The organism is Enterocloster citroniae (assembly GCF_040545455.1).
GTDB lineage: Bacteria > Bacillota > Clostridia > Lachnospirales > Lachnospiraceae > Enterocloster > Enterocloster citroniae.
This window is the reverse complement of record NZ_JBEPLZ010000012.1, coordinates 57672-115342: the sequence shown is the minus strand read 5'-3', so window position 1 is coordinate 115342 and position 57671 is coordinate 57672. Positions and strand designations below refer to the sequence as shown.

Genomic DNA, 57671 nt, shown 5'->3' with positions numbered 1-57671 from the left:
GTGGAGCGGAAGGAAACTGGAGCATTTTCTTGAAAAAGCAGGATTTTTAATGATTCCGTTTATGGAATATGACAGCGCAAATGAGCGTGCGGGATTTTTACCAGCCGGGCCTAAGATGCTGTTTGTCCTGTTGGAGGACTTTTCCCACTGCCTGAAATGGATTCAAAAGGCCAGGGAAAAAGGCGAATTGTATATAGGGGACCTGACTCATAAGGAAAATGACAGCTGTTTTACGGTCTTGTTTTTTAACCCCAGGGAAAAACCGGACACGGTATTTGTCTATCCGGTGACCAGGAGACTGGCAGAGAACTTGAAGCGATCAGCGGGCCTGGACGGCCAGGTGCTGTATGCTGACCAGCCGGAGTTTTTAAAACTGTTTGCAGGTTTTGATGATCTGCTGGAAGTTTTAAAAAGCTTTCAATGGCTGCTGGCGTTTTTCACGGACAGCAGGGTGGCAGGTATTGACCCGGAGTCACCCCATACATGGCTTGGCATTGACCTGTTCCGATCAATAGGAAATGTTATGTTTCAGATAAATCCGGAAAGATACTTGAGAAATCTGCATTGTCTGCCCACAAAGAGGACCGTGGGTACACCCTTTTGGGCTTTGATGGAATTTTCCGGGGCATGTAATACGGGAAAAACATATTCAGTGGGAGGAAATCTGCTGCTTTTCCGGTCAAGGGAGGCGGCGCAGCAGTGGAAAGAACAGTGTCAGATCAGGGAAACAGGGATCCGGACTTATGAGGCGGCAGGGATCGACCTGTATTATTGGGAATTTTTAAAGAAGTATCTTTTGCATATGGATGCAGAAGTATATATCCTTGGGAATGAGGAGAACGGGAAGGCTTCCGTTGCTGAAATTGATGGTATCCTTCGGGAAAACAGCTGATAAAAATAAGTGTACTCTCGGAATCTCAGCCGCAAAGACGGGGGCCGAGGAGACTCCGAGAGTACATATAATACAACAGGAGAAAAAACACATGGCTGATTTATTAAAAAACATGTTCAACCCAAAATCTCTTAATGAAATCGCAGCGGCGATTCGATCCGTTTACCCAGCCTTTCAGGCGGAGGAGTTTGTGAGATCAACCATGGATGAGACATGGGATGATCTGGAGTTAAAAGCCAGGGTAAGAAAAATAAATATAAGTCTGGGAACATATCTGCCCGCAGATTACAGGGAGGCCCTTGCTGTTTTAGACCAGGTGATCGCGGACTGTCCTTCCGGATTGTTTGGGATTTTATTTCCGGATTTTGTGGAGGTCTACGGACAGGATGAGGAGAATTGGGATCTATCCATAGCTGCGCTGGAGAGATATACCACCTATTCCTCCTCTGAATTTGCAGTAAGGCCTTTTATCATTCACCATGAGGAGCGGATGATGGCACAGATGTATGCCTGGTCCAAACATGAAAATGAGCATGTCCGCAGATTGGCTAGTGAGGGCTGCCGGCCTCAGCTGCCCTGGGGACAGGCATTGAATAAGTATAAAAAGGATCCCACACCGATCCTGCCTATATTGGAGCAGCTGAAGGCCGATCCATCCCCGTATGTACGAAAGAGCGTTGCCAATAACCTGAATGATATTTCCAAGACGCATCCGGAACTGGTCATAAAGCTTGCAAAGGACTGGTATGGCAAAAACGAATACACGGACTGGATCGTAAAGCATGGATGCAGGACATTGTTAAAAAAGGGCAATCGGGATGTGATGGCTATGTTCGGATATCACGATGTTGATTCCATAGAAGTGGAAGACTTTTGCCTGGCGCCGTCCGCTGTCTCAATAGGGGAGGATATTGTTTTTTCCTTTTACATTTCCGCTAAGGAGGCCGCAAAGGTAAGACTGGAATACGGAATTGATTACGTAAAGGCCAATGGGAGAAGAAACAGGAAAATATTCCAGATCTCTGAAATTTTGCTGGATGATAATGAAAAAAAGTTTTATGAGAAAAAACATTCTTTTGCGGATCTAAGTACCAGGAGGCATTATCCGGGAACCCATTCCCTTACACTGATTGTCAATGGTGTGGAGCGGTGCGGTCAGGATTTTGAGTTGGTGATGTAATATGGCTCGCCGTATTTAAATGCACATTAGAGCAGCGGAATATGGTCCACGCACCATAAATGACTAAGAAAAATTGTGAGGATATATGAACATAGAGGAAAATAATTTTTTCAACAGCTACAAACTATCAGACGATATCATCAAGTCCCTGGAGGTACTGGGCTACCGGACCCCCACCCGGATCCAGCAGTCCGTTATCCCCCTTATGCTGTCAGGAAACAATGTATTGGCAAAAGCGCCCACGGGAAGCGGGAAAACAGCGGCGTTTGGAATCCCGGTCTGTGAGCACGCGGTCTGGGAGGAGAATCTGCCCCAGGTCCTGATCTTGGAACCCACCAGGGAATTGACGGAACAGGTGCGGGATGAGTTGTTTTTGATCGGACGGCTGAAACGTCTGAAGGTGGCGGCCGTTTACGGAGGATTTCCCATTGACAAGCAGATCCGTACCCTGAAGCAGAAGTCCCACATGATTGTGGGAACCCCCGGACGTTTGATGGACCATATCCGCAGGGAAACCCTGAAGCTTAACAAGGTCAGCCGGGTGGTGATCGATGAGGCGGATCTGATGCTTGATATGGGATTTGCGGACGAGGTAAAGGAAATTCTTTCAAAGCTTCCGCAGGATGCGGGGATTTCCCTGTTCTCCGCCACATTAAAGCCTGAGGTCTGCCAATTGACAGATGGTTTTGTTCAGGATGCAGTTACCGTGACATGTGATGCACAGCCGGAGGAGGAGGCTGCCATCAGGCAGTTGTTTTATGAAACAGCATCCGAGGATAAGTATGATACCTTTATCAAGGTCCTAAAGCTGGAAAATCCCGATAATGCCATTATTTTTTGTGGGACCAGGGAGATGGTGAACGTATTGTTCCAGAAGCTGAGAAGGAACCGGATCTTCTGCGGAATGCTTCACGGGGAAATGGAGCAGAAGGAGCGGCTGAAAACCGTCAATGCCTTTCGCAGAGGCGGATTCAGATTCCTGATCGCAACGGATGTGGCTGCAAGAGGCATTGATTTTAAGGATATCACCCATGTGATCAATTATGATTTCCCAACTGGGAGAGAAACCTATGTCCACCGGATCGGACGCACGGGCAGAAATGGAAAGACGGGAACTGCTGTGAGCCTGGTCTGCGAAGATGACAGGCGGATGCTTAAGATGGTGGAGGAGTACATGGGCCGGACGTTTTACGTGGAGGAAGCGCCGGTTCCGGAACATGACAGGGAAAAAGCATTCCGGGAAAGCCAACGCGTGAAAACCAGGTTAAAGGACCAGGATGGAAATGGGTTTAATAAGGATATAATGAGGCTGGCCATTGGCGGAGGACGGAAATCAAAGATCAGAGCCAATGATATTGTGGCCACAATCTGCACCATCGATGGCGTGGATGTGACGGACATAGGAATCATAGATATAAGGGACAGTTTGAGCTATGTGGAGATTTTGAACCAAAAGGGGGAAATGGTTTTAGATGCGCTTAAGGATAAAACCTTAAAAGGCAAGGTTAGGAAAGTGAGAAGCGTTAAGGTTCAGGGGCTGATGTAAGGGCATGAAGGCCTGGCATATGGAATATATATGTTTAATGGGACAGAGGATTGACAAATCCGCTGTCCCGGTGTAGTATAAATAAAAAAGCATACGTATGCAAAGAGAGGGGCGGATGGATTAAGTTCATCCCGGCCTGCCTGCGTGGCGCAGGCCATGCCCGGGATTGGAGGGAAGGATGAGATGACCTCAAAGGAATTAGCAAAACTTCTGGGCGTGTCCCAGTCAACGGTTTCCAGAAGCCTGAATGGGAGCAGTCTTGTAAAAGGGGAGACGGCGGAGCGGATCCGTGCCGTGGCCAAAGAGTACGGTTATGAGATCAACAGTAATGCAAAAAGTCTTAAGACCAACAGCACCGGGACGATCGGCATTGTCTTTCCGGACCATTTTATTGATTTTGATTCCAATATCTATATAGGGAACCTTTTTAACTGTATCCGCAACCATCTGCAGGCCCACGGATATGACCTGCTGGCCTTGGGCGGTCATGAACCGGAGGATAAGATATCAGGCGTTGAGCGGGTGATCCGCAACCGGAAGGTGGACGGGCTGATCGTGATCGAGTCCAGCATTTCCCAGGACAGGTGGTATGAGACAGGCCACCCGGTCCCCATTATCCGTTATAATCCGGAACAGGCGGGGGCTGAGGAGAGGAGCACCGTGGCTGTGGACCACCACCATGGCGGTGAGGTGCTGGGGGAGTATCTGGGCCGGTGCGGACACAAGCGGATCCTGTGTGTGTCCGCCATGGAGAAGATGGGGGCCATCAGACTCAGGGAACAGGGAATCCGGGACGGACTGAAAAAGTACGGCGTGATCCTGGAACCCAAACAGTTTCTCCACGGAGACCTTACATTTGAGTCAGGATACCGGGCCGTGATGGAGCATAAGGATATGTTCAGGGATTATACGGCTGTCTGCGCGTACAATGACGCCATGGCCCTGGGAGTCATGGAGGCATTAAAGGAGCTTCAGATCAGGATCCCGGATCAGATCAGCGTGACAGGGTTTGACGGCTTAAAGATAGGCGCCTGGTTCCGTCCCCGCCTTACAACTGTTAGCATGCCGGGGCAGGAGATCGCGGAACAATGCTGCCGGCTTTTGTATGCAAAACTCAGAGGGGAAGAGGGGGAAGGGATCCGTCCAAAGATCCTGCCCCAGCTGATTATCAGGGAATCCAGCGGTCCGGTTTAAGGAATGAAATGGACTATGTTCGCATAGCCATTTTATTTTACATTTTTATGAATACGTATGCAAAGGAGAGAAACAAATGAAAGTAATCAACATTATGTATGACTCACTGAACCGTCACCTGCTGTCCCCGTATGGCTGTGACTTTACCATCACGGAGAATTTCCGGCGCCTTCAGGAGCGGACAGCCGCCTTTGACTGTTTTTACGCGGGAAGCCTGCCGTGTATGCCTGCCAGAAGGGAGATGCACACGGGGCGGTATAATTTTCTCCACAGAAGCTGGGGGCCGATGGAACCCTATGACAATTCTGTGTATGAACTTTTGGGAAAGAATGGAATTTACACGCATTTTATCTCGGACCATGCCCATTACTGGCAGGAAGGAGGGCTGACATATCATACAAAGTTCTCAACCTATGAGTTTGTGAGAGGGCAGGAAGGGGACCTGTGGAAAGGGGATGTCTGCGGCTACACGGATTTTCAGGATCTGAAGCGGCAGGAGTATGTGAACCGGGAATACATAAAGGATGAGGAGGATTTTCCTCATGTCAGGGTTTTCCGCTCTGCCATGGAGTTTCTGGAAAAGAATGTGGAACAGGACAACTGGTGCCTGCATGTGGAGTATTTTGACCCCCATGAGCCGTTTTACGTGCCGGAATCCTATAAGAAGATGTACAGTGACAAAGCTCTTTCCTTTGACTGGCCTCCTTATGAACCGGTTACGGATGAGGAAACGCTGGAGAGCGTCAGGCTGAATTACTGTGCGCTGCTCACTTTTTGCGACACCTATCTTGGAAAACTCCTTGATTTTATGGATGAACACGACATGTGGAAGGATACGATGCTGATCGTGAACACGGATCATGGCTTTCTTCTGGGAGAGCATGGTTATTATGCTAAGAATTATATGCCCCTGTACGAGGAGATCACCCATCTTCCCTTTTTTATCTGGGATCCCGTGTCAGGGGGAAAGAATGTCAGGAACCAGGCGCTGTCACAGACCATTGACATTGCGCCAACGCTCTGCGACTTTTTTCACATTGGCATACCGGAGCAGATGCAGGGAAGATCCCTGCTTCCGGTTTTGCGCCAGGGGGCTGTGGGCCGTGAGTACGCGCTGTTCGGCGGGTTTGGAAAGCATGTGAATATAACGGACGGAGACTATGTGTACATGCGCTCGGGAAGGGAGGAGACTCTGTACAATTACACCATAATGCCCACCCATATTTTCACCCCTTTTTCAGTGGAGGAACTGAAAAAGGCGGAGCGGGAGCTGTGTGATTCCTTTGAGTTTACAAAGGGTGTGCCACTGATGAAAATACCGGCAGAGACATCCACCTCACCGGATAATTCTTCCTACTGGTATGACCGCCACATGAAGTACGGGGACCTTTTGTTTGACCTGAAGGAGGACCCGGGACAGAACCATCCCATAAAGGATAAGGCGGTGGAGGAGCGCATGAAGGAAGCCATGATCCGGCTGATGAGGGAGTCGGAGGCTCCTGAGGAACAGTATAAGAGGCTGGGGCTGCAGGGAAGGCACTCCCGCTGAAATAAATACCTGTTTTCCGGAATAAATACCACAAGGCCCCGGGATGATTGTATTTAAACCACGGTCACTATATAATGGAGACAACCAAAGCGCGCTGGTAATAATATGTAGAAAAGGGGCTTATTATGGTGGATGATAGAGAAACGGCTGAAAAGATCCTCCTGTATACAGGCGGTGTTGAGAATGTGATGCAGGCAGCTCACTGTGCAACCAGGCTGCGGCTTGTATTAAGGGATCCAAAAAAGGTGCGGGAAGCAGAGTTAAAAGACCTTCCTCTTGTAAAGGGGATGATCGAGAGCGGAGGACAGTTCCAGATCATACTGGGAACAGGGATCGTAAATAAGGTTTATAAGGAATTTACGGCTCTGGCCGGAGAGGGCGCGGGGGAGAGCCTGGAAAAGGGCGCGGGAGACGGCACGGGCAATGGAGCGCAGATCGAAGCAAAGGGAGGCAATGGGATCCAGAGGATATCAAGAATGTTCGGCGATATCTTTCTCCCAGTGATCCCAGTGATCGTTGCCAGCGGGATTCTGATGGGCGTGAGGTCATTTTTGACAGGAAGCGGACTGATGGCCACGGATTCCAACTGGTACAACATCATGGCAATCCTCATTGACACGGGTTTTTCCTTTCTTCCGGCACTGATCTGTTATTCCGCGGCAAAGAAGTTCGGCGGGTCGCCCATACTTGGGTTTGTATTGGGCCTGATGGTGATCAGCAGCACCCTTCCGGCAGCGGGAGCGGTTGGCAAGGGAAATGCAGAACCCATGCTGATCCAGCTGCTGGGGATTACGTTTAAGCTCACCGGATTCCAGGGTTCTGTGCTGGTCGCCATTGTAGGCGGATGGCTCACTGCAAAGATTGAGAATATGTGCCGTAGATTTGTGCCCAATGTGTTTGATATCATCCTTACCCCCATCCTTACCCTGGGGATCTCCCTGTTTGTTATTCTGTTTGGTGTGGGTCCTGTGATCCATGTGGTCGAGGCAGGAGTGGTGAGCGCGTTCCGGATGCTGGTCCAGCTCCCCTTTGGAATCGGCGGATTTATCATCGGGGGCCTTCAGCAGATCCTTGTTATTTTAGGAATACACCATGGCTTGTGGGTCATTGACATCAATTTCCTGGAGGAAATGGGCACCAATATGTACATGCCCATAAGGACGGCTGCAGTGGTGGGCCAGGCAGGGGTGGTGACTTCGTTTTTCTGCTTTGCCAAAGACAAAAAGTTAAAGGCCCTGGCAGGCTCCAGCAGCATTGCGGCATGGTTTGGGATCACGGAACCGGCAATCTTTGGAATTACCCTGCCCTACAGCGTGACCTTTGTGCTGGGCTGTATCGGAAGCGCATTCGGCGGCCTGTTTTCGGCTTTGATGCATCTGAGCGCCACCGGTATGGGAGTTTCGGCGATCCCCGGTTACCTGCTGTTCCTCAACGGCGGTGCAGTGGAGTATACCCTGGTCTGCCTCATATCAGCCGGCATCTCATTTGTCCTCACCGCGGTTTATATTAAGAAGAAAGGAATCTAGGGAAATGAACATATTGCTTATGCACACCCATGATACGGGAAAATACATCAGCCCCTACGGGTTTCATGTTCCCACCGGACACCTGATGGAGTTTGCAAAGGATGCAATGGTATTTGAGGCTATGTTTTGTGCCAGCCCCACCTGCTCACCCAGCCGGGGGGCTATGATGACATCCCAGTATTCCCACTGCAACGGACTGAACGGCCTGTCCCAGAGGGGGCATGACATTACTGAGAAAAAACACCATATGGCATCCTATCTGCATGAACACGGCTATCATTCCATACTGGCGGGGGTACAGCATGAGAGGGATTTCTGGAGACCCCTTTGGCGGGCGGAGAGGGCAAGCCGTGATCTGGGGTATGATACGAATCTATCAGTGGAAGATACCTTTGTGGCAAATGATACGGATCTGCTGGAATGGGACTGGAGGAATGCAGAAAGGGTAAGGGAATTTCTGGATTCCTATGATGGAAGCCGGCCCTTTTTCCTCTCTTACGGAACCCATGCCACCCACAGGATCTACCCGGAACTGTCGGATGAGGACCGAAAACAGTATGATCCCAATTACATAGCGGTTCCTGGAAATGTAATGAATAACCAAAGCACCCGAGAGGACACGGCCAGGCTTCATAAGTCACTGGCCTCCTATGACCGTTGTTTCGGCCGTGTGATGCAGGGCTTAAAAGAGAGCGGGCTTTACGATCAAACAATCATTATCTATACAACGGATCACGGCCTCCCCAACCCCTATTCCAAATGCGGGCTGAAGGACGCGGGAATGGCGGTTTCCTTTATCATGCGGGTGCCCGGATTCCCACAGTCTATGGGCCGCGTTTATGACGGCCTGCTGTCCCAGATCGATCTGCTGCCTACACTGTGCAGCCTGTGCGGCCTGCCTGTGCCCGGATATGCCCAGGGCAGGGACTTCTCAGCCGTGTTTAAGGACCCGGGGGTACGGGTGCGGGATGAGGTGTTTGCGGAAGTGAATTTCCATGCGTCCTACGAGCCACAGCGCTGTATCCGCACAGACCGGTACAAGTATATTGAGTATTATGACAATGACTGGAAACAGTATAATCTGGCCAACTGTGACGAGTCCGTGATCAAGCAGGCCCTGGTGGAAGGGGGCATCATGAATCGGCAGAAAGCAGGGGAGCAGCTCTATGACCTGCTCTTTGATCCCAATGAGATGGAGAACTTGAATTCCCATCCGGATTATGCTACCATAAAAAATGAGCTGGCCGGACGCCTTAAAGCCTGGAGGGAAGAGACCGGGGACCATATTATGACATATGAGGAATATGGCGGCAGGTATAAAGTGAACAGGAAAACATGTGCCGTGGCCAGCAGTAAGAATTCAGAGGATTATGAATCCGTCATAGGCAGATGACAGCTGCCGCTGTTTCAGGGGGATCAGGTGGGATTATGGGGCTTAAGGGAAAGCTGATGCTGGCCAGGCAGGAAAAGAATATATCGTTTCAGAAGATTTCAGAATATCTTATGGAGGACAGGGATTATTCCGATCTGAAGGTTCAGAACATTGTCGGCGCCTGCAATGTGTCGGCCAGTGGCGTGATCCGTTTCTGCAAGTATCTTGGATTAAGTGGCTTTTCGGAGCTTAAGTATCTGCTGGTCCATGAGACGGAGCAGGAAAGGGAGCGGGTGGAATGGGAAAATAACATCCGCAGGTCTTCGGATGAGCATCTGGCAAACATCTATGAAGCCTTTCAAGAGACCCATATCCATCTGGATACGGTTCAGATGAACCAGATGATCGAGAGGCTTCATGAGGCCGGGGAGATCGTGGTCCTTGGGCTTGGAAGTTCGTGGATCATTGCAAAGGATTTAGAACTGCGGTTTAAGAGGATCAAGAAAAACTGTCAGGCATTAAATGATATTAATCTGCAGTATTTTGCAGCCAGGAACGCAGGGAGGGGGACTATCTTCTGGGGGATCACCTACAGCGGGACCACCCGGGATGTGCTTGATAATCTGAGGATCGCCAGGGAAGAAGGCGCTGCCACCATATTGATGACCCACCATAGCAACCGGCAGTTTGAGGAGGAGTTTGATTATATCATCTATGTGTACGGCAGCGAAGCCAGGGATCGGAGGACCTCCACTATAAGCAGGCTTGCCATGCTGTATCTGGTGGACATGATCTATTTTATGTATATGAACCGGTATTCCCAGGAGGTTACGGCCTGCCTGGACTATAATTCCAAGATCCAAAATTAGATATGGAATGTGAAAAACGTACGGTTTTTGCAGAGTATGAACCTTTGTGGCGGAAAACCGTACGTTTTTTAGGTATGGATATTAGAAATCGGGAGCTTTAATAGGCCTGCCCGTCCACCTCGATCCCATCAATGGCATACATGCCGTGCCATATTTTCAGGGTCAGACGGACCGGTGTATCCCAGCGGATGGACTGGTCCAGGTGCCCGGCATGTTTTTCGGTTAAATAATACTGATCGATCCTGGGATGGATGCTGACCCTCGATTCCCCCTCATAGGTCCGCAGATAATCGGAGGAGCATCTGATATAGGGTGTTGCAGGATCGGGCCGGTCCAGGGATGCATAGGAGAATGAGGACAGGCCGGTGCCGGGATCCCTGTTCAGAACCACGTACACGTAGGGATCCCGGCACCGCCTGTTTTCGTAGCGCTCTATGGATCCGGGGTCCAGAATGACTCGGCTGTCCGGATTGCTGAGCCGGATGTAGCGCCCGCGCAGGGCGTCATAGGGATCGTATCCGGTCATGGTAAGGGTCACGGTCTGGCCCTTGGCTGATATCACGTAAACCAGGGCAATGACAGAGAGGAGTACAAGGATCTGCAGTAAAAATGCCGACAGGATCATTTTATTCCGATTTTGTTTCATGCGTATTCACCCCTTTCAGCTTTAAGGTCATCATGTAATTGACGGAAAAGAAAGCCAGGCCCGCCATGAGAAAGACGATCCCTTTTACCATCAGCTGGTAATTCCCGAGAAATACCTTGAACAGGATATACAGGATGATGGCGGCCGTGTAGCGCCGGACAGAGGGAAGGTTGGCTGCCTTTACACCTGCCAGCAGCTTGTACAGGCTGAATGCAATGAGGCAGAGATTCACAAGGACTTCATAAGCAAACACATAGGTCTCTGGGAACAGGATCAGGTCTGTTACCAGCAGGCTGCACAGGATCAGGGACAGGAGCAGGCCCACACGCCCATCCTCTGGCTGTTTTCGACAAAACAGATACAGCCGGACCAGAGCCGCGATCATCAGTGCCAGAAGCAGGAACCGGGGGAGATGAGGAAAATACCGGTTGGGCTCCCCGTACGCAAACAGTTCTGTAAGCTCATTAAAGAACACATAAAAGGCAGCTTTTAAAAACAGCATTGTGTACAGCAGCCTTCCCGCCAGCCTGGGGTAAAGGCCGGGCTTTTCAATGGTCATATAGATAAACAGCACAAGGACACATGCATAAAAGGCGCCGCCTGACAGGTACAGGAAGGCCAGATAAAGGATCCAGAAAAAGAAACACAGTGATAACTGCCAGCAGGTCTCCCCCTGTTTCACCCGATTGATATAATAGGGGACCAACAGGAGGACTAACAGGGTGTAGTCACTGTTTCCGCCGGCCCAGCATATGCCCGCCATGTACAGGATGGCCAGATAATATCCGTCCAAAAGATAGACCACGGGCAGCATGACCAGAAAGCCGGTGAGCAGCATGGAATGAAGGCTGAGGGAGATCTGGTACGCCTGGTAGATCAGACCCAGAGCGGATAAAAACGCAATGCCAAGAGCCAGGGTAAGGGATTTGATCCATACATCGGACGCCTGGGTGCGTATTTTCCAGTAAAGGAGTCCCTGAACGCCAAAAAGGGGAAGGAATGAGATCAGGGCTTTCATTTCCCTGGAAAACATGGACCAGTTATAGGCGAACAGGGAGATCACGCCCGCTCCCACAAAGATCACACCTAACAAGGCAAATATCAGGAACATGTTACGGTGGTCCCTCCTGGTTTCTATGTACTCGTCCCGGATCCGGTCAAGCTGGACCTGGTCCAGATATCCCAGCTGGGTGAGGTGTTTTAACTCATTGTAAAATTCATTTGAATTCATTGTTTCGCCCCCCTTTCTTATAAGATCATTATAACCTGGTCCGGGGAATTGAAACAGATGTTGATTGTAACAGGTGGAATGACATTTGTCATTATTTTGGACTAAAAAAGCCAGGGCAAACAAATGCCCCGGCCTTTTGGTCTTGCCTAACGCTGATTAGTTAGCAGCCTTAGTTGTCTCCTCTACAGCAGCTGCTGCGTCAGCGGCAGCCTCGGTGGACTCTTCCTCAGAAGCCTCGGCCTCAGTGGATTCCTCAGCATCGGCAGCTTCTTCTGTGGTAGCTTCTGCATCAGCTTCTTCGCTTGTTTCCTCAGCAACAGTGGTCTCTTCCTCGGAAGCCTCTGCTGTGGTGGTCTCCTCTGTAGCAGCTACAGTGGTCTCTACAGTTGTGGTGGTTTCTGCCTTGTTGTCAGAACCGCCGCAAGCAGTCAGTCCTGCTGCGATCATTGCTGCTGCCAGAACAGCTGTCATGGATTTTGTCATAGATTTTTTCATAATAGTTCTCCTCTCCTTTGAAAACCTCCCGATGAGATTTTCCATAAAACGTAAATTTTTGGAACGAATTTGATAATAGACTATAATTGTGACCAAATTGTGTCTAAAGTATAAAGAAAGTACTATGATTATTACGGAAACATTAAGAAGTGCGTTAAAAAGTTGTCAGTCTATTCTCTCCGGAGGCCGCTCTATGACTTGCTTTTTAACCATAGATAGGTTATAATCAGCAGAAAAAGGCTGTCACGTTAGCAGGCGAAAACGAAAGGAAGAGGTAGGACAATGGTTAATGAAGTAATGGATTTTATTACCGGATATGACAAGGAAGTGGGCGAGGCCATTCAGGCGGAGTGTGCGCGCCAGAGACGCAACCTGGAGCTGATCGCATCTGAGAATATCGTTTCTGAGCCGGTGATGATGGCGATGGGAACCGTACTTACCAATAAGTATGCGGAGGGATATTCAGGAAAGCGTTACTACGGCGGATGCCAGTGTGTGGACGTGGTGGAGACCATGGCAATCGAGCGTGCCAAGAAACTGTTTGGCTGTGATTACGCCAATGTCCAGCCCCATGCCGGAGCACAGGCTAACATGGCGGTATTTGTCGCCATGTTAAAACCAGGGGATACGGTCATGGGTATGAATCTGGACCATGGCGGCCATCTGACCCACGGAAGCCCAGTTAACTTTTCCGGCCTTTACTTCAATATCGTACCATATGGCGTGAATGACGAGGGATACATTGACTATGACGAGTTAGAGCGGATCGCCAAAGAGGCAAAGCCAAAACTCATTGTGGCAGGCGCCAGCGCATATGCCAGAACCATTGATTTTAAGAGATTTCGTGAAATAGCTGACGAAGTAGGCGCATATCTCATGGTAGATATGGCCCATATCGCAGGCCTTGTTGCAGCAGGGGAGCATCCAAGCCCCATTCCTTACGCTGACGTAGTGACCACAACCACCCACAAGACCTTAAGGGGACCCAGGGGAGGCATGATCCTGGCCAACAAGGAAGCGGCTGAGAAGTTTAACTTTAACAAGGCTATCTTCCCGGGAACCCAGGGCGGACCGCTGGAGCATGTGATCGCCGGCAAGGCGATCTGCTTTGGGGAAGCCCTGAAACCTGAGTTTAAGGAATATCAGCACCAGGTAGTGTTAAACGCAAAGGCATTGGCAGAGGCTCTTCAGAACCAGGGCTTCAAGCTCCTTACAGGGGGCACGGACAATCACCTGATGCTGGTGGACCTGCGGGGAATGGATGTTTCCGGCAAGGAACTGCAGAACCGCTGTGATGAGGTGTTTATTACGCTGAACAAGAACACGGTTCCCAACGACCCCAGAAGCCCGTTTGTCACATCCGGCGTCCGCATTGGAACACCGGCCATCACCACAAGGGGTCTGAAGGAAGATGATATGCCTAAGATTGCCGAGTGCATCTGGCTGGCTGCCACGGACTTTGAGAATCAGGCTGATTATATCAGGGGCGAGGTCACAAAACTCTGTGATAAGTATCCGATCTACAAATAGGACTATCAATCGATATAAGGAACACGTAACCGATAAAAGGCTGCACCTGGTATATTCAGGGGCAGCCCTTTTAAAACCTGGGGGTAGGGGATATGGAACAGTATGAACTGGAAATGGAAAGCGGGCTGAAGCTGTCACGGCAGGGGGCCCAGTCTGTTGTGGAGGAAGTGGGGGCTATTGTGGGGCAGAACATCAACATGATGGACCGCAGGGGATATGTGATCGCCAGTACGGATGAGACCAGGATCGGCAGCCTTCACGAGGGGGCCGGGAGGGTGATCGAGGAGCATCTGACCGAGCTGTATGTGGAGGAGGAGCATGCCACTGCCACCTCCAGACCGGGGTTAAACCTTCCCATTAACCATGGGGGAAGGATCGTGGGTGTGATCGGGATAACGGGACTTTACAGCGAAGTGGTGGGCTATGGACAGGTTGTAAAAAAGATGGTGGAAATACTCATCCGGGAAAATGCGGAACAGGATGAGCGCCGCATGGGGCAGAGGGTCCTGAACCGTTTTTTGGAGGACTGGGTGATCGGCAGCGGGCTGATGCAGCCCAAGATCCTGGAGGAGAGGGGATTTGCCCTGGGCATTGACATTGCAGTGCCCAGGCGTGTGATGGTGGCCAGTGCCAGGGAACTGGAGGAGTACGCATCCACGGCAGCCGGACAAAAGCTGCTGGAGCAGGTGGAACAGGAGAGCGCATCCCTTGCAGGCAGAGGCAGCCTTGTGCTCAGAAGCGGCGGCAGGCAGGTGATCCTGGTGAAAAAATGCTCCGACTGCCAGATGGAGCAGCTGGCCGGGCGCATCCGCACAGCTGTGCTGAAAAAATTCAATATCCGCATGGTGGTGGGCATTGACGGAAGGGCGGAGGATATCCATGTGGCCTATGGACAGGCCAACAAGGCCTGGCGCTCCGCCGGCATGGCCAAACAGGATATCCTCACCTATGACAGCGTAACCCTGGAACTGTTTACAGAGGATCTGGGAGATGGGGTGAAGGCGGAGTACATCCATAAACTGTTTAAGAAATGCAGCTATGAGGAACTGTGCCGGTGGATGGGTCTTCTGGAAGCGTATTTTGAGTCCGAGGGCTCCCTTCATGCAGCTTCACAGACCCTTCACATCCATAAAAACACGCTGACTTACAAGCTGAAGCGGTTAAAGGAACTGACCGGGTATGATGTCCGCCTCGTGAGCCAGGCCACTGTATTCTATATGGCCATGCTGTTTTTCAGGGATATAAAGGATGAGATGGAGGAGATTTGTTCTGTAGAATATATAATATAAAAAATGATTGTCTTGTAAAACATTGACGGAAATGCCTGGAACCACTAAAATAGTAGATAGTGAAACCACATGGGACATACATGAAATCAATGATTATTTGGGAGGCGGAACATGAAATTTTTATTTGCATCTGATTCATTTAAGGGAACCTTATCATCTGAGCGCATCACTGCCCTGCTGGAGGAATCCGCGGGACGTATTTTTCCGGGCTGTGAGACTGCGGGCGTGCCTGTGGCTGACGGTGGGGAGGGAACCATTGATGCGGTGATCTCAGCCCTTAACGGCACCTATCGCAGACTTACGGTACACGGACCTCTCATGGAGGAGTGTGAATCCTTTTACGGGGAATTTGAGGGGGACAGCGCCATCATTGAGATGGCGGCCGCATCAGGCCTTCCCATGGTTCCCGCCGAGAAGCGTAACCCGCTGAATACCACCACCTATGGAACCGGGGAACTGATCAGGGATGCCCTGGACAGGGGATACAGGAAGATCTCCATTGCTATTGGCGGCAGCGCTACCAATGACGGCGGAATGGGGGCCATGCGTGCGCTAGGAGTAAAGTTCCTGGATGACCGGGGAAATGAGCTGGAAGGAAAAGGGGAGGACCTTACCAAGGTGGCTGATATTGTTGTGAGCGGCCTTCACCACGGCGTGGCACAGGCCAGGTTCACTGTGATGTGCGATGTGACCAACCCTCTGACCGGTCCGGACGGAGCCACCTATACATTCGGCAAGCAGAAGGGCGGTACTCCTGAGATCCTGGATATCATGGAAGGCGGAATGATCCGTTACGCAGCTCTGATCAAGGAAAAACTGGGCGTGGATGTGGATAAGATCCCCGGATCCGGGGCAGCCGGTGGATTGGGGGCGGCTTTCTGTGTATTCCTTAAGGCAAACCTGAAATCGGGAATCGATACAGTGCTGGACCTGGTGCATTTTAATGAATTGCTGGAGGGCGTGGACCTGGTTGTCACAGGGGAAGGCAGAATGGACTGGCAGTCCGCTTTCGGCAAGGTGCCCAGCGGCATCGGCCAGCGGTGCAAAGAGAGGGGGATCCCCGTGGTAGCCATTGTAGGCGGTATGGGCCACAAGGCGGAGACAATCTTTGATCACGGCGTGGACAGCATCATGACCACCATCAACGGGGCCATGGAGCTGGAGGAAGCCCTGGACCGCTCCGAGGAGCTGTATGTGAGCGCGGCTGACAGGATGTTCAGGATGCTGAAGGCCGGGATGAGCCTCAGATAAGATCTCATCAAGCTCTCTTAAGGAGACCATCAAGATCTTATTGACAGGGGATCGGTTGAGCGATATGCTTGTAAGTGTCCGCAGGTGCAGGGCCGGCAGTACGGCTTTGCACTCCGGGGACAAAATCAAGTGAGAGGTGAAGATATGAGAATCGCGCTTATCAATGAAAACAGCCAGGGAGCCAAGAACGGAATGATCTATCATGCCTTAAAAAAGGTGGCCGACCACTATGGCTATGAAGTGGATAACTACGGCATGTACACGGCAGAGGACCAGGCACAGCTTACATACGTACAGGTGGGGATCCTGGCGGCAGCTCTGCTTAACAGCAAGGCGGCCGACTATGTGGTAACCGGATGCGGAACAGGGGAGGGCGCCATGCTGGCCTGCAATTCCTTTCCGGGTGTGATCTGCGGCCATGTGGAGGATGCCCTGGACGCATATACATTTGCCCAGATCAATGACGGCAATGCCATTGCCCTTCCTTTTGCAAAGGGATTTGGCTGGGGCGGCGACCTGAATCTGGAATATATTTTTGAAAAACTGTTCTGCGAGCCATCGGGCCAGGGATATCCCAGGGAGAGGGCAGTGCCGGAACAGAGGAATAAGAAGATCCTGGACGAAGTCCGCAAGGTCACATTTAAGGAGGACCTGGTGGAGATTTTCCGGGGACTGGATCAGGAACTTGTGAAGGGAGCGTTTGCGGGAGAGAAATTCTCAGAGCTCTTTTTTGAAACATGCAGGGACGAGAAACTGGCTTCCTATATCAGGGGTCTCCTGGCATAGCTATAAGAATGGAAAAAACTCAGCCGGCTGGTATCTAAAAGGTACCGGCCGGCTGTTTTTTTACTGTTTACAGATCGTCCCGTCCTTCATTACAAATCCCACCTGGGACAGACAGGAGACTTGTTCCAGGGGATTGCCCTTTACGGCAATGATGTCGGCAGCCAGCCCGGGAGCCAGGCTTCCCAGCTTATGGCCCAGGCCGCAGATGTCAGCCGCATGGGAGGTGACTCCCTGAAGGGCGGTTACGGTATCGGCTCCCAGCTCCACCGCATATTCCACTTCGCGGTAAAGATATCCGTGATAGGCGTCCGTGCCCAGGACAAAGGGCAGCCCTGCCTTAAGAATACGGGCTACATTTTCCCGCACACGGGGCCGGTTCAGGCGCACCTTCCTGGCGTTGGAGGGGGACAGGAACGCTTCCCTGCTGGGATCCAGGAAGATGCCGGAGGTAAGGTCCACCACACAGTTGGAGGCGGCCAGCAGTTCCACGTCCTGCTCCGTGGCCATATACATGTGCTCAATCACCTGTACGCCGCCTTCTATGCAGTCCTTTAAGCCCTGGCCCCCGATGCAGTGGGCGGCCACGGGAATTCCCAGCCGCGCCCCTTCGCTGACAGCCATGGCAATTTCCTCCGGGCTGAGGAAACTGGGAACAAAGGAGGAATTGGGATCCGGGACCCCGGGGGTTACAAAGAGCTTCAGCAGATCCACGCCTTTTTTCATGTTCTTCCGGCAGGTGTCCCTGATCTCCTCAGCACCGCAGTGGGGGCTTCCGATATAACCTGCCCCATGGCTTCCCTTCATGCCGATACCGGCTGCCAGAAGCCTGGGCCCCTTGATCTTTTTCTCCTGGATCATCTTTTTCATAGCCACGTCAATGTAATACTTATCGCCCATGCATCGGGCGGTGGTGACACCGCTTAGGAGGTCTTCCTCCAAGCCTTTGAGGGCCAGGATGGTGAGCTGGCATTCGCTGCTCCATTCCAGCAGTTCCAGGTGGTCCGGCAGAGTGGCGTCAATACACAGATGGTTGTGGCATTCGATCATACCCGGCATCAGGGTCTGGCCCGGAAAGCATAACTCCCGGGCGTCCTCAATGGGATGACCGTCCAGGACGTGCTGTGGAAATATATCGCATATGCGTCCATTTTCAACTACAAGGGCGCCTTTTTCCACGGGGGCCAGCTCCTTGCCCTGCAATATCATGTCAGCGCGCAAAATCAATCGGTTCATTTCTATTATACCTCCTTCCGCTATTCTTCAATGTTGGTGCCTGCTTCCTCCAAAAGGGGATCGAGGGCCATGTCTGTTTCCATAATCCCATGGGCCGCATTCCATTTTTTGGAAAATTTAGCCAGCCAGGATACAAGAAGGGGGCAGAGTACGGCTGTGATGACCACGGCGGCAGCTGTCTGGGCAGTGGCGGTCTCCACCTGGGGCTGGAAGGACGGATCTGCCATGGCCACGGCGGTGGGGGTAGTGGTGGCCACTCCGGCAGTGGTGCCAATGGCGGCGCCCATGGGATCCGCTTTCCTGCGAAGGGCGCTGTAGATAAAAAAGGAGAGAAGGCCGGTGGCCAAAACAGTTAACAACCCCAGTACAATACCGGACATGCCTGCGCTTATGATGTTGCGGAAGTTCATGCCCGCTCCCAGGGCAAAGCCGTTAAACGGGGGAAGGAGGATCATGCCGGTTGCCAGTATTTTTCTCCAGTCATGGTCCAGGTTGCCAATGATGAATCCGATCACCATGGGGATGATGCTTGCAATAATGTCAGTGACCGGAAAGTTGCCCATTCCCGAAGCGCCCAGGGCGATCATGGTAAAAAAGGGTCCGTCATTAAGGGCCAGGATGGAGGTGGCCCCCACATCTGTCTCATCCCCGTATTCACCGGCCAGTGTTGCGTAGATCACGCCATTGGAATTGGTCACGGCCCCGATCACTGCCAGCGGAGCCAGGCCCAGAAAACCGGCCTCCCCAAACAGGGCATTTAGCAGCAGCCCCAGGCCAAAGCCGATAAAAAATTTAAGGGCGGTGAGCACAACACCCTTCCATACCGTGGCTCCGGCCATTTTTACGTCAATGGTAGCGCCGCTGCAGAACAGGAAAAGGCCGATCAGGGTGGGAACGCCGTTTTTAAACAGACCCGTGGTAAAGCCGCCGATGGTCAGGGCATTGGGGAAGAATGTATTCATGGTACATCCCAAAAGAAGGGGGATTACCATAACACCTGCAGGAAATCGTTTCATAGTTGCCAGTAATTTCATCATCTAATCTCCTTTGATTTGATTTTTACGAACCATTGCAATGTTTTCTGCCTGTATATAAAAGCAAAAGCCATGCCATATTGGTGGAAGGGTTCCGATAAAAATGTTTTTTGTGAAAATAATATAAAAATGGGTAAAGATAATTGGGAACTTTGTATAATAATTCGCCCCCGAATCTGCAAAAAGCCATAAACCGGTGAATATGCAACAATTGCAATTTTACCATTCTTTGCAACTTCTTAATTCCATTTTTGCAATTAATAAGATAGAATGATTCAAGTACGCCTTAAGAAGTACACCTTAGGAAGTCCGCCGGAGACTTCAGCTTGGAGGGAGTATCAAGCGGAGGGAACGATGAAAAAGGAGGAGCTTTATGGTTAAACTTGTATTTTTCGCACCATACCCCAATATCTTGCCGGTGATCCAGCGGGTCATCGGTGAACGGCCGGAATCCAGGGATATCCAGTACCGGGTGGTCCAGGACTATTATAATAATAAACTGGAGCATGTGGAAGCGGATGTGATCATTGCAAGGGGATTTACGGCCCATACCCTGAAGCGGAGGAAGATTCCCTGTGTGGAGCTTAAGACCACGGGCTATGACGTGCTGGCCGCCATTCATGTGTGCCTGGAACGGTGGGATGTGAAACGGATCGCAGTGGTGGGGGCATTTAACATGGTCTATGGGGCGGAACAGGTGAACCAGGTATATCCTGACCTGATGGTGAGCTGCTATGCGGAGGATGATGAGACAAAGCTGGAGACAGCGGTGCTGCGGGCAAAGGCGGATGGGAACCAGGTCATAGTGGGGGGATATTCCACGGTACAGATTGCGGAACAGTGCAATATCCCGGCTGTGATGATACGTTCCGGCAGGGAGGCGGTGAACCAGGCTATCACAGAGGCATTGGCATTGGCCGCCATCACGGTGTATGAGCGGGAAAAGCGGGATGAGATTGCCAGCATTATGAACTACTCCTTTCAGGGGATCCTGTCCGTTAACAGAAAAGGGATCATCACCCTGGCCAACAGCTGCTGCTATTCTTATATGAGAGAGCGCAAGGAATCCCTGGTTGGAGCGGATATCAGGGAGATATTTCCGGATATAAAGATGGATGAGGTGATCTGCAAAAAGAAAAAGATACTCTCCGAGGTCTATGACTGTTCCGGCCGCCCGGTGATGGTCAACTGTGTCCCTGTCTCCGGTGAGTCCGAGGATTTTGGGGCGGTGATCACCTTCCAGGGGACAGAGCAGATCCAGGCAGAGGAGGGAAAGCTGAGAAAGAGGATCTATTCCACGGGTTTTACAGCCAAGTACGACTTTACGCATATCCTGTACCAAAGCCAGGCCATGGGAAGCCTGATCAGAACAGCTGAAAAATACAGCTATGCGGATTCCAATATTCTGATCCACGGTGAGACCGGCACCGGCAAGGAGCTGTTTGCCCAGAGCATCCACAACTTGAGTCCCAGGCGCAAGAATCCCTTTGTGGCCATCAACTGCGCGGCTCTGCCCGAGGATCTGCTGGAAAGTGAGCTTTTCGGTTATGTGGAGGGCGCCTTTACAGGAGCTGCAAAGGGCGGAAAGATGGGATTTTTTGAGATTGCCCACAAAGGGACGATCTTCCTGGATGAGATCGGCGACATTTCCCCAAAACTTCAGAGCCGCCTTTTAAGAGTGCTCCAGGAGCGGGAGATCATACGCCTGGGAAATGATACCGTGATCCCCATTGATGTGAGGGTCATATGCGCCACCAACAAAAGCCTGAAACGGGAGGTGGAACAGGGAAATTTCCGAAGGGACCTTCTGTACCGCCTGGATGTTCTGGAACTGGATATTCCGCCTCTCAGGGAGCGGAAACAGGACATTCCCCTTCTTATCAGAAGTATGACCGGCTTTGAGCATGGGCGCACCGGCTGTGTGCTGGAGAACATATCAGAGGAGGGGATGGAACTGCTGCTGCGCTATGACTGGCCGGGGAATGTGCGGGAGATCCGCAATTTCTGCGAGCGTATCTGCATTCTCTGCGAACGTCCCGTGGCAGGGGCGGGAGAGGTACGCCAGGCGCTGCCCGGCATAACGGAGGCGGGCAGCGGCGCATATGGCAATGGTACACATGATCATAACACATATGGAACCGGGGAAGGGAAAATACCCAGGAACACAAACCTTAAGGAAGCGGAACGGCAGGCCATAATAGAAGCACTGGAGTGTTCCGGGTATAACCGGGGCAGGACAGCCGCCTTTTTGGGGATTGATAAAAGTACTCTGTGGCGGAAGATGAAGAAATACGGCTTGTTGAATGAAACAAAATAAAACAAAAAAACATAATGAAACATTTTGGAAACAAAATATAAAGGTGAAACAAAAAAATGGAAAAAATAGCCCATAGATGTTCCTTTATATGACTGGAATTATACATAATATACAACGGAATCAGGGGAAAAAACAGTGAAAAATAAAAAAATCATCCTTACTGGAAAAGTTGGCACAGATTTTGCTTTATTAATTGGCATAGATGTGAAAACAAAATAAAAAAAAGGAAGGGTGATTTTTTATGAACACAAAACCAATATTAGGAATGCTTTTAGGAGATGGAGCCGGAGTGGGAGCTGAGATCATAGCAAAGCTGGCAGCATCCGGATTCTATGATGAGTACTGCCGTCCGGTGGTGATCGGAGATGCGAGGATCTTTCAGCGCGGGGCTGAGATCTGCGGGCTGGAGATCCCCATGCAGGTGATCAGCCGGGTGGAGGATGCGGACTGGAGTAAAGGGATCCCTGTGCTGGATCAGAGGGATCTGGATCCTGAGGAAGTTCCCTATGCACAGATCAACGTAAAAAGCGGACAGGCCTGCCTGGATATGCTGAGAACCGGAATTGAACTTTATAAGGATGGAAAGATTGAAGGTTTCTGCTTTGCGCCACTGAATAAGCAGGCCATGATCAAAGCAGGATGCCCCTTTGAGAGTGAGCATCACTACATGGCCCATCTGTTCCAGCACACAGAACCCTTTGGGGAGATCAATGTTCTGGGAGATCTGTGGACCACCAGGACCACCAGCCATATTCCCATCAGCCGGGTAAGCCATGACCTGACGGAGGAGACCATTATGAGGGCGGTGCGCCTTGCCAATGTGTCTCTGAAAAATTCGGGAATCGAAAAGCCCAGGCTTGCGCTGGCAGCTTTGAACCCCCACTGCGGAGAGGGCGGGAAATGCGGACGCGAAGAAATTGATGTGATTGCTCCGGTCATTGAAAAAGCCAGGGAAATGGGGATTGACGCCTATGGGCCGTATCCATCGGATATCCTGTTTATCAAGGCTTTTAACGGAGATTTTGACGGTGTGGTGACCATGTATCACGATCAGGGGCAGATTGCGCTGAAATTAAAGGGATTTGACCAGGGGATCACCATTGCGGGAGGGCTTCCGGCTCCCATTGTCACATGTGCCCATGGAACCGCCTATGATATTGCAGGCAAGGGGATCGTAAAAACATCTGCCTTTGAGAATGCGGTTAAAATGGCGGCAAGGATGGCCAACCACCTGAGAGCATAAGCAATGTGTACTTAAAAAGGGAGGTTTATATGAAAAGGATAGGGACAAAACAGATCGTACCGCTGCTGCTGGCAGTGTTCGCAGTGGTATTTGCAGTGATTGGATTTACGCAGTTGGGGTTCTGGAGTGATGTCGATGGTCCGATGCCGGGATTTTTCCCGGCGATCATGGCAATTGTCATGTTCCTGACCAGTATTACTTCTTTTATCCAGTCTTTAAAAGATGAGGGATCAGCCAGGTACGAGAGGAATGAACTTCTGGTCATTGCCGGAGGCGCGGGGATCATAGTTGGAAGCTATATTATCGGCCTTCTGCCCAGCTGTTATCTGTTTATCATACTGTGGCTGAAGGTGTTTGAGCGTACAAGCTGGAAGGATACGCTGATCGTGCTGGCTGTCTGTGTGGCTATTTCCGTGGGCGTGTTCCGCCTGTGGCTGGGAGTTTATTTCCCCATGGGCCTTTTGGAATACATTTTATAGGAAAGGAGCAGTAAAAGATGGAGAATATACAACTGTTGTTAGGAGGCTTTTCCACTTTATTTACATTCAGCAACGTAGGCGCTGCCATGATGGGCGCTGTTCTGGGGCTGATCGTGGGCGCCATGCCCGGTATCGGAAGCCTTGCAGGCGTTGCCCTGCTTTTGCCCCTTACCTACAAATTCAATCCCACCACGGCGATCATCATGCTGGGCGCCCTTTATTATTCTAATATGTACGGCGGCGCGTTCAGCGCCATCCTGCTGAACATCCCCGGAGATTCACCGGCCATCTGTACGGCCATGGACGGTTATCCCATGGCGGCTAAAAAGAAACGTCCGGGTCAGGCACTGTTTACCGCCAACATGGCTTCCTTTATCGGCGGAACCATCGGCATCATCATCCTGACATTTACTGGACCGGCCCTGGCCAATGTAGGATTGAAATTCGGCCCGTCCGAAATGACGGCCCTGCTGTTTATCGCCATGACATCCATCAGCTGGCTTGTGGGCGAAAATCCCATCAAGGGCGTGGTTATCACAATGCTGGGAATCCTGCTGGCAAGCATGGGAATGGATACCCTGTCCGGTTCTCCCCGTTATGATTTTGGCAGCATGTATCTGTTGGGCGGTATTCCCTTTACACCTTTTATCATTGGCACGGTGGGCTTTTCCCAGGTCATTAACCTGGTGATGGAACGGGGGGCGGACGCAAAGGCAAACCACGATATGAAGCTGACCATCAAAGGCAGTCTTTTGACAAAGCATGATTTTAAAAGGCTTCTGCCTCCGGCCATACGTTCCGGCCTTATGGGCACCTTTGTGGGCGTGCTCCCGGGAGCCGGGGCAACCACTGGCGCCTTTATGGGATACGCGGCCCAGAAGAAGTTTAAGAGCGAGGAGGAGCTTGGAACCGGCGCCATCGAGGGGATCGCTGCCGCGGAGGCTGCAAACAATGCGGCAGCGGCAGGGGCATTTGCTCCGCTGCTGGCACTGGGGATTCCGGGAAGCGGGACCGGAGCCGTGCTCCTGGGCGGACTTATGATGTGGGGACTGAACCCCGGACCTCTTTTGTTTACCAATGAACCGGAGTTTACATGGGGCCTGATCGCTTCCCTGTTCCTGTCCAACATTTTCACACTGATCGTATCCATTGGCGTGATTCCTTTCCTGATCAAGATACTGTCCGTGCCCGTGAAATTTATGATACCCATTATCATCACGGTGTGTGTGGTTGGGTCCTACAGCTCCAGCTATTCCATGTATGGTGTGATCGTAATGTTTCTGTCAGGCGTGCTGGGATATATCCTTACAAAGAGCGGATTCCCAACAGCGCCCATGCTGCTTTCCTTTGTATTGGCAAAGCTTTTGGAGTCCAATATGCGCAAGGCGTTTATGATCTCAGGAGGCAGCCTGGACATTTTCTTTACAAGACCGATCACCTGTGTGCTGATGCTGATTTTCCTGGCATTTATATTTGCACCCGTTATCAAGGCAGTTATAAGGAAAGCAAGATCAAAGGCTTGACGGTTTTACCATAAAATATCATAGGAGGGTTTATTAATGAAAAAAAGGAATATGTTACTGGCAATGGCAGCTATGGCGGCGGCAGCTGTGATGACAGGATGCGGGGAAAGCAGCAGCGATGGACCCTTTGAGCCAAAGGACAATATCAACTGGGTGGTCACGTCCAGTCCGGGCGGGGGCAGCGACATCTATACCAGGATGATATCTGATATCATGGTCAAGGATAGTCTGGTCAATGGACAGACCATTATTGTCACAAACAAGACGGACGGAAGCGGCGAGATCGGGCGAAATGAAGTTGCCGGCACAAAGGGGAAAAAGGCGGATTACACCCTTTTAACGTTTAACAGCGGCGACCTGATGCCTATGGTGCAGAATACAAAGAACCGCTCCTCCAACTTCAGGATCCTGGCCGTCATGGCAGTGGATAAGCAGCTGATCTTTAAGGGGGACCAGACACAATACGCTGATTTCAGCGAGGCTATAGAGGCGGCTAAGAGCGGGACCAAGGTGGTGATCGGCGGTTCCAAGGGAGATGATATCGCCACTTACGATGCCCTGATCGCGGAGCTGGGAATCGGTAAGGATATGATGACCTACATAACATATGACTCCACCGGCGATGCCATCACAGCAGCCCTGGGAGGCCACATTGAGTTTGTTATATCCAAACCCGCGGCAGCCACGGAGTATGTGGCGGCAGGTTCATTGATCCCGGTGCTGGCATTGTCCACGGAGCGGTACACAGGCAACCTGGCAGACGCCCCCACCTTAAGCGAGATCGGCGATTATGAAAATGTGGAAGTGCCGGTATGGCGCGGCGTGGCGGCTCCGGCGGCCATGAGCGATTCAGCGGCGGCATTCTGGAGCGAACAGTTAAAGAAGGTATCTGAGACAGATGCCTGGAATACGGATTATCTGGAGAAGAACAAGCTGATCGGCAACTATATGGACATGACAGCGGCCACAGAGTATGTGACAGATTATGAGAAGGACTATATGGAGAGCATGGGGATCCAGTAAGAGCAGGATCCGCAGGAGAGCCTGATGTAAAGTTCAGATGGAGATAAAAGGCAAAAGCCATGGGTCGGGAACAGGGAGGCTGTTCGGCTCATGGCTTTTGCGCCAGGAGAATCTTGGCTAAAAGAAAAAGGGAAACATTTTGAAACATTTCCCGAAAAGAAACCAGAAACAAAACGAAACATTTTTGAAACATGTTATAATTGAAACAAAGGTCCGGTGTGAAAGAAAATGAAAACAGGGGGCCTGATGGGGACCTGTAAGGGGGAGAAAAGTTGGCATGTTTTTTGCTCTTTAATACATCAGAATCCCATCGGTAAAAGATGCCGGATATTATGGAAGGAGGAAATGCAAGATGAAACTATGTTATCAGGTAGCCACTCCAGACGTGGCCGTTGCCGACTCCGTCACCGCCTATCAGGGGCCGCTGGATCAAAGCTTTGGGGATCTGGCAAGGCTTGGGTATGACGGCGTGGAGCTTATGACTCTGAACCCGGGGGAACTTGACTGGGAGGAAGTAAAGGGAACAGCTGAAAAATACGGCATATCCATCGCGCTGGTGTGCACAGGGGAGCTGTTTGGGCAGTTGGGACTGAGCTATACCAGCCCCGAGGAGGAGATCCGCAGGGAGGCTATTAAACGGACCAAGGAGATCATTGATTTTGCCGGATACCTTGGGGCCAACATTAATATCGGCCGGGTCAGGGGCCAGTACTGTGCCCGGCTTTCCCATGAGCAGACAGAGGGACTGGCAGTGGAAGCTTTCCGGGAACTGGCAGACTATGCGGCGCCCGGGAATGTGGCCATTGCCCTTGAGACAGTGACCATTATGCAGACCAATTTTATTAATACACTGGCAGAGGGAGCCCGCATGGTAGAGCGGGTGGACCGTCCTAACTTCCGGCTGATGATGGATGTCTTCCATCTGAACCTGGAGGAAAAGGACCTGTACCAGGCCATCAGAGACTACAGCAAATATAACATACATGTCCACCTGGCGGACAATAACCGCCGCTACCCCGGCCACTGCGGGCTGGACTTTGAAAAGATTCTCACCACTTTTAAAGAATGCGGCTATGACGGCAATTTTTGTACGGAAATATTCCAGATCCCATCCATGAAGGAAGCTGCCAGGGGAGCCATGACATGTCTCGGACCCATTGCAGAGCGGGTATATGGAAGAAAAGCAGCAGACAGGAGCGGGATATGAAAAGTATTGCATTGATCCACACGGTAAAAAGCGTGGCAGTCAGTTTTGACCAAATGCTGCGCCGGGAGATTGGAACGGATCTAACGGTCCACAACCTGTGGGATGATTACCTGGCCAATGATCCCAATGAAAAAGGGGAATTTACCGCGGATAACAGGAACCGTCTTCTCCTTGACATCAAGGCCCAGGAGCTGACCGGGGCGGATCTGATCGTTACAACCTGTTCCACACTGACCCCCACGGTGGAGATGATACGGCCGTTTATAAAGGTTCCGGTGATCGCCATTGATGACGCCATGGCAAAAGCAAGTGTCACATACGGTGAGCGGGTGCTGGTCATGGCCACTGCCGGGAGCACGGTCCATCCCACTGTTTCAAAGATTGAGAGGGAAGGGGAGACGGCAGGGAAAAAGCTTTCCATTGACACATGTGTGTGCGCCCAGGCATTTCAGGCGCTGAAGGCCATGGACATGGAAAAACATGACCGGATCCTCATGGAAAAGGCAAAGGAGTTTACAGGATATGACTGTATTGTCCTGGCCCAGGCATCCATGGCCCATTTAGAATATGAGATCGCCGCTGTCACCGGATGCCCTGTGCTCACCAGCCCCAGGCTGTGTGTAGAGGAAATCAAACAAAAACTTGCGTCACTTTGCTGAGGGTGGTTTTTTTTAGGCGAAATGACAATGATCGCACGCAGAAGGCCGAAACAGGATCCTTCCGTGCCCATAAAGAGGAGATAAGACAATGACCAATGAAAGAAAAAAGGAATTACAGACACAGTGCAGCCGGTTCAGGAACCAGCTGATCGATCTGCTTCACAGCATCCAGACCGGGCATCCGGGCGGTTCCCTGTCCTGTACCGAGATACTTACCGCCCTGTATTTTGAGATCATGAACGTGGATCCGCAGAACCCCGCCATGGAGGGAAGAGATCATCTGGTGCTGTCCAAAGGCCATGCAGCCCCGATCCTTTATCTGGTCCTGGCGGAAAAAGGATTTTTCCCAAAAGAGGAGTTAAAGAACCTGCGTCAGGCCGGCAGTATGCTTCAGGGGCACCCATGTGTGCACAAGACCCCAGGGGTGGAATTGTCCACAGGCCCTCTGGGGCTGGGATTGTCCGCCGGCCTTGGGATGGCCCTGTCCGCAAGGATCAAGGGACAGGATTCCTATACATATGTGATCATGGGAGATGGGGAAATACAGGAAGGCTGTGTCTGGGAGGCAGCTATGTCCGCCTCCAAGTTTAAAGCCGACCATCTCATCGGTTTTCTGGACAACAACGGAGTGCAGCTGGACGGAACCCTTGAGGAGATCATGCCCATGGGTGACCTGAGGGCAAAATGGGAGGCATTTGGCTGGAATGTGGTCCCCTGTGACGGTCATGATGTGGAAGACATATGCAGGGCGGTAAAGGAAGCAAAAGCCGTGTCCGGGAAACCTTCCCTGATCCTGGCAAAAACCGTAAAAGGCAAGGGCGTCTCCTTTATGGAGGGCAGAAACACATGGCATGGAAAGGCCATCAATGACGAAGAATATGCCAAGGCAAAAACTGAATTAGGAGGTGCTCTGTGATGGGAAAAATGATAGCGATCCGTGATGCGTATGGTGCGGCACTGAAGGAACTGGGAGAACAGAATACAAAGATCGTGGGCCTGGAGGCGGATGTGGCGTCCTCCACCAAAAGCGGGATATTTGGAAAAGCGTTTCCTGAGCGGTATTTTAATGTGGGTATCAGTGAACTGAATATGGTATCCATGGCAGCCGGTTTTGCCAGGGAAGGGATGATCCCCTATGTGAACACCTTTGCGGTCTTTATGACCACCAGGGGCGCGGACCCCATCCAGAGCCTGATCGCCTACGACAACCTGAATGTAAAGCTGTGCGGCACTTACTGCGGCCTGTCCGATTCCTATGACGGGGCCAGCCATCAGGCCATTACGGACCTGGCCTTTGTGCGCGCCATTCCAAACATGACCGTGATCACGGCGGCCGATGGGGCGGAGACTAGGAAAGCGGTATTTGCCATGGCGGAACACGATGGGCCGGTGTACTTAAGACTCAGCCGGGCGGAGGCCCCTGTGTATTATTCCGATGACATGGACTTTCAGATCGGCAGGGGGATCACGGTAAGGGAAGGCGGGGATGTGACCATCATCACCACGGGAACCGTTCTCCACAAGGCCCTTGAGGCAGCGGATCTCCTGGCACAGGAGGGGATTTCTGCCACCGTGGTGGATATGCACACCATTAAGCCCATTGACCGGGATCTGGTGATACAGTGCGCAATACGGACGGGCGCCATTGTCACGGTGGAGGAACACAGTATTTACGGCGGACTCGGCAGTGCGGTGGCGGAGGTGCTTGTGGAGAACAAGCCTGTTCCCATGAAGCGGATCGGCGCCGTGGATTTTGCGGAGTCCGGGGACTACGGTGAGCTGCTTGTAAAATACGGATACAGTCCCCAGGCCATTGCCGGCAAGTGCAGGGCAGTGATCAGGCGGAAATAAGGAGGTAAGCCATGGAACAATCCATGAGAAGGTTCATGAAAGTGGGCCTGATCCTCCACGTGGCCTACAGAGGCATTGGGGACGGGGACGGTCCCATTCTTGAATGCCTTGGCAAAGTGGTGCAGGACGACTACTTTGAGGCAGTGGAGGTGACCTCCATCAATGACCCGGATGTGAGGACCGCTGCGGCAGACATGATGCGCACAAGCCGCATGGCAGCGGCTTATGGCGGTCAGGGGCGCACCCTGTCAAGGGGGTTAAACCTTAACGACCTGGATGAGGAGGGCAGGCGGCAGGCAGTGGCCGTGCTGAAGGAGGGGATCGACCAGGCCTATGAGCTGGGCTGCGTGGATTTCTCCTTTCTGTCAGGGCGCTACCGGGAGGAGACAAAGGAACAGTCCTTTGAGCAGCTGTTGAGATCCACCCGTGAACTGTGCGCCTATGCCAAAGAAAAGGGAGACATGCCCATCTGCTGTGAGGTGTTTGATTACGACATAGACAAGAAAGCGCTGATCGGACCGGCGCACCTGGCTGCCAGGTATGCCAAAACCATCAGGGAGGAATTTGACAATTTTGGCCTGATGGTGGACTTAAGCCATATTCCCATGATCCATGAGACCATAGAGGAGAGCATTCTCCCGGTAAAGGAATATATTATCCATGCCCATATGGGCAATACGGTGATCAAAAGCCCGGAGTGTGAGGCTTACGGTGACAATCATCCCAGGTTTGGATTCCCAAACAGTGAAAATGATGTTCCGGAACTGGCCAGGTACTTAAGGCTGCTGCTGACCATTGGTTTTCTCAATGAAAAGACGCGCCCCATTGTCAGCTTTGAGGTAAAGCCGTGGAAGGATGAGTGGCCGGAAGCAGTGATCGCCAATGCAAAGCGTACCCTGAACCTGGCCTGGGAGCTGGTATAACGATGTAAATGAGTGTACTCCCGCAATTCTGAGAACCAGGGGATTACGGGAGTACGCATAAACAAAAAGGAGGCTTATCATTTATGAAGGATCCAATTCAGAAATATTTTCAGGTGGGAACCATCCAGTGGATGACCCATCCGCCGGTGGATTATCCCATCCTGGAATCGGTTAAGACCATTTGCTGCGATGAGTATTTCAGCGTCCTGGAAATCACCCATATTGAGGACCAGGATACAAAGGACCGTGTGAGGGACATGCTGGCCCAGGGACACATGAAGGTGTGTTACGGAGCCCAGCCGCGTCTGCTGGGGCCCAAGCTGAACCCCAATGACCTGGATGAGGAGGGCAGGAAAAAGGCTGAGGCAGTGCTCATTGATTCCATTGATGAGGCCGAGTATATGGGCGCAAAGGGAATTGCTTTCCTGGCAGGCAAATGGGAACCTGAGACAAAGGACCAGGCATATGCCCAGCTTCTTAAAACCACCAGGGCTGTGTGCAGCTATGCCGCATCCAAGAAAATGATGGTGGAGCTGGAGGTATTTGATTTTGATATGGATAAAGCGGCCCTCATCGGACCTGCGCCCTATGCTGCCAGGTTTGCCGCCGACATGCGCATGACCCACAATAACTTCGGCCTGCTGGTGGACCTGTCCCATTTCCCCACCACCTATGAGACATCCCGGTTTGTGATCCAGACCCTGCGCCCCTATATCACCCACCTGCATATCGGCAACGCAGTGGTAAAGGAAGGCTGCGAGGCATACGGGGACCAGCATCCCCGGTTCGGCTTCCCGGAGAGCGCCAATGACACAATGCAGCTGGTTGACTTTTTTACCGTGTTAAGGGAGGAAGGCTTTTTTAACAAGGAGGAGCCATACGTGTTGTCACTGGAAGTAAAGCCATGGGCAGGCGAGGACGGGGATATCATCCTGGCCAATACAAAGCGGGTCATCAACCGGGCATGGGCATTGGTAGAGGATGAGGCATAAAGAGTGCTGTTGGAATCTGAAAGAGCACACGAAACATGATAAGGAGGTAAGTATGATGAAAATTGTTGTTTTAGACGGATATACGGAGAATCCGGGAGACTTAAGCTGGGAGGGACTGGAAGCCATCGGCTCCCTGACCGTGTATGACAGGACTCCCGCGGATAAGATCCTGGAGCGGATCGGGGACGCAGAGGCGGTGTACACCAACAAGACACCAATTTCTGCAGAGACCATTGCAAAGTGCCCCAGCCTTAAGTTTATCGGTGTCCTGGCCACGGGGTACAATGTGATCGACACAGCGGCAGCCAAGGCAAACGGGGTGGTGGTCTCCAATATTCCCACCTATGGAACGGATGCGGTGGCCCAGTACGCGATCGCCCTTCTTCTGGAACTGTGCCACCATATCGGGGAGCATTCCGACTGCGTAAAGGCAGGGGAGTGGACCCACAATCAGGACTGGTGCTTCTGGAAACATCCGCTCATGGAGCTGGCCGGCAAAAACTTCGGCGTCATCGGATTCGGAAGGATCGGCCAGAGGACGGCACAGATCGCCCAGGCCCTGGGCATGAATGTCCTTGCCTTTGACGAATATCCCAACAAAGATCTGGAAACAGAACACTGCAGGTACGTATCCTTAGACCAGCTGCTGGCAGAGGCTGATGTGATCAGCCTTCACTGCCCCCTGTTCCCTTCCACAGAAGGAATCATCAACAAGGACACCATTGCAAAGATGAAGGACGGGGTTAAGATCATCAATACTTCCAGAGGCCCCCTGATTGTGGAGGAGGACCTGAAAGAGGGGCTAAACAGTGGAAAAGTCAGCGGCGCGGCCGTGGATGTGGTTTCCACAGAGCCTATCAGGGAGGACAATCCCCTTCTGGGCGCGAAAAATATGATCATTACCCCTCATATTGCATGGGCTCCCAGGGAATCCAGGCAGAGGCTGATGGACATTGCAGTGGATAACCTGCGGCAGTTTGTGGACGGAAAGCCTCAGAACGTGGTCAACCGGTAGGGGAAGTCCAGGCCTGAGCGCGGCCGGCTGTAATCCAATGTACACGGATGTACCCGATTATGATATAATGTTCACGTTGGCATATTTCATAGTTGGGTACATTTTTTATCCGGAGCAGGGCCTTGATAGGTCCGGACAGACTCCGGAAGCGGGAGGAAGGGAACCTATGGTTACAATACGCATGTTCATACCGTATTTGAATATGAAGGACAGATTTGAGGCAGCTGTGAGAAAGGTCCCGATCCAGGATGATGTAAAGATCGAGCTGCTTCACGTGTTCGGCACCCCCGAATCCCTGTCAGGCCACGGAGATGCCGAGATCCTGGTGGCCAGGGGCATGACCTATGACAGGCTGATCTCACTGTTCCCCAAAAAGCATGTGGTGGAGATCCAGCTGTCCAGTTTCGATATCCTGGAGGCGCTGATCAAGGCCAGACAGGAGTTTGCACCTAAGAAGATCGCCCTATGCGTCCGGTACATGGACAACGGGGCAGTGGCGGAGCTGGAACGCCTGTGCCAGGCGGAGATCAAATACTATGCCATCCAGGATGAGGCATCCACCCTTGAAGCCATACATCTGGCAAGGGAGAGCGGGGCGGACGTATTTGTGGGCGCGGGCACCATGTGCGGGCTCTGCGACAAGGAGAATTTAAGAAGGGTCCATATCCATACCAAGGACATTGCCATTGAGCAGGCGTTAAAGCAGGCAATGGACGCTGCCAGGACCATCAATTTGGAGCGGGCCAGGTTTAATATGACAAGCGCCATCCTTAACACCAGTTCCGATGCCCTGGTGGCTGTCAATGGGGCGGGGCAGATCCAGGCCCTGAACAACCAGGCGTACCGGACCTTTCATCTGTCAACCAGATCGGACTTTATGGGACGCCCTGTGGAGGAGGTCTGTCCGGGGTTCACATGGCAGGACGTGGTGGAGAACGGAAGGGAAAAGGAGGAGATCATCCAGTGGGAGGACCGGAAACTGTATACGGAGTATAAGCCTGTTGTTGTGGATAAGATGGGCAAAGGCGCCATTATCATTGTGCGCTACGCGGAACAGATCCTGGAGGCGGAGAGCAAGATACGCCACAGCCTTGCGAAACAGGGACTTACTGCAAAGTATTCCTTTGACGACATCATCGGTTCCAGCCACTCCATCCGTGAGAATATCCAGATGGCAAAGCGGTACAGCCGGGTGGATTCCAATGTCCTTATTGTGGGGGAGACGGGAACCGGCAAGGAGCTGTTTGCCCACAGCATCCACAGGGAGAGCAGGCGGAGCGCAGAACCGTTTGTGGCCCTAAACTGTGCGGCACTGCCGGAGAACCTGCTGGAAAGTGAACTGTTTGGATATGAGCCGGGAGCATTTTCCGGTGCTTCCAAAAACGGCAAGGCGGGCCTGTTTGAACTGGCTCACAAAGGGACCATTTTCCTGGACGAGATAGGTGAGATCCCCACCGCGCTCCAGGCCAAGCTCCTGCGCGTCCTCCAGGAAAAGGAGATACGCCGCATCGGCAGCAGCCGTCTTCAGCCCGTGGACGTGAGGGTGATCTCAGCCACGAATATCAATATAGAAGAAAAGATACAGGAGGGACAGTTCCGGTCGGATCTGTACTACCGCCTGAATTTGCTGGATATCACCATTCCTCCCCTGCGGGAGCGCAGCGGGGATATCCAGGAGATGGTGGATTTTTATCTCACCCGGTTTGCCTGTGAGATGGGAAAGTCCATTCCGAAGCTGTCCCCGGAGGCGGTCCAGTGCCTTATGGATTATCACTGGCCGGGAAATGTGCGTGAGCTGCGCAACATCTGCGAGCGCCTGGTGGTGCTCAGTGATGCCCAGGAGATCGGGTCAAAGGAGATACAGATGCTTAAGATCTTCCGCTCCGGTGAGCCGTCCCCCGACCCTGTTGTAAAAACACCCAGGGGACAGCGGGATGGACCGGAGGATATCTACTCTTCCCTCAAACCCAGGAAGAAGAAGCAGGATATTGCCAAGGAACTGGGGGTCAGCAGGACCACCCTTTGGCGCATGGAGCGAATGGCTAAAGAAAAGAAGGACACCACATAACAAACAGTCTGTATGGCAAAGGCGGTTCCGGCTATCTGTAAGAGATGGCTGGGAGCGCCTTTTCCCATTCCGGGGCACATTGGAGAAAATCCCTTGCTCCCCCCGGAAGCTTAAACTATAATGGTCTTAGTACGGAATGAAAATGAAAATCGGGGAACGGGATATATGAACAAATACATAGAACGCTTTTTGGGAACCAAATCCAGCCTGCAGAGAAAGGTTATTGTCATCTATCTGCTGGTTGCAGTCCTTCCCATCATTATCATCACCTTATTCATAAGCGCGATTTATTACAACAACATATTAAAAGCAGCCAATACCCTGCTGGACCAGAACGCCGGGCAGCATGAGGAGGTTGTGCACGAGCGGATGGATGAGTATGAGAATGTGCTCTATGAGCTGGTGACCAACAAGGAATATATCAGTCTGTCCAAACGGATCAATGAGGGAAATGAGGACACCCTGATCATGGATGTGGGCCACATGGAAGACCTGCTCAGGAGCAGTGTGTATACATATGACAGGATCAGAAGCATTACATTTCTGGGGGACAGCGGACGATATGCGTCCTATTCCAAATGGTACAGCAGCAACCATGAGAATATCTGGATCGATGACCGGAAGCGGGAGGTTATCCATGACGAGGTGGAAAAACAACAGAAGCTGACCTTTATCGCCACAGTGAATCTGCGGGAGGGCGGGATCAAAGGGGATTATGTGGTGCTCATGGGCTTTCCGGTAAAAAACCTGCGCACCAAGGAGCAGAGCGGTGTGCTGGTGATGGCCCTGGAGAATGACGTGCTGCTTTTTGAGGGAAATGAGGACAAGCGCAAGGAGAGCGGGGTTGCCACCATTATCCTGGACCGGGAGGACCGGATCCTGGCAGGCACGGATCCTGATTTTATCAACCTGAATTATAAGGAATATGTAAAGGAGGAGTTTGGCAAGACCAAACGGATCTCCGAAATGCGTCATTCCATTGAGGGTACGGAATGGACCATTATGAATATTGTGGACACGGATTTGTACAGGAAGGATATCTATGACATGGTAAGGGCAGTGGTGGTTTTGGTGCTTACCATTACCTGCATTTACTTTTCCACTGTGTTTCTTATTTCCAGAAAATATATCCAGACCATCCAGAAGATCGCCCAGGGCATCCACAATTACGAGGGTACGGATGCCAAGCAGATCAATGTGGAGATGGATGAAAAGAACGAGCTGTATGTGATCGTAAGGCAGTTCAACACCATGACCGCCAGGGTCAATTCCCTTGTGGAAAAATTGAAACAGAAAAATGAGGAGATCAAGGCGGCGGCTATCAGCCAGAAGCACGCTGAGATCAAGGCCCTGGAGGCCCAGATCAATCCCCATTTCCTGTTTAACACCCTGGATTCCATTAACTGGAGGGCCATTGAGCATGATGAGGAGGAGATAAGCAACATGCTGGGAGTGCTGGGAAGCCTGCTGCGCTACAGCATTTCCAATATTGACATGGAGGTGGTGCTGGAGGCTGAGATCAGCTGGCTGAAAAAGTATATTTTCCTCCAGCGGGACAGGTTCCAGTACTCGTTTGACTGTGAATACGACATAACAGAGGAAGCCATGGCATTTCCCATCTATAAGATGCTGCTGCAGCCCATTATTGAGAATACCATTCTTCACGCTTTTGAGGAGGTGAAGGAAGGTGGCATGATCTATGTAAAAGCCTTTAAGCGCCAGGACGGAAAGCTGGAAATCCGCATACGGGATAACGGCAGCGGTATGAAGGGGGAGGTTCTGGCTGAGATCCGGAAGGAGATCAGTGAAAATGGGCCTCTTAACAGCAAAAGCATTGGGATCAGCAATGTCATCCACCGGCTCAGGCTGTACTATCAGGAGGAGGCTGAGATCACGGTGAACAGCACCTGGGGAGAGGGCACGGAGTTTGTGCTGGTGATACCGGAACGGCAGCAGGTCTGCTGATCAGTGGAATGTGTGGCGGAATGTGTGACGGAATGTGTGGCGGCATGTGTGAGTGGAATGTGTGGAGGAAATGTGTGGCGGAAGGTACGGGCGGAATGTATAGATGGAATGCATGGATGGAATGCAGTAAGAGGGGATTGCCAATGAAGAATATTGTAATTGTGGAGGACGAGTTCCGCATCAGGCAGGGACTTGGAAGACTGATCAATAAAGTGGATATGGGATGCAGGGTGATCGGGGAAGCGGAAAACGGATATGAGGGCTTAAAGATGATACGGGATATGGAGCCGGATATTGTTATCACGGATATCCGTATGCCCAAGATCAGCGGGCTGGAGATGATAGGGAAGGCCAAGGAGATGGGGGCTTCCTGTATCTTTGTGATCCTCAGCGGATACGCGGAGTTTGAGTATGCCCGCCAGGGCATTAAGCTGGGGGTACAGGAATACCTTTTAAAGCCCATCACCATATCGGATGTAAAGGAGCTGCTGACAAAACTCACCGCAGACGAGCGGGGGCATGAAGCCAGGGAGGATGTACGGCAGTACTCGGCCGTGGTCCGGGAGATGATCGTTACCATGGAGGAAAACTACGGCATGAGGCTGGGGCTGGATACCTTTGGGGAGAAATTCAGGCTCACACCGGAATATATCAGCAACCTGTTTGCAAAGGAGACGGGGATGACATTTTCTAATTACCTGAAAAAGATCAGGATAGAGAAGGCAAAGGACCTGATCCTTAACACGGATATGAAAATATACGAGGTGGCGTGCAGCGTGGGATATCCGGACCAGAAATATTTTTCAAAGGTGTTCAAGGAGTATACGGGGGTTTCCGCCAAACAGTTTGCCGTGGATGCCCAGAGAAAACAGATATAATACACTTTTTTTAAGATATTGGAATTTTATGTTCCCTTTCCGGACGGTATACTTAGAACAGAAAGAACAGAGGAGGTATACAATGAAAAAGGGTATTGTATTATTAACAGCGCTGGCCATGGCGGCCGGGTCTCTTACAGCCTGCGGCGGCGGGGGCGCATCCACACAGACATCGGGACAGACAGCAGCTTCGGGGGCGGCTGAGAGCGCCAAGGCATCAGCGGACGGCAAGACGGAGATCACCTTCTGGCACTATATGTCGGAGGACAAGGAAGGAAAATATGTGGTTGAGGCCGTGGATGAGTTTAACAGCTCCCAGGACGAGGTCCATGTGACGGCCCAGTATCTGCCAAGGGCAGAACTTATGAAACAGTACACCATTGGCGTGGTTTCAGGGGAACTGCCGGACTGCGGCATGGTGGATAACCCAGACCACAACTCCTATGCTTCCATGGGCGTGTTTGAGGATATCACCGAGCTTTATAATTCCTGGGATGAGGCCGCTTTCCTGGAAGGCTCACTGAATTCCTGCTATTACGAGGATAAATTATACGGACTTCCCTGGGGCAATAACTGCCTGGGACTTTTCTATAACAAGAAGATGCTGGATGAAGCAGGGGTGGAGGTTCCCACAACCTGGTCTGAGCTGGAAGCGGCAAGCGAAAAGCTGACCACGGACACATGCAAGGGACTTGCCATATCTGCCATCGGCAATGAGGAAGGCACCTTCCAGTATATGCCATGGCTGCTGTCGGCCGGCGGAAGCGTAACGGACCTGACCAGCGGCGGAGCCAAGGAGTCCATGTCCTTCCTGTACGGAATGATCGAAAAGGGATATATCAGCAGAGAGTGCGTAAACTGGACCCAGGCAGACGTGGAAAAGCAGTTTGCCTCAGGACAGGCAGCCATGATGATCAATGGACCGTGGCAGTTCTCCGGCCTGGCCAAGGACGCCCCGGATCTGGAATACGGTGTGGCAAAAGCACCAAAGGCGGATGACGGGGATTATGCATCCGTACTGGGCGGCGAGAATGTGGCAATCTGTTCCGGCGCCAATGTGGAGGCCAGTTGGAAGTTCCTGTCATGGATCACCAGCAAGGAGAAATCACAGGAAATCTGCAAATCCATCGGACGTTTCTCTCCAAGGTCGGATGTGAATGTGCAGGAGATGTTTGCGGATGATCCCCTTAACTCCGTGTTTGCAGAGGTAATGCCCACTGCCCAGTCCAGAGGACCGTCCCCGGACTGGCCCGAGATATCCGCGGCCATCTATACCGCCCAGCAGGAAGTGTTCACAGGGCAGAAGGATGCGGATACCGCCCTTGCGGACGCACAGGCCAAGATTGACGCCATCGGCGCTAAATAAAGTATTTGAATGAGTCCCATCACATGTACAAGGCCAGACAGTACTGGATTGTGATGTGATGGGGCTTTTTGCACCAAAAACCAGGAAAAAGAACGGGAGGTTGCTTATGTGGGACAGTAAGCGGGAGAAAAAAGAACAGATACTGGGGTACTTCTTCATACTGCCGGCGGTGATCTATATGCTGGCGTTTATAGGGTATCCCATCATATATAACTGGATCATCAGCTTTCAGAATGTGACGGCCAAGACCATCGCAAGCGCTGCCAGGGAGTTTGCGGGATTTTCCAATTACAAAGCCATCTTTGCAGACGTGACCTTCAAGAAGGCTTTGGTCCACACCTTTATCTATACCATTGGATGCTTAAGCATTCAGTTTACCCTGGGCTTTTTATTTGCCATATTCTTCACAAAGAAATTCACCCTTTCCAAACCCATCCGCGGTTTTATCGTTATCAGCTGGATGCTTCCGGTGACGGTGACGGCCCTGGTGTTCAAGTTCATGTTCGCTGAGGGAAACGGCATCATCAACTACATCCTTATGAGCCTTCACCTGATCGACAAGCCGGTGGGCTGGCTGCTCCAGGGAAATACAGCCATGATGGGACTGATCATCGCAAATTCCTGGGTGGGCATCCCCTTTAACATGCTGCTGCTCACAACCGGACTTAACAATATTCCGGGGGATATCTACGAGGCGGCTGCCATAGACGGGGCAACGGGTATACAGAAGTTTTTAAAGATCACCATCCCCCTTCTTAAATCCACCATCATGTCGGTGCTGATCCTTGGATTTGTGCTTACCTTTAAGGTGTTCGACCTGGTGTATGTTATGACGGGAGGAGGTCCGGTGGATGCCACCGAGGTGCTGTCCACCTATTCCTATAAGCTTTCCTTCCAGCTGTTCCACTTTGGGGAGGGGGCTGCGGTTGCCAATGTCCTGTTTGTCTGCCTGCTTATGGTTGCCCTGGTCTATCTCAGGACCATTTCAAAGGATGAAGCCATTTAATAGGCCGTTTAATGGCTCTGTGCAAGCAGCACATCGGTAAAATAAGAAAGGAGTATTCCATGAATAAGAAGAATAATATCATCCTGTGCGTTGTGGCCGTACTGATCGCATGTGTGTTCCTGTTTCCGTTATATTGGATCGTTGTCAATTCCTTTAAGCTGGACAGTGAGATATTTGCAAGCACACCCACACTGTGGCCAAAGGAATTTACATTAAAAGCATACCAGGAACAGTTTGGAAACCTGTTTATCACGGTGAGGAACTCGATCATCATTGCCCTGGGCTCCATGGTCCTGTCGCTGATCCTGTCCGTGCCCGCTGCCTACGGACTGGCAAGGTTTAAGGTAAGGGGAATGAAGCTGTTCATCCTTGTTTTCCTGATCACCCAGATGCTTCCCGCGTCCCTGGTGCTGACCCCCTTATACCTGATCTTTTCCAAGCTGGGGATCCTGAATACCTACTTTGCCCCCATTCTGTCCACGGCAACCATTTCCATCCCCTTTATCGTGCTCATGCTCCGTCCCGGATTCTTAAGCATGCCAAAGGAGCTGGAGGACGCGGCCATGATCGATGGCTGCAATGGTTTTACCACCTTTCTTCGGATCGCCATCCCCATCTCCAAGCCAACGGTGATCACAGCCACCTGCTTCAGCTTTGTGTTTGCGTGGAACGATCTTGCGTACTCCATGACATTTAACACAAAGGAGATCATGAGGCCCATGACATCCGCGATCTACACCTTTATGAACCAGTACGGCACCCAGTGGAACAGTATCATGGCTTACGGCGTGCTGTTGATCCTGCCCAGCTGCTTTATCTTTGTGACCATGCAAAAGCACATTGTGGAGGGAATGACCAGCGGTTCTGTTAAGGGTTAATAATAAACCAGGAGGATATTGATATGAACGTTTTCAGAATTGAGGACAACTGCCTGAAATTCCATTATGACGCAGAGGAGCTGTGGATCCAGCCGTGGAGCACCAACAGCTTCAGGGTAAGGGCCTGCAAGACTGCCCAAATGCCCTGCGAGAACTGGGCGCTTCAGATGGAGGTGGAGGACATTGTTCCCCAGATCACCATCCAGGAAGACTGCGCATGGATCAAAAACGGAAAAATTCAGGCAAAGGTATCACAGTACGGAAAGCTGACCTTTTATGACCGGAACGGGGAAATCCTTCTGGATGAGTATCTGAGGAACAGGCTGGATGTGTTTGCGGACTACTGCAGCGCCCTGGAAGTGGAGGCAAGGGAGTTTAAGCCCATTCCGGGAGGGGATTACCACTTATCCATGCGTTTTGTGTCTGATCCCCGTGAAAAGATATTTGGAATGGGGCAGTACCAGCAGCCCTACCTGAACTTAAAGGGTACGGATCTGGAGCTGGCACAGAGAAATTCCCAGGCAAGTGTTCCCTTTTATGTGTCATCCTTAAATTACGGATTCCTGTGGAACAACCCGGCAGTGGGAAGGACCATGTTTGGAAAAAATATCACCACATGGGAAGCGTATTCCACCAAGGCGCTGGATTACTGGATCACGGCTGAGGATACGCCTGCTAAAATTGAGGAGGCGTATGCCCGGGTTGCCGGTACGGTTCCCATGATGCCCGACTATGCCATGGGGTTCTGGCAGTGCAAGCTGCGCTATCAGACCCAGGAGGAGCTTCTTCAGGTGGCCAGGGAATATAAAAAGAGAAACCTGCCCATCTCCGTGATCGTGATCGACTATTTCCACTGGCCGCTCCAGGGAGACTGGAAGTTTGATCTCAGGTACTGGCCCGACCCGGATGCCATGATCCGGGAACTGAAGGAAATGGGGATCGAGCTCATGGTTTCCATCTGGCCCACAGTGGATTACAGAAGCGAGAATTTCCAGGAGATGAAGGAAAAGGGATATCTGATCCGCACGGACAGGGGATTCCGGATCGCCATGGATTTCCAGGGAAATACCGTCCATTTTGACGCCACCAATCCAAAGGCCAGGGAGTATGTATGGCAGAAAGCAAAACAGAATTATTATGACAAGGGCGTAAAGATCTTCTGGCTGGATGAGGCGGAGCCTGAATACAGCATCTATGATTTTGACAACTACCGCTACCACATGGGACCCAATGTGCAGATCGGCAATATCTATCCTGCCATGTATGCAAAGACATTCTTTGACGGCATGAAGGCGGAGGGGCAGGAAAATATCATTAACCTGCTGCGCTGTGCCTGGGCCGGTTCCCAGAAATACGGGGCCCTGGTATGGTCCGGGGACATTCATTCCAGCTTTGCCAGTCTAAGAAACCAGGTGGCGGCAGGCCTTAACATGGGAATGGCAGGGATCCCCTGGTGGACCACGGATATCGGCGGATTCCACGGCGGGGACCCCCGGGAGCCGGGATTCAGGGAACTGCTGATCCGCTGGTTTGAGTACGGTACATTCTGCCCGGTCATGCGTCTGCATGGATACCGGGAACCACTAAAAGAGCCCATGGGCACGGAGGGCGGCGCCGCATGTGTGTCAGGTGCGGACAATGAGGTGTGGTCCTTTGGGGATGAGGCATATGAGATCTGCAAGACCTACCTCAACTTAAGGGAGTCCATGAAACCCTATATTGCCCGGCAGATGGCAGCAGCCCATGAACAGGGAACCCCGGTGATGCGTCCTCTGTTCTATGATTTCCCGGAGGATAAAATGGCGTGGGAGATCGAGGACCAGTACATGTTTGGACCTGATATGATGGTGGCGCCCGTGCTGTATGCCGATATGAGGAAACGGACCGTGTACTTCCCTGAGGGAAGGGAATGGAAGCATTTCTTTACAGGGGAAATGTACCATGGAGGCACAACGGCCCAGGTGGAAGCGCCCATTGACCAGCTGCCTGTGTTCACAGCTGTATAAGAAGGGAAACACCACCTGAAGAGGTGGGAGTCTCGATCGGAGGGAAAGATGAAATTCACAAACGGTTACTGGCGTATCAGGGAAGAGATCGACCCCGTGTACGCGGTGGAATATTATGATGCAGATTATAGTACAAATTACGATACAGTTTACGATACAGGCAAAAAGGATAACAGCCTTGTGGTTTACGCTGCCACAAAACATATGGGAGACCGGGGGGACACCCTGAACCAGCCCATGCTCACGGTCACATTTTCCAGTCCCATGGAAAATGTGATCAAGGTATCGGCGGTCCACTTTAAGGGAGCCCTGTATAAAGGGCCCCACTACCAGGTGGCAGAGCAGGAGGGAAGTTTTGTCTCCATTACAGAGGACGAGGAGACCATCACCTACCAATCCGGCAGGACCAGCGCGGTGATCCATAAGGCGCCAATGGGGTGGAAGGTGGAATTTAAGGATGGGGACCGCCTTCTCACAGAGAGCAGCTTCCGGAACCTGGCTTATATGAAAAACAGGGAGACTGGAAAGAATTACATGGCGGAACAGCTGCTTTTAGACGTGGGCGAGTATGTTTACGGACTGGGAGAGCGGTATACCCCCTTTGTGAAGAACGGCCAGACCGTGGAGGTGTGGAACGAGGACGGGGGCACTGCCTCTGAGCAGACCTATAAGAACATCCCCTTTTATATTACCAACAAAGGATACGGGGTGTTTGTGGCCCATGCCGGTGACGTGCATTTTGAAGTGGGCAGCGAGAAGGTGGAGCGGGTGCAGTTCAGCGTGCAGACGGAGAGGCTGGATTACTACATCATCAACGGAACCACCCCCAAGGAGACGGTGCAGCTGTACACCGAGCTCACAGGCAAGCCTGCCCTGCCTCCCTCATGGTCCTTTGGACTGTGGCTGACCACCTCATTTACCACCAGTTATGATGAGGAGACGGTGAGCAGCTTTATTCAGGGCATGGAGGACCGGGACATCCCGCTTCACACCTTCCATTTTGACTGCTTCTGGATGAAGGGATATGAGTGGTGCAACTTTGAGTGGGATAAGGATACCTTCCCTGACCCGGAGGCCATGTTAAAGAGGTATAAGGCCAGAGGACTTCATATCTGTGTGTGGATCAACAGCTACATCGGCCAGAAGTCGGCCCTGTTTGATGAGGGCATGGAGCAGGGGTATTTTGTAAAGAACCTGGACGGCTCCGTGTGGCAGTGCGACAGATGGCAGGCGGGAATGGCTCTGGTGGACTTCACCAATCCTAAGGCCTGCAAGTGGTACCAGGATAAGCTGGAGCGCCTGATCGACATGGGCGTGGACTGCTTTAAGACGGATTTTGGAGAGCGGATACCTGTGACCGGAGTAATGTATTATGACGGGTCCGACACTGTAAAAATGCATAACTATTACACCTACCTGTACAACCAGGTGGTATTTACACTTTTGGAGCGCAAGCTGGGAAAGGATAAGGCCCTTGTATTTGCCAGATCCACGGCGGCCGGAGGCCAGAAATTCCCCGTGCACTGGGGCGGGGACTGTACGGCAACCTACCTTTCCATGGCTGAGGATATGAGGGGCGGACTGTCCCTGTCCCTTGGGGGCTACGGGTTCTGGAGCCATGACATTGGGGGATTTGAGCAGACCGCATCCGCTGATGTGTATAAGCGCTGGTGTGCCTTCGGCCTTCTCAGCTCCCACAGCCGGCTTCACGGCTCCACCTCCTACCGGGTGCCCTGGCTGTTTGATGATGAGGCATGTGACGTGCTGAGGAAATTTGTTAAGTTAAAATGCTCCCTGATGCCCTACATCTTTGCCCAGGCGGTAAAGGCCCACAGGGAAGGCATACCCATGATGCGCCCCATGTTCCTGGAGTTCCCGGAGGACCCTGCCTGCGAGACGCTGGACCGGCAGTATATGCTGGGGGATTCCCTGCTGGTAGCGCCCGTGTTCCGGGAAAGCGGGGAAGTGGCCTACTATCTCCCGGCGGGCACATGGACCAATTACCTCACAGGCGAGGTGAGGGAAGGCGGCAGATGGTACAGGGAAGTATTTGACTATTTCCATCTCCCGCTGATGGTAAGGGAAAACACGGTCCTGGCAGTGGGCAGCCATGAGGAGCGGCCGGATTATGACTATGTATCCGGCACCACCTTAAAGCTGTTCCAGATCAAGGACCAGGCAGATATCCGCATCATGGTTCCGGATGTGGATGGAAAGGAAGCAGCTGACATAAGGGTCACCTCAGACCGGGGCCGGGTCAGAGCCGTGATCCGCGGCGGCGCTCACTGGACAGTGGAAGGTCCTGAGGGGATGATTGTGGAAGTTGCGGAGGAGTGATTGCCACTTAGGACATCCGGCCAACATGATGACCAGGGAACAGTTTATCGATCGTTTTAAAGTTCAGGTGTCCCATGTGATGGATCCTGAACAGGCAGAGGAATGGATCAATATGATATGTAATATTGAAAAATATGATAATATCACGGATGTGGCGGACCGGTTGTTTGTATGATCATCAGATGGGGTGTGCATAAGAGAGTGGGGATTTCCCCACTCTTTTGCCGTTGCAGATATCCCCTGAATAGAAATCCCCCAACCAGAAAATACTAATGGAAAAACTGGATATGCCATGGGCAATTTTGTGGTAGAGGAGGTAGTTTCATTGGGTGACATAATAGTCCGTCTGCAGTCACTGGATTTAAAGAACATAAAAAATGTATCTTTTGGCAGGATCGAAATGCCCTGCGCGCACAACAAAGAACTGTGCTTTCAAAGGTCTGAAATATTAGGGCTGTATGGGCAGAACGGTTCCGGGAAGACGGCGGCGGTGGACGCTTTATATTTTCTGCAAAACATTATGATCGGAAAAAGCCTGAAGGAGGAGATGGGAGATTATATAGACGCCAATGAGGATCAGGCGGAAATCTGGGCGGAGTTTGCGGTCTTTATGGAGGATTCTGTATTTGAAGTGGGGTATCGGATCCAGATCCGGAGAACGGAAAACAGACAGGTTGAGATCCTGAGGGAACTATTAAGCTGTGCGAAAAACTCAAAGGGCAGAAGGACCAGCAGAGCCGTATTTATGGATTATAAACGGGATGACAGGTCGGTGGTTTTCAGGCCTAAAAAGCGGCTGGAGGAGGTATTTGAAACAAATAAAGAGTATAAGACCGACCTGATCGTGGCCAGAAAACTGGCTGAGAAAAGCAGGTGTTCCTACATCTTTGGGGAGAGCAGCCGGGAGATCTTTTTTTCAGAGCATGGGAATGCTTTTTCTGAGTATTCTGCGATCATCAAGGCATTGTTCCACTATGCCCTCACGGATCTGTTTGTTATAAGAAACTCCCATTCCGGTGTGATCTCAGCCAATTTTGTGCTGCCTATGGCATTCAGGATCGACAAGGAGGACCCATATAATCCTGGACTGAAGGGGGATTTCACCATTTCCCTCATGGAAGCCACGGTGCTGGATGAAAGGCAGAAGGACGTGCTGTATCAAATCACAGGACAGATCAATACGGTGATCCACACCATAATTCCGGGGATGAGACTGGATATCCGGGACCATGGATTCCAGATGATGGGCAATGGAAAAACAGGGTTTAAAGTGGAACTGTTATCCAAAAGGGATGGGATCCCTCCCATTCCCATACGCATGGAATCAGAAGGAATCATCAAGATCATTTCCATTTTAAACGCTCTGATCCAGGCATTTGGGAATGCCTCGATCTGCCTTGTGATCGATGAACTGGACGCAGGAATTTTTGAATATATGCTGGGGGAACTGCTGGATATCTTTCATAAAAGCGCCAGGGGACAGCTGATCTTCACCTCCCATAACCTGCGGGCTTTGGAGATGCTTAAAAAGGACAGCATCATGTTTTCCACTGCCAATCCAAATAACCGTTACATTCATATGAGAAACATGAAAGCATCGGACAATCTGCGGGATGCGTATCTAAGGAGTATCACCCTGGGGGGACAGATTGAAGAGATATACAGCGAGACGGACAGCTTTAAGATCGCGCGGGCGTTCAGGAAAGCGGGCAGAAGCATGAAGCACACAGGCGGGGAAATGAAACATGGAAAATAAGGAAAAAAAGGTCATAGCATTTATTGTGGAAGGCTCCAGCGATGAGGCTGTCATCGGTTCCGTGATGAAGGAGTATTTTTCAAATGAACAGATACAGTTTGTGGTTGTGCACGGGGACATAACAACCAGGGACTATGTAAGTGTGGATAACATCATCAGGAAGATAAACGACTTGGTAAGCACGCTGAAGGAAAAATACAGGTACAAAACCTCGGACTTTATTAAGATCATCCATCTTGCGGACACGGACGGTGTTTTTATCAGTGACGAGTGCGTATGGCCTGCGGACGTGGATTCCATCACATACTATGAGGACCACATAGAGACAAGGTCCAGGGAGGCTATTTTGGACCGCAACCACAAGAAGTCGGAAATACTTTTTAAGCTGTATAAGACCGGAAAGATCGGCGCCATCCCATACAATATCTACTATAATTCCTGTAACCTGGAGCATGTGCTGTTCAATGAATTAAAGGATTTTACCAATGAGGAAAAGGAAGAAATGTCAGATGAGTTTGCGGATAAATATGAGCAGAATCCGGAGGATTTTATCGCATTCCTGTCGGAACAGCAGGTGGCTGTTCCAGGCACCTATCAAGATACCTGGAAGTTTATTGAGGAGGATTTAAACTCATTGCAGCGCCACACTAATATGCATCAGATATTTGAGGGTATGGCATAAAAAGGCTCCCTGTGCAGACGTACAGACATGGCCACGGCAACAATGGCAGAGATGATGTCAGCTGCCGGCTGTGCGTAGAGAATGCCGTTTATTCCCCAAAGGGCGGGGAGTGCTAAGATGATTGGGACAAAGCAGATCCCCTGCCTGCAGGCGCCAAGGATAAAGCCTTCTCTGGCTTTTCCAAGGGCAAGAAAGAGCGAGGAATAGACCGTGTAGTAACCAAAAAGCAGAAAGGACAGCCCGTTTGCGCGCAGGGCTTTTTGTCCGGCCTGGATCATTTCCATATCCCCTTTTGTGAATTGGGAAATGACCGCTGTGGGGAAGACGGCCATGGCCAGTCCGTACACGGTGCAGAAGATGGTTGACCAGAGGATGGATGTACGGATCGCCTGACGCAGACGATCATATTTCTTTGCCCCATAGCTGTATCCCGCAATGGGCTGGAAGCCTTTTAGAAAACCGAATACCATCAGGCTTCCCATGGAAATGATCCTTGTGACAGCCCCCATCCCGGCGATTACCGAGTCCCCGTATTCCTTTGCCTGCATGTTGATCAGAGTGATGGAAAGGCCGGTCAGCAGCTGGAATACCAGGGTGGGAACGCCGATCTTTAAGATTTCAGACATGATCTGCGGGGAGTAACGGCATTGGCTGGGACGGAAGGTAAACATGCTTTTTTTGCAAAGTATATAGGCCAGATAGACCAGTGAGGAGATGACCTGTGACAGGGCGGTGGCAATGGCGGCGCCTGCCACGCCTAAATCAAGTCCATAGATAAAGACAGGGTCCAGGACCATATTCAGGACCGCTCCTGAGAGAAGGGCGCACATGGTGGTCTTTGCAGCGCCTTCGCTGGTGACAATGTTGTTCATGGTTACATTAAACACATTAAAAATAGAGAAAGTGACATAGATACCCCCATAGGTAAGGGCATAGGGCAGTATGCTTTGGGTCGCGCCCAAAAGCCTGAGAATGGGGGTGAGAAAGATCAGGGTGAGGAGGATCATCAAAGCGCCTGCCAGGATGCTGCTGTACAGAGCGGTGCTGGCAACCTGATCCGCCGTGTCCTTATCCCCGCGTCCCAGCAGCCTGGAAATATAGGATGCCGCCCCATTTCCAAACAGCAGACCCAGGCCCACCACCACCTGCCCCAGGGGAAAGGCAACTGATATGGCCCCCATCTGGCTGGTTCCCAGTCCTCCCACAAAAAAGGCGTCCACCAGATTGTACAATGCGTTGATCATCATACCGATCATGGTGGGAAGCCCCATTGCCAAGAGGGCTTTGGGAATGGGCGCATTCCCCAGCAATTCTGTTTTTCTGTTTCCTGTTTTTCTGTTTTCTGATTCCATGTTTTCTGATTTCCTGTTTTTTTCCTTCATGACCGTTCCTTCATGTTCGTTCCTGTGATTCATACTATTCTGTCCTTTCCCTTGACATAGATTGTGAAATAAAGTACTATAAATTATAGTATTTAAAGCAACGGAATAAATACTACTATAAATTATAGTATATGTCAAGGTTAAAGGAGGAAATTATGGCGACTATTGATCTGATCGTGTTGGGAATGTTAAAAAAGGAGTCTTTGAGTGCCTACGATATCCAGAAATTAGTGGAGTACCGCAATATATCCAGGTGGGTGAAGATCAGCACGCCTTCCATTTATAAAAAGGTGATCCAGCTGGAGGAGAAGGGATATATCACAAGCAGCATGGTAAAGGAGGGCAGGATGGCCGAGAAGGCGGTCTATTCCCTGACGGAACAGGGGAACAGGGAATTTGAACACCTTATGGAGGAGATTGCCTCCAAGCCCATACACATTTTCCTGGATTTTAATGCTGTGATGGTAAACCTGGACAGTATCACGCCGGAAAAACAAAAAGCCTGCCTGGAAAAGATTGAGGACAATATAAAAACCTTGAAAACATATTTGGAAGAAAATGTAAGCATGAAAGAGGGGGAGCCTGAGATCCCAAGGACAGGTATGGCTGTCTTAAAGCAGCAGCAGATCCTGGCCTTTGCAGTCGAGGACTGGATCAGGGAAGTAAAAAGGGATCTTTCCGACACGCGATAGGGATTATTTTATGCGGGAAAATAAAGGTACAGTATTGCAAAAACAAAAAATATATGGTAATATTGCTATACTGAAAAGGATTTCAGCTGCAGAAAAGAGGAAGAAGTGCACATGAAAAAGGGGAAAATCACAATTAAGGATGTGGCTGAATATGCCAGTGTATCACCGGCCACCGTCTCACGTGTACTCAACGACTATAAGTGGATCAATTCAGAGGTAAAAGAACGGGTTCAGAAAGCCATTGACGAACTCCACTATGTGCCTGATTTTACGGCAAAGGCCATGGTACGGGGCAGGAGCCAGGTGGTGGTGGTGATCGTGCCCATCATTGATAATCATTTTTTTACCCAATTGATCAACACGGTTATCCAGGAAATGAAGAAATATGGCTATTATGTGGTTGTATATACAACAGAGTCCGCAGATGAGGAGTGCAGCTTTCTGGGAAGCTCCATCTGCCAGATGGCTGACGGGATATTGGATGCCACCTCCTTAAAGGAACTGTCACCGTTGCAGAATGTTAAGAAACCCATGGTGCTGATCGACCGCTATTTTGAGGGGAATACAACCATAGACTGCGTAATGAACCGGAATTACGAGGCCCTGTACCAGGGTACAGAGTATCTGATCCGACATGGACATAATAAGATCGCCTTTCTTGTGGGAGCAGAGGGACACGGCATAGCGGAGGAGCGGATCCGGGGATTTAGGGATGGGCTCCAGGCCCATGGGCTGCCCTGGAGGGAGGAGTATTTTATACAGGACTGCTGGAAGACGAAAGCCGGTATACGGTATGCGTCAAGGCTTCTTGAACTGCCGGATCCTCCCACGGCCATCATAGCCGGGAATAATACGCTGACCACAGGTGTCCTGGAGGCGGTGAGAAATCATGGGATGACGCCGGGAGGGGATATCTCGATGATTGGTTTTGAGGAGTGTGATGAGGATGTGCAGGCATTTGCCCGCCATGGGATCACCAGCTTCCGTCTGGATACATCAGCGATTGCAAGCTGTGCGGTAAAACTGCTGCTAAACAGGATGGAACAGTCGGGAAAACGCGCCGGGGCCCGGGTGGAGGCCCTGGAATTAAACTTTATTGAACGGACATCGGTATGCGCTCCCTCGCTATGAGGAAAGGCGGCATACCCATAAAGGCGGACAGGAGCGTGCTCATACGCGCTCCTGGGGAGTCCAGGGGGACTTCCCTTTTACATGACAGTAAAAAAATGTGGTCAGGATAGGGACAACATTTTTTTTACAGGAACTGAAAACGATTTCAGTTTCAAAAAATATAAGTTTACCCCCGGAGATCCCGAGAGTAAACAAAAGGGAAAAGGAGAAAAACAAATGAAACCAGTAGGAATTATCGGAGGCAGCGGATTTTATGAGCTTCTGGAAAACCCCAGGATGTTTGTCCATAATAATAAATATGGGCGTTCTTCAGAAATCTTTGAGGGAATGATCCAGGGACGCAAGGTTTATTTCCTCCCGCGTCACGGGGAGGAGCACAAAATCATTGTGCCGCGCATTAATTACAGGGCCAACATATGGGCGTTTAAGGAACTGGGAGTGGAGCAGATACTGGCGACCAACTGCGTGGGAAGCAGCAACCCGGACATTGAGCTGGGCAGCCTGGTGATCCCCCATGACTTCTGCGACTGGACCAGAAGGTTCCCACGTTCTTTGTATGATGATGAGGTGGAGGCATACCATGTGGACATGACGCCGGCCTATTGCCCGGACTTAAGAAAGGCATTGATCCAGGCGGCCAACCAGGTAAAGCCCGGACATGTCCACGACCAGGCCGTGATCTTTGTCAATGAGGGACTCAGATTTGAGACGCCGTTTGAACTGAAAATGTTCAGAAAGCTGGGAGCTGACCTCATTGGGATGACCACTCTGCCTGAGGCCGTGTTTGCCAGGGAGGCGGCAATCTGTTATGCCCATATCTGTGTTCCCACTAACTGGTGCCTGGGAGAGCAGATCGAGGCGGACGATTTCCCAAGGCTGCTGAAACAGGGAATAGAGGATTTTAAGCAGGTGCTGTACCTGGCCATCCCCACCCTTTCAGATGACAGGGATTGCCCGTGCAGCCACGCGCTGGACCATGCGATCTTAAAAAAGTGAGGGGTGGAGTAGGGATGCCCGGATATCAGGCACTGCTCACGGATCTGGACGGGACCTTGATCCACTCCCAGGACTGTATCTGTGATGCGCTTTTGGCAGCGTTTCAAACGGTAAGCAAGGTGACTCCTTCCAAAGAGGAGATCATGGGCATGTTTGGGCTTCCGGTGGAGGTAATGCTCACCACCCTGACCGACATAAGCCCGGATGATAAAGAAACCATAGCTGATTTTATCGAGGAGTATAAACGGCAGTACCCCATCCATATGGAGAGGGCCAGGCTCATAGACGGAGCCCTGGAAACTGTAAAATACATAGAGGGCCTGGGATGCCCGGTCTGCCTGATCACATCGGAGCGGAGAAAGAATGCAGCCCATATCTTAGGGCGGATGGGGCTGGACCGCTATATACGGTTCATGGTCACCAGGGATGATGTGACCTGTTTTAAACCGGATCCAGAGCCTATTTTAAAGGGAGCAGCTGCCTGCGGGACAGCCCCCAAGGGCTGTGTGTACATTGGGGAGTCTCCCTTTGACATTGAGGCAGGAGTGGCTGCAGGTGTGTTTACGGTGGCAGTGCCATCGGGAAACTGGCCGGTGGATTCCCTGGTGGAACAATCGCCGGATTGTGTGGTAAAGGATATTACAGAGTTGTGTTCCATTTTTGATGAGTCACGAAGGAGGAGAACGATATGAGAAAGATGAAATTGTTTTTAACCGCAGCAGCCGTTATCTGCGCGCTGTCAGGATGTGCAGGCAAGACAGAGGCCCCCAAGGACCAGACACAGGCCGCAAGCGAGGCAAAGACCGAGAAAGCAGAGGAAGCAGGAAAGGAAGCGGGTAAATCAGAGAACGCAGGGGAAACAGAGGAAGCAAAAAAAGCAGAAACGCCGGAGAACGGGGATCTGTTTACCTGTCTGATATCTGAGGCGCCGGCAGGCGTTCCTTTTACGGATCTGACCTGGACCGGTTTTGAGAGGATCGAAAATGAGTACGGAGCCCAGGTTAAGCTGATCGAGGCGCTTGACAAGGCTGAGTATTCCGAGCAGATCAGGGCCATGGCGGAAATGGGGGCAAATCCCATCTACACTATGTTTGACACGGTCAATGAGGTGGCTGTGGAGCTGGCGCCGGAATACCCGGAGACCATGTTCTGTCTGATCGACAGCAGCCTGGACACAAAGTATGACAATGTGGCAAACGTGTATGTGGATTCCCTGGAACCAGCCTTTGTATCCGGCTTTGTGGCAGCCAAGACCACCCAGTCAGGGACTATCGGATGGATCGGCAGCCTGGATATCCCGGTCATCAACCGGTTCCGTGACGCATACCTGGCTGGAGCCAAATATGCGGACCCGGATGTGGTGGTACAGACCGCTTATGTGGGGGACGACAGTGATACGGTAAAGGCAGGGGAGCAGACAAAGATCATGGTCAGCCAGGGCGCCGACATTATCTTCCAGACAGCCAATCTGGCGGGCCTGGGTGTGATCCAGGGCTGTTCGGATGCGGGAATTAAATGTATTGGAGTGGATGAATGGCAGGGCGGCATTGACGGCTGCGTATTCTGGTCCTCCTTAACCGATATCAACGGAGCTGTGTTTGACTCCTTTACCGCTTACAAGGAAGGCAGGTTCACGGCCGGAAGGACCAATTACGGAATTGAGACCCAGTCAGCGATCTATGATGACAGGGATTATGAAAAACTTCCTGATGATGTGAAGGCAGAGCTGGACGAACTGCTTGCAGCTGTGAGATCCGGTTCCCTTAACCTGGAGGACTTGCTTAAATAGCAGGCCATGGTTACATAAAGGAGGCATCTATGGACTTTGTGCTGGAATTAAAGGGGATAACCAAGCGGTTCGGAAGTCTGACCGCAAATGACAGGATCAGCCTGTCTGTAAGGAAGGGAACAGTCCATGCGGTCATCGGGGAAAACGGGGCTGGAAAAAGCACGCTCATGAATGTGATCAGCGGCCTGTACCGGCCGGATGAGGGGGAGTTGTTTGTACACGGGAAAAAGGTGGATTTCAAGAATCCCAATGATGCCAGCAGGGCGGGCATCGGAATGGTGCACCAGGAATTTATGCTGTTCCCTGAATTGACTGTGCTGGATAATATCATGATGGGATATGAGAAGAAGAAATGGGGTATTTTCCTGAACCGGGAAGCGGCCCGCCGCCATGTGGAGGACATATGCCGGGAGTATCATTTTAACATACCTTTGGATGAACTGGTCCAGAACCTGTCCGTTTCCATGCTGCAGCAGGTGGAGATCGTGAAGATATTATACCGGGGAGTGGACATCATTATCTTTGACGAGCCCACATCCGTGCTGACACCCCAGGGGATCCAGGGCCTGTTTGAGGCCATCCGTTTTCTGGTGAAAAACGGCAAGACCGTGCTGTTCATCACCCACAAGCTGAAGGAAGTAATGGAAATCTCCGACCGCATCACGGTCTTAAAGAACGGACATTATGTGGATACCGTAAAACCGGATGAGACGGACGAACATGGCCTTGCCACCATGATGGTGGGAAGGGAGGTCATCCTTACTGCCCAGAAAGAAGAAAAGAAGCAGGGAGACGTGCTGCTCCAGGTCAGGCATCTGTCCGTACCGGATTATGAGGGAAGGGAAAAGTTAAAGGATGTCTCCTTTGAAATACGCAGGGGGGAGATTCTGGGAATTGCAGGCGTGGCCGGTTCCGGCCAGCAGGAGCTGGTGGAGGGACTGTTCGGCCTAAGAAGCAGCAGCCGGGGGGAAGTCCTCTTTGATGGAAAGGACATCACGGGCCTTAACTGCCGGGAACACCGCATGTGCCATATCGGATATGTGCCCCAGGACCGCATCAGCGAAGGCATCAACCGGGAAGCCACCCTGTGGGAGAACGCCATCATGGGCTACCATATTGTGAAGGGATTTGGAAACCGCTATCTCCTGAAGCGAAAGCAGGCCATATCCTTTACAGAGCATATCATCCATGATTTTAATGTTAAGGCATCCTCGCCCAACCTGAAGATACAGACCCTTTCAGGGGGAAATATCCAAAAACTGATCGTGGGCAGGGAGTTCCTGCAGGACAACCGTCTGCTGATCATTGAGGATCCCACCCGGGGCATTGACATAGGTGCCATTGAATTTATCTGGAAAAAGATTGAAAGCCTGGCAGGCGCAGGAGCGGCCATCCTGCTGGTAAGCCATGAGCTGAATGAGGTGATGGAAGTATCAGACCGCATCCTTGTAATGTACGATGGACAGCTGTACGATGGAGGAATACACGGTGAGAAGACGGAGACAGAGATAGGGCTTTTGATGACGGGAGGTGGCTGCGCATGAGTAAGATAACAAGGGGCATGGGCCAGGACGCTGCCTGGAATGTGATGAAATATGTATTTTCATTTATGGCAGTTATGATAATCGGCAGTGTTCTCATCCTGTGGCAGGGAGAGAATCCTGCCACGGCCATGAAATATATCCTCCAGGGAGCTTTTGGGAGCATCCGCAATATTGGAAATACGCTGCGCTGGATCACACCCTGTATCCTGACCGGGATCGCTGCCACCATAGCCTTCAAATCAGGGGTCATGAACCTGGGCATTGAGGGGCAGCTTTACTTTGGGGCCTATGCGGCGGCACTGTTTGGATTCTATGTACATCTGCCAAAGGCCCTTCACGTAACCGGATGCCTGCTGGCAGCCGGTGCTGCGGGAATGTTGTTTGCACTGATTCCGGCAGTGATGAAGCTGGTATTCCATGTGAATGAGATGATCACAACCCTTATGCTGAATTACATTGCCATCCTGATGACGGAATATCTCACCTATATTGTGATGGGCATCAGCGCGGCGGGGGATTCCCTGGCCCTGTCCACGCCTCCCATCGAGGATACGGCGCGTCTCACCAACCTGATCCCCAAGACAAATGCCAGCACCGGGATTCTGATCGCGGTGGGACTTGTGGTGGTCATCTACCTGGTCTACCGCTGCACGGTGGTGGGGTATGAGCTAAAGCAGGTGGGTGAGAACCGCAGGTTTGCCAGGATAGGGGGCGTCAATGTGACAAAAACATTCCTGGCCATCTTCCTGCTGTCCGGTTTTGTGGCCGGATTATGCGGCAGTATTGAGGTACAGGGCACTTATGGGAAGTTTACGGCCAGCTTTTCCAACAATCTGGGATGGGACGGGATCATGATCGCCATGATCGCGGGCAACAATCCGCTGACAGTTCTGGTGGTAGCCGTGATATGGGGGATCCTGAAAGCCGGTTCCCTTCACATGGAGCGCATGTGCGATGTGAACCGTCTCACGGTACTGCTGATCCAGGCCCTCTTTGTGCTGTTCATCACAGTGGACTACAGGAAACTGGCAGGTATGTTTAAGAGAAAGGCGGTGGTGGGATAATGCTAAATATTTTAGTGGGAACCATTACCATGGCAGCTGCGCTGAGAATGGCCGTGCCCCTGATCCTGTCCTCCATTGGCGGCTGCTTTGGGGACAGGACAGGAATCTTTAATATTGCCCTGGAAAGCTTTATGCTGTGCGCGGCCTTCTTCGCAACCCTGGGTACCTACTATTCAGGCAGCCCCTATGTGGGGGTATTGTGCGGTATCCTGGCCGGACTGGCCTGTGCGGTCCTGTTCGGGACACTGGTGTTCCATCTGGGCTCCAGCGGAATGGTGGTCAGCATTGCCATGAATCTGGGAATGGATGCATTTACCTCCTTCCTGCTTTTGAATTTATTTGGAAAACGCGGCTCCTTTATGGATCCGCGCCTGGTCAGTCTCCCCGTGATCAAACTGCCCCTGATCAGCAGGATCCCCTATGCGGGGGAGGTGCTGGGCGCCCATAATATTGTGGTGTACCTTACACTTTTGGCAGTTGCGGGTACATGGATCGCCATGTACAAAACACCCTTTGGCCTCAGGCTCAGAAGCGTGGGCATCAATGAGAAGGCGGCCCAGACAACAGGAACCAACGTGCTGCGCTACAAGTGGTATTCCGTTTTGATCACCGGCTTTTTTGTGGGGATCGCAGGGGCCATCCTGCCTTTGGGGGGAACTTCCATCTTTACGGAAAACATGTCCGCGGGACGCGGCTTCCTGGCAGTTGCGGCCATTATGATCGCCAAGGGAAATCCGGTGATGGCGGCGGTATACAGTTTTATGTTTGCGTATGCACAGGCATTGGCGGCCAGCATGCAGAATTTTGGGATACCGTCCCAGATCGTACTGGCCCTGCCATATTTTATGACCATCGCGGTCCTGGTGGTTTCAGGAATCCGATCCAGGATGAAAGGGACCTCTTTGGAAACGTGTTCTTGACAAACATAAACATGATAGGCAGACAGGCTGCATCCTCCGCTCAGCGGGGATGCAGCCTGTCTGTTATGTATTATATTCTGTCAGTTCTGCCGTCTGTGATCAAGCAGTCCGTTCTTGATACCTCCGCCCCTTACGCTGTCTGCAGCGTCTTTGCCTTGGGGGCGTGCCGCTTTTTCACAGGCTGGGGTTCAGCCGGTTTTTCCTGCTTTAGGTTTTTCTGGGCAGTGGAAAGCATGAGTTTGATACGGTTGAGCTGGTTCACCTCGCTGGCGCCCGGGTCATAGTCCACGGCAATGATATTGGACTGAGGGTAGTGCCGGCGCAGCTCCTTGATCACGCCTTTGCCCACAATATGG

General features: G+C 51.5%; 50 protein-coding genes (2 of these 50 cut by a window edge). 43 read left to right on the top strand and 7 right to left on the bottom strand.

Annotated features, from left to right (window positions below; translation table 11 throughout):
- The 8 genes from ABID13_RS16620 to ABID13_RS16585 all read left to right on the top strand — a co-directional run.
- Positions 1–892, top strand: the 3' end of a protein-coding gene (locus tag ABID13_RS16620; RefSeq protein ID WP_048929545.1) for a hypothetical protein. 983 nt of this gene lie to the left of the window's left edge; 892 of the gene's 1875 nt are visible here — the last part of the coding sequence; its start codon lies beyond the left edge, outside the window; the stop codon is at positions 890–892.
- Positions 893–983: 91 nt separating this feature from the next.
- Positions 984–2072, top strand: a complete 1089-nt coding sequence (locus ABID13_RS16615) for a DNA alkylation repair protein (protein ID WP_007863372.1) — start codon at positions 984–986, stop codon at positions 2070–2072.
- Positions 2073–2157: 85 nt separating this feature from the next.
- Positions 2158–3618 carry a DEAD/DEAH box helicase gene (locus ABID13_RS16610; protein WP_048929544.1) on the top strand — a complete coding sequence of 487 codons (1461 nt, stop codon included), beginning with the start codon at positions 2158–2160 and terminating at the stop codon, positions 3616–3618.
- A 156-nt stretch (positions 3619–3774) separates the two neighbouring features.
- The gene (locus ABID13_RS16605; RefSeq protein ID WP_156200045.1) at positions 3775–4812 is read left to right on the top strand and encodes a LacI family DNA-binding transcriptional regulator; all 1038 of its coding nucleotides are present in this window, start codon (positions 3775–3777) and stop codon (positions 4810–4812) included.
- A gap of 76 nt (positions 4813–4888) precedes the next feature.
- Positions 4889–6361 (top strand): sulfatase, encoded by a 1473-nt coding sequence (locus tag ABID13_RS16600; protein WP_048929542.1) that lies wholly within the window; start codon positions 4889–4891, stop codon positions 6359–6361.
- Between the two features lie 125 nt (positions 6362–6486).
- Positions 6487–7887, top strand: coding sequence for a PTS transporter subunit EIIC (locus ABID13_RS16595; protein ID WP_045091763.1), 1401 nt, complete (start codon positions 6487–6489; stop codon positions 7885–7887).
- A 4-nt stretch (positions 7888–7891) separates the two neighbouring features.
- The gene (locus ABID13_RS16590; protein WP_048929541.1) at positions 7892–9280 is read left to right on the top strand and encodes a sulfatase family protein; all 1389 of its coding nucleotides are present in this window, start codon (positions 7892–7894) and stop codon (positions 9278–9280) included.
- 35 nt (positions 9281–9315) lie between these two features.
- On the top strand, positions 9316–10128 hold the full coding sequence (locus tag ABID13_RS16585; RefSeq protein ID WP_048929540.1) for a MurR/RpiR family transcriptional regulator: 813 nt from the start codon (positions 9316–9318) through the stop codon (positions 10126–10128).
- A gap of 97 nt (positions 10129–10225) precedes the next feature.
- Here the strand turns inward: ABID13_RS16585 and ABID13_RS16580 are convergent, their stop codons facing one another.
- The 3 genes from ABID13_RS16580 to ABID13_RS16570 form a co-directional block, all read right to left on the bottom strand.
- On the bottom strand, positions 10226–10774 hold the full coding sequence (locus ABID13_RS16580; protein WP_048929539.1) for a GDYXXLXY domain-containing protein: 549 nt from the start codon (positions 10772–10774) through the stop codon (positions 10226–10228).
- Entirely contained in the window at positions 10755–12005 is a 1251-nt protein-coding gene (locus ABID13_RS16575; RefSeq protein WP_045091765.1) for a DUF2157 domain-containing protein, read from the bottom strand. Before ABID13_RS16575 ends, ABID13_RS16580 begins: the two co-directional genes overlap by 20 nt.
- A gap of 156 nt (positions 12006–12161) precedes the next feature.
- Positions 12162–12500: a hypothetical protein gene (locus tag ABID13_RS16570; protein ID WP_007863356.1), complete on the bottom strand. Its 339-nt coding sequence runs from the start codon at positions 12498–12500 to the stop codon at positions 12162–12164.
- A gap of 282 nt (positions 12501–12782) precedes the next feature.
- Between ABID13_RS16570 and glyA the strand changes: the two genes are divergently transcribed.
- The 4 genes from glyA to ABID13_RS16550 all read left to right on the top strand — a co-directional run bounded on the left by glyA (position 12783) and on the right by ABID13_RS16550 (position 17356).
- Positions 12783–14030: a serine hydroxymethyltransferase gene (gene glyA, locus ABID13_RS16565; protein ID WP_048929538.1), complete on the top strand. Its 1248-nt coding sequence runs from the start codon at positions 12783–12785 to the stop codon at positions 14028–14030.
- Between the two features lie 92 nt (positions 14031–14122).
- Positions 14123–15319 carry a CdaR family transcriptional regulator gene (locus tag ABID13_RS16560; protein ID WP_048929537.1) on the top strand — a complete coding sequence of 399 codons (1197 nt, stop codon included), beginning with the start codon at positions 14123–14125 and terminating at the stop codon, positions 15317–15319.
- Positions 15320–15430: 111 nt separating this feature from the next.
- Positions 15431–16570 carry a glycerate kinase family protein gene (locus ABID13_RS16555; protein WP_048929536.1) on the top strand — a complete coding sequence of 380 codons (1140 nt, stop codon included), beginning with the start codon at positions 15431–15433 and terminating at the stop codon, positions 16568–16570.
- Between the two features lie 144 nt (positions 16571–16714).
- Positions 16715–17356: an RpiB/LacA/LacB family sugar-phosphate isomerase gene (locus ABID13_RS16550; RefSeq protein WP_045091767.1), complete on the top strand. Its 642-nt coding sequence runs from the start codon at positions 16715–16717 to the stop codon at positions 17354–17356.
- Between the two features lie 60 nt (positions 17357–17416).
- Here the strand turns inward: ABID13_RS16550 and ABID13_RS16545 are convergent, their stop codons facing one another.
- Positions 17417–18589 (bottom strand): amidohydrolase family protein, encoded by a 1173-nt coding sequence (locus ABID13_RS16545; RefSeq protein WP_045091768.1) that lies wholly within the window; start codon positions 18587–18589, stop codon positions 17417–17419.
- 20 nt (positions 18590–18609) lie between these two features.
- Positions 18610–19623 carry a 2-keto-3-deoxygluconate permease gene (locus tag ABID13_RS16540; protein WP_045091769.1) on the bottom strand — a complete coding sequence of 338 codons (1014 nt, stop codon included), beginning with the start codon at positions 19621–19623 and terminating at the stop codon, positions 18610–18612.
- Positions 19624–19996: 373 nt separating this feature from the next.
- Between ABID13_RS16540 and ABID13_RS16535 the strand changes: the two genes are divergently transcribed.
- The 23 genes from ABID13_RS16535 (at position 19997) to ABID13_RS16425 (ending at position 47797) form a co-directional block, all read left to right on the top strand.
- Positions 19997–21940, top strand: coding sequence for a sigma 54-interacting transcriptional regulator (locus ABID13_RS16535; protein ID WP_048929535.1), 1944 nt, complete (start codon positions 19997–19999; stop codon positions 21938–21940).
- Positions 21941–22181: 241 nt separating this feature from the next.
- Complete coding sequence (locus tag ABID13_RS16530) at positions 22182–23183, top strand: PdxA family dehydrogenase (RefSeq protein ID WP_007863344.1); 1002 nt, start codon at positions 22182–22184, stop codon at positions 23181–23183.
- Between the two features lie 29 nt (positions 23184–23212).
- The gene (locus ABID13_RS16525; RefSeq protein ID WP_045091771.1) at positions 23213–23662 is read left to right on the top strand and encodes a tripartite tricarboxylate transporter TctB family protein; all 450 of its coding nucleotides are present in this window, start codon (positions 23213–23215) and stop codon (positions 23660–23662) included.
- Between the two features lie 17 nt (positions 23663–23679).
- Positions 23680–25185, top strand: a complete 1506-nt coding sequence (locus ABID13_RS16520; RefSeq protein WP_045091772.1) for a tripartite tricarboxylate transporter permease — start codon at positions 23680–23682, stop codon at positions 25183–25185.
- A 36-nt stretch (positions 25186–25221) separates the two neighbouring features.
- A complete protein-coding gene (locus ABID13_RS16515) occupies positions 25222–26208 on the top strand; it encodes a Bug family tripartite tricarboxylate transporter substrate binding protein (RefSeq protein ID WP_048929534.1) in 987 nt (328 codons plus the stop codon).
- Positions 26209–26560: 352 nt separating this feature from the next.
- Complete coding sequence (locus tag ABID13_RS16510) at positions 26561–27415, top strand: sugar phosphate isomerase/epimerase family protein (RefSeq protein ID WP_048929533.1); 855 nt, start codon at positions 26561–26563, stop codon at positions 27413–27415.
- Positions 27412–28074, top strand: coding sequence for an aspartate/glutamate racemase family protein (locus tag ABID13_RS16505; RefSeq protein WP_045091774.1), 663 nt, complete (start codon positions 27412–27414; stop codon positions 28072–28074). Before ABID13_RS16510 ends, ABID13_RS16505 begins: the two co-directional genes overlap by 4 nt.
- Positions 28075–28162: 88 nt before the next feature.
- The gene (locus ABID13_RS16500; RefSeq protein WP_007863333.1) at positions 28163–28990 is read left to right on the top strand and encodes a transketolase; all 828 of its coding nucleotides are present in this window, start codon (positions 28163–28165) and stop codon (positions 28988–28990) included.
- The gene (locus ABID13_RS16495; RefSeq protein ID WP_048929532.1) at positions 28990–29925 is read left to right on the top strand and encodes a transketolase family protein; all 936 of its coding nucleotides are present in this window, start codon (positions 28990–28992) and stop codon (positions 29923–29925) included. Before ABID13_RS16500 ends, ABID13_RS16495 begins: the two co-directional genes overlap by 1 nt.
- An 11-nt stretch (positions 29926–29936) precedes the next feature.
- Positions 29937–30848, top strand: coding sequence for a sugar phosphate isomerase/epimerase family protein (locus ABID13_RS16490; protein ID WP_007863330.1), 912 nt, complete (start codon positions 29937–29939; stop codon positions 30846–30848).
- Between the two features lie 83 nt (positions 30849–30931).
- Positions 30932–31840, top strand: coding sequence for a sugar phosphate isomerase/epimerase family protein (locus ABID13_RS16485; RefSeq protein ID WP_007863329.1), 909 nt, complete (start codon positions 30932–30934; stop codon positions 31838–31840).
- Positions 31841–31895: 55 nt separating this feature from the next.
- Positions 31896–32855 (top strand): D-2-hydroxyacid dehydrogenase, encoded by a 960-nt coding sequence (locus ABID13_RS16480; RefSeq protein WP_048929531.1) that lies wholly within the window; start codon positions 31896–31898, stop codon positions 32853–32855.
- 166 nt (positions 32856–33021) lie between these two features.
- Complete coding sequence (locus ABID13_RS16475; protein WP_007863327.1) at positions 33022–34923, top strand: sigma 54-interacting transcriptional regulator; 1902 nt, start codon at positions 33022–33024, stop codon at positions 34921–34923.
- Positions 34924–35088: 165 nt separating this feature from the next.
- The gene (locus tag ABID13_RS16470) at positions 35089–36888 is read left to right on the top strand and encodes a cache domain-containing sensor histidine kinase (protein WP_007863326.1); all 1800 of its coding nucleotides are present in this window, start codon (positions 35089–35091) and stop codon (positions 36886–36888) included.
- A 143-nt stretch (positions 36889–37031) separates the two neighbouring features.
- Positions 37032–37766: a response regulator transcription factor gene (locus ABID13_RS16465; RefSeq protein WP_048929530.1), complete on the top strand. Its 735-nt coding sequence runs from the start codon at positions 37032–37034 to the stop codon at positions 37764–37766.
- Positions 37767–37848: 82 nt separating this feature from the next.
- Positions 37849–39132 (top strand): ABC transporter substrate-binding protein, encoded by a 1284-nt coding sequence (locus ABID13_RS16460; RefSeq protein ID WP_048929529.1) that lies wholly within the window; start codon positions 37849–37851, stop codon positions 39130–39132.
- Between the two features lie 106 nt (positions 39133–39238).
- A complete protein-coding gene (locus tag ABID13_RS16455) occupies positions 39239–40138 on the top strand; it encodes a carbohydrate ABC transporter permease (protein ID WP_048929528.1) in 900 nt (299 codons plus the stop codon).
- Positions 40139–40197: 59 nt separating this feature from the next.
- Complete coding sequence (locus ABID13_RS16450; RefSeq protein WP_007863322.1) at positions 40198–41016, top strand: carbohydrate ABC transporter permease; 819 nt, start codon at positions 40198–40200, stop codon at positions 41014–41016.
- Between the two features lie 23 nt (positions 41017–41039).
- Positions 41040–43022: a glycoside hydrolase family 31 protein gene (locus ABID13_RS16445; protein ID WP_156200043.1), complete on the top strand. Its 1983-nt coding sequence runs from the start codon at positions 41040–41042 to the stop codon at positions 43020–43022.
- 48 nt (positions 43023–43070) lie between these two features.
- Entirely contained in the window at positions 43071–45359 is a 2289-nt protein-coding gene (gene yicI, locus ABID13_RS16440) for an alpha-xylosidase (RefSeq protein WP_007863318.1), read from the top strand.
- Between the two features lie 25 nt (positions 45360–45384).
- The gene (locus ABID13_RS16435; protein WP_007863315.1) at positions 45385–45534 is read left to right on the top strand and encodes a hypothetical protein; all 150 of its coding nucleotides are present in this window, start codon (positions 45385–45387) and stop codon (positions 45532–45534) included.
- A 117-nt stretch (positions 45535–45651) separates the two neighbouring features.
- Positions 45652–47115: an AAA family ATPase gene (locus ABID13_RS16430; protein WP_048929526.1), complete on the top strand. Its 1464-nt coding sequence runs from the start codon at positions 45652–45654 to the stop codon at positions 47113–47115.
- Positions 47105–47797: a hypothetical protein gene (locus tag ABID13_RS16425; RefSeq protein ID WP_045091779.1), complete on the top strand. Its 693-nt coding sequence runs from the start codon at positions 47105–47107 to the stop codon at positions 47795–47797. The genes ABID13_RS16430 and ABID13_RS16425 overlap by 11 nt, the downstream gene beginning before the upstream one ends.
- Here ABID13_RS16425 and ABID13_RS16420 read toward each other — a convergent pair.
- Positions 47773–49149: an MATE family efflux transporter gene (locus ABID13_RS16420; RefSeq protein WP_045091819.1), complete on the bottom strand. Its 1377-nt coding sequence runs from the start codon at positions 49147–49149 to the stop codon at positions 47773–47775. The genes ABID13_RS16425 and ABID13_RS16420 overlap by 25 nt on opposite strands.
- Positions 49150–49334: 185 nt before the next feature.
- Here ABID13_RS16420 and ABID13_RS16415 point away from each other — a divergent pair, with 185 nt between their 5' ends.
- The 8 genes from ABID13_RS16415 (at position 49335) to ABID13_RS16380 (ending at position 57315) form a co-directional block, all read left to right on the top strand.
- Positions 49335–49871 (top strand): PadR family transcriptional regulator, encoded by a 537-nt coding sequence (locus ABID13_RS16415; RefSeq protein ID WP_048929525.1) that lies wholly within the window; start codon positions 49335–49337, stop codon positions 49869–49871.
- Between the two features lie 111 nt (positions 49872–49982).
- The gene (locus ABID13_RS16410) at positions 49983–51002 is read left to right on the top strand and encodes a LacI family DNA-binding transcriptional regulator (protein ID WP_048929524.1); all 1020 of its coding nucleotides are present in this window, start codon (positions 49983–49985) and stop codon (positions 51000–51002) included.
- A 216-nt stretch (positions 51003–51218) separates the two neighbouring features.
- Positions 51219–51998 carry an MTAP family purine nucleoside phosphorylase gene (locus ABID13_RS16405; protein ID WP_007863299.1) on the top strand — a complete coding sequence of 260 codons (780 nt, stop codon included), beginning with the start codon at positions 51219–51221 and terminating at the stop codon, positions 51996–51998.
- Between the two features lie 14 nt (positions 51999–52012).
- Positions 52013–52690: an HAD family hydrolase gene (locus ABID13_RS16400; protein WP_045091780.1), complete on the top strand. Its 678-nt coding sequence runs from the start codon at positions 52013–52015 to the stop codon at positions 52688–52690.
- Entirely contained in the window at positions 52687–53787 is a 1101-nt protein-coding gene (locus ABID13_RS16395) for a BMP family ABC transporter substrate-binding protein (protein ID WP_045091781.1), read from the top strand. Before ABID13_RS16400 ends, ABID13_RS16395 begins: the two co-directional genes overlap by 4 nt.
- 29 nt (positions 53788–53816) lie before the next feature.
- Positions 53817–55331 carry an ABC transporter ATP-binding protein gene (locus tag ABID13_RS16390; RefSeq protein WP_007863294.1) on the top strand — a complete coding sequence of 505 codons (1515 nt, stop codon included), beginning with the start codon at positions 53817–53819 and terminating at the stop codon, positions 55329–55331.
- Positions 55328–56395, top strand: a complete 1068-nt coding sequence (locus ABID13_RS16385) for an ABC transporter permease (RefSeq protein ID WP_007863292.1) — start codon at positions 55328–55330, stop codon at positions 56393–56395. The genes ABID13_RS16390 and ABID13_RS16385 overlap by 4 nt, the downstream gene beginning before the upstream one ends.
- Positions 56395–57315: an ABC transporter permease gene (locus ABID13_RS16380; protein WP_007863290.1), complete on the top strand. Its 921-nt coding sequence runs from the start codon at positions 56395–56397 to the stop codon at positions 57313–57315. The genes ABID13_RS16385 and ABID13_RS16380 overlap by 1 nt, the downstream gene beginning before the upstream one ends.
- A gap of 130 nt (positions 57316–57445) precedes the next feature.
- On the opposite strand, the gene ABID13_RS16375 is transcribed toward ABID13_RS16380, so the two are convergent.
- A protein-coding gene (locus ABID13_RS16375; protein WP_048929523.1) for a 2-hydroxyacyl-CoA dehydratase crosses the window boundary here: on the bottom strand, positions 57446–57671 show its 3' portion. It continues 4094 nt past the right edge of the window; the window shows 226 of its 4320 coding nt (coding positions 4095–4320); its start codon lies beyond the right edge, outside the window — the gene reads right to left on this strand; it ends in the stop codon at positions 57446–57448.

What these genes read in the sequence shown, in the direction of transcription:
- ABID13_RS16615 (WP_007863372.1), top strand. Translation starts at nt 984, where the DNA reads ATGGCTGATTTATTAAAAAACATGTTCAACCCAAAATCTCTTAATGAA.
- ABID13_RS16390 (WP_007863294.1), top strand. Translation starts at nt 53,817, where the DNA reads ATGGACTTTGTGCTGGAATTAAAGGGGATAACCAAGCGGTTCGGAAGT.
- ABID13_RS16520 (WP_045091772.1), top strand. Translation starts at nt 23,680, where the DNA reads ATGGAGAATATACAACTGTTGTTAGGAGGCTTTTCCACTTTATTTACA.
- ABID13_RS16510 (WP_048929533.1), top strand. Translation starts at nt 26,561, where the DNA reads ATGAAACTATGTTATCAGGTAGCCACTCCAGACGTGGCCGTTGCCGAC.
- ABID13_RS16550 (WP_045091767.1), top strand. Translation starts at nt 16,715, where the DNA reads ATGAGAATCGCGCTTATCAATGAAAACAGCCAGGGAGCCAAGAACGGA.
- ABID13_RS16455 (WP_048929528.1), top strand. Translation starts at nt 39,239, where the DNA reads ATGTGGGACAGTAAGCGGGAGAAAAAAGAACAGATACTGGGGTACTTC.
- ABID13_RS16540 (WP_045091769.1), bottom strand. Translation starts at nt 19,623, where the DNA reads ATGAAATTACTGGCAACTATGAAACGATTTCCTGCAGGTGTTATGGTA.
- ABID13_RS16500 (WP_007863333.1), top strand. Translation starts at nt 28,163, where the DNA reads ATGACCAATGAAAGAAAAAAGGAATTACAGACACAGTGCAGCCGGTTC.
- ABID13_RS16585 (WP_048929540.1), top strand. Translation starts at nt 9,316, where the DNA reads ATGGGGCTTAAGGGAAAGCTGATGCTGGCCAGGCAGGAAAAGAATATA.
- ABID13_RS16405 (WP_007863299.1), top strand. Translation starts at nt 51,219, where the DNA reads ATGAAACCAGTAGGAATTATCGGAGGCAGCGGATTTTATGAGCTTCTG.
- ABID13_RS16420 (WP_045091819.1), bottom strand. Translation starts at nt 49,149, where the DNA reads ATGGAATCAGAAAACAGAAAAACAGGAAACAGAAAAACAGAATTGCTG.
- ABID13_RS16600 (WP_048929542.1), top strand. Translation starts at nt 4,889, where the DNA reads ATGAAAGTAATCAACATTATGTATGACTCACTGAACCGTCACCTGCTG.
- ABID13_RS16485 (WP_007863329.1), top strand. Translation starts at nt 30,932, where the DNA reads ATGAAGGATCCAATTCAGAAATATTTTCAGGTGGGAACCATCCAGTGG.
- ABID13_RS16410 (WP_048929524.1), top strand. Translation starts at nt 49,983, where the DNA reads ATGAAAAAGGGGAAAATCACAATTAAGGATGTGGCTGAATATGCCAGT.
- ABID13_RS16505 (WP_045091774.1), top strand. Translation starts at nt 27,412, where the DNA reads ATGAAAAGTATTGCATTGATCCACACGGTAAAAAGCGTGGCAGTCAGT.
- ABID13_RS16460 (WP_048929529.1), top strand. Translation starts at nt 37,849, where the DNA reads ATGAAAAAGGGTATTGTATTATTAACAGCGCTGGCCATGGCGGCCGGG.
- ABID13_RS16395 (WP_045091781.1), top strand. Translation starts at nt 52,687, where the DNA reads ATGAGAAAGATGAAATTGTTTTTAACCGCAGCAGCCGTTATCTGCGCG.
- ABID13_RS16480 (WP_048929531.1), top strand. Translation starts at nt 31,896, where the DNA reads ATGAAAATTGTTGTTTTAGACGGATATACGGAGAATCCGGGAGACTTA.
- ABID13_RS16400 (WP_045091780.1), top strand. Translation starts at nt 52,013, where the DNA reads ATGCCCGGATATCAGGCACTGCTCACGGATCTGGACGGGACCTTGATC.
- ABID13_RS16415 (WP_048929525.1), top strand. Translation starts at nt 49,335, where the DNA reads ATGGCGACTATTGATCTGATCGTGTTGGGAATGTTAAAAAAGGAGTCT.
- ABID13_RS16475 (WP_007863327.1), top strand. Translation starts at nt 33,022, where the DNA reads ATGGTTACAATACGCATGTTCATACCGTATTTGAATATGAAGGACAGA.
- ABID13_RS16465 (WP_048929530.1), top strand. Translation starts at nt 37,032, where the DNA reads ATGAAGAATATTGTAATTGTGGAGGACGAGTTCCGCATCAGGCAGGGA.
- ABID13_RS16605 (WP_156200045.1), top strand. Translation starts at nt 3,775, where the DNA reads ATGCCCGGGATTGGAGGGAAGGATGAGATGACCTCAAAGGAATTAGCA.
- glyA (WP_048929538.1), top strand. Translation starts at nt 12,783, where the DNA reads ATGGTTAATGAAGTAATGGATTTTATTACCGGATATGACAAGGAAGTG.
- ABID13_RS16560 (WP_048929537.1), top strand. Translation starts at nt 14,123, where the DNA reads ATGGAACAGTATGAACTGGAAATGGAAAGCGGGCTGAAGCTGTCACGG.
- ABID13_RS16430 (WP_048929526.1), top strand. Translation starts at nt 45,652, where the DNA reads ATGGGCAATTTTGTGGTAGAGGAGGTAGTTTCATTGGGTGACATAATA.
- ABID13_RS16610 (WP_048929544.1), top strand. Translation starts at nt 2,158, where the DNA reads ATGAACATAGAGGAAAATAATTTTTTCAACAGCTACAAACTATCAGAC.
- ABID13_RS16450 (WP_007863322.1), top strand. Translation starts at nt 40,198, where the DNA reads ATGAATAAGAAGAATAATATCATCCTGTGCGTTGTGGCCGTACTGATC.
- ABID13_RS16580 (WP_048929539.1), bottom strand. Translation starts at nt 10,774, where the DNA reads ATGAAACAAAATCGGAATAAAATGATCCTGTCGGCATTTTTACTGCAG.
- ABID13_RS16555 (WP_048929536.1), top strand. Translation starts at nt 15,431, where the DNA reads ATGAAATTTTTATTTGCATCTGATTCATTTAAGGGAACCTTATCATCT.
- yicI (WP_007863318.1), top strand. Translation starts at nt 43,071, where the DNA reads ATGAAATTCACAAACGGTTACTGGCGTATCAGGGAAGAGATCGACCCC.
- ABID13_RS16385 (WP_007863292.1), top strand. Translation starts at nt 55,328, where the DNA reads ATGAGTAAGATAACAAGGGGCATGGGCCAGGACGCTGCCTGGAATGTG.
- ABID13_RS16530 (WP_007863344.1), top strand. Translation starts at nt 22,182, where the DNA reads ATGAACACAAAACCAATATTAGGAATGCTTTTAGGAGATGGAGCCGGA.
- ABID13_RS16470 (WP_007863326.1), top strand. Translation starts at nt 35,089, where the DNA reads ATGAACAAATACATAGAACGCTTTTTGGGAACCAAATCCAGCCTGCAG.
- ABID13_RS16445 (WP_156200043.1), top strand. Translation starts at nt 41,040, where the DNA reads ATGAACGTTTTCAGAATTGAGGACAACTGCCTGAAATTCCATTATGAC.
- ABID13_RS16545 (WP_045091768.1), bottom strand. Translation starts at nt 18,589, where the DNA reads ATGAACCGATTGATTTTGCGCGCTGACATGATATTGCAGGGCAAGGAG.
- ABID13_RS16515 (WP_048929534.1), top strand. Translation starts at nt 25,222, where the DNA reads ATGAAAAAAAGGAATATGTTACTGGCAATGGCAGCTATGGCGGCGGCA.
- ABID13_RS16380 (WP_007863290.1), top strand. Translation starts at nt 56,395, where the DNA reads ATGCTAAATATTTTAGTGGGAACCATTACCATGGCAGCTGCGCTGAGA.
- ABID13_RS16535 (WP_048929535.1), top strand. Translation starts at nt 19,997, where the DNA reads ATGGTTAAACTTGTATTTTTCGCACCATACCCCAATATCTTGCCGGTG.
- ABID13_RS16595 (WP_045091763.1), top strand. Translation starts at nt 6,487, where the DNA reads ATGGTGGATGATAGAGAAACGGCTGAAAAGATCCTCCTGTATACAGGC.
- ABID13_RS16435 (WP_007863315.1), top strand. Translation starts at nt 45,385, where the DNA reads ATGATGACCAGGGAACAGTTTATCGATCGTTTTAAAGTTCAGGTGTCC.
- ABID13_RS16575 (WP_045091765.1), bottom strand. Translation starts at nt 12,005, where the DNA reads ATGAATTCAAATGAATTTTACAATGAGTTAAAACACCTCACCCAGCTG.
- ABID13_RS16425 (WP_045091779.1), top strand. Translation starts at nt 47,105, where the DNA reads ATGGAAAATAAGGAAAAAAAGGTCATAGCATTTATTGTGGAAGGCTCC.
- ABID13_RS16590 (WP_048929541.1), top strand. Translation starts at nt 7,892, where the DNA reads ATGAACATATTGCTTATGCACACCCATGATACGGGAAAATACATCAGC.
- ABID13_RS16490 (WP_007863330.1), top strand. Translation starts at nt 29,937, where the DNA reads ATGGAACAATCCATGAGAAGGTTCATGAAAGTGGGCCTGATCCTCCAC.
- ABID13_RS16570 (WP_007863356.1), bottom strand. Translation starts at nt 12,500, where the DNA reads ATGAAAAAATCTATGACAAAATCCATGACAGCTGTTCTGGCAGCAGCA.
- ABID13_RS16495 (WP_048929532.1), top strand. Translation starts at nt 28,990, where the DNA reads ATGGGAAAAATGATAGCGATCCGTGATGCGTATGGTGCGGCACTGAAG.
- ABID13_RS16525 (WP_045091771.1), top strand. Translation starts at nt 23,213, where the DNA reads ATGAAAAGGATAGGGACAAAACAGATCGTACCGCTGCTGCTGGCAGTG.